At 69.5% G+C, this 57,671-nt stretch carries 39 protein-coding genes and 2 pseudogenes (1 of these 41 running past the window's edge); 23 read left to right on the forward strand and 18 right to left on the reverse strand.

The features are described from left to right. The 3 genes from IPI43_07885 to IPI43_07895 form a co-directional block, all read left to right on the forward strand. Positions 1 to 2,512: hypothetical protein (locus tag IPI43_07885; protein MBK7774049.1), on the forward strand; the 2,512-nt coding region annotated here is incomplete at its 5' end. Beyond that, positions 2,440 to 3,537, forward strand: a complete 1,098-nt coding sequence (locus IPI43_07890; GenBank protein MBK7774050.1) for a hypothetical protein — start codon at positions 2,440 to 2,442, stop codon at positions 3,535 to 3,537. The genes IPI43_07885 and IPI43_07890, both read left to right, overlap by 73 nt. After that, a complete protein-coding gene (locus IPI43_07895; GenBank protein ID MBK7774051.1) occupies positions 3,534 to 3,767 on the forward strand; it encodes a hypothetical protein in 234 nt (77 codons plus the stop codon). The genes IPI43_07890 and IPI43_07895 overlap by 4 nt, the downstream gene beginning before the upstream one ends. Positions 3,768 to 3,952: 185 nt before the next feature. Here the strand turns inward: IPI43_07895 and IPI43_07900 are convergent, their stop codons facing one another. From IPI43_07900 to IPI43_07950, 11 genes are all read right to left on the reverse strand, one after another. Continuing rightward, complete coding sequence (locus IPI43_07900) at positions 3,953 to 4,477, reverse strand: hypothetical protein (protein ID MBK7774052.1); 525 nt, start codon at positions 4,475 to 4,477, stop codon at positions 3,953 to 3,955. Positions 4,478 to 4,500: 23 nt separating this feature from the next. Then, positions 4,501 to 8,136, reverse strand: coding sequence for a PD40 domain-containing protein (locus tag IPI43_07905; GenBank protein MBK7774053.1), 3,636 nt, complete (start codon positions 8,134 to 8,136; stop codon positions 4,501 to 4,503). Between the two features lie 197 nt (positions 8,137 to 8,333). Then, positions 8,334 to 8,927 (reverse strand): DUF1318 domain-containing protein, encoded by a 594-nt coding sequence (locus IPI43_07910; GenBank protein MBK7774054.1) that lies wholly within the window; start codon positions 8,925 to 8,927, stop codon positions 8,334 to 8,336. Next, positions 8,920 to 12,972, reverse strand: a complete 4,053-nt coding sequence (locus IPI43_07915) for a hypothetical protein (GenBank protein ID MBK7774055.1) — start codon at positions 12,970 to 12,972, stop codon at positions 8,920 to 8,922. The genes IPI43_07910 and IPI43_07915 overlap by 8 nt, the downstream gene beginning before the upstream one ends. Positions 12,973 to 12,993: 21 nt before the next feature. Further along, entirely contained in the window at positions 12,994 to 13,725 is a 732-nt protein-coding gene (locus IPI43_07920; GenBank protein MBK7774056.1) for a leucyl/phenylalanyl-tRNA--protein transferase, read from the reverse strand. After that, entirely contained in the window at positions 13,710 to 14,423 is a 714-nt protein-coding gene (locus IPI43_07925; GenBank protein ID MBK7774057.1) for a hypothetical protein, read from the reverse strand. Before IPI43_07925 ends, IPI43_07920 begins: the two co-directional genes overlap by 16 nt. Continuing rightward, positions 14,420 to 16,738 carry an ATP-dependent Clp protease ATP-binding subunit ClpA gene (clpA, locus tag IPI43_07930; GenBank protein ID MBK7774058.1) on the reverse strand — a complete coding sequence of 773 codons (2,319 nt, stop codon included), beginning with the start codon at positions 16,736 to 16,738 and terminating at the stop codon, positions 14,420 to 14,422. Before clpA ends, IPI43_07925 begins: the two co-directional genes overlap by 4 nt. Further along, a complete protein-coding gene (locus IPI43_07935; protein ID MBK7774059.1) occupies positions 16,738 to 17,079 on the reverse strand; it encodes an ATP-dependent Clp protease adaptor ClpS in 342 nt (113 codons plus the stop codon). The genes clpA and IPI43_07935 overlap by 1 nt, the downstream gene beginning before the upstream one ends. 68 nt (positions 17,080 to 17,147) lie before the next feature. Beyond that, the gene (locus tag IPI43_07940; GenBank protein MBK7774060.1) at positions 17,148 to 17,909 is read right to left on the reverse strand and encodes a zf-HC2 domain-containing protein; all 762 of its coding nucleotides are present in this window, start codon (positions 17,907 to 17,909) and stop codon (positions 17,148 to 17,150) included. A gap of 23 nt (positions 17,910 to 17,932) precedes the next feature. Then, a complete protein-coding gene (locus IPI43_07945) occupies positions 17,933 to 18,664 on the reverse strand; it encodes a sigma-70 family RNA polymerase sigma factor (GenBank protein MBK7774061.1) in 732 nt (243 codons plus the stop codon). A gap of 80 nt (positions 18,665 to 18,744) precedes the next feature. Beyond that, complete coding sequence (locus IPI43_07950; protein ID MBK7774062.1) at positions 18,745 to 19,380, reverse strand: polyhydroxyalkanoate synthesis regulator DNA-binding domain-containing protein; 636 nt, start codon at positions 19,378 to 19,380, stop codon at positions 18,745 to 18,747. 156 nt (positions 19,381 to 19,536) lie between these two features. On the opposite strand from IPI43_07950, the gene IPI43_07955 reads away from it, so the two are divergent. After that, complete coding sequence (locus IPI43_07955; GenBank protein ID MBK7774063.1) at positions 19,537 to 20,295, forward strand: hypothetical protein; 759 nt, start codon at positions 19,537 to 19,539, stop codon at positions 20,293 to 20,295. Position 20,296: 1 nt separating this feature from the next. Here the strand turns inward: IPI43_07955 and IPI43_07960 are convergent. Then, positions 20,297 to 20,897: pseudogene (locus tag IPI43_07960) on the reverse strand (GTPase domain-containing protein). A gap of 9 nt (positions 20,898 to 20,906) precedes the next feature. Continuing rightward, positions 20,907 to 21,389 (reverse strand): roadblock/LC7 domain-containing protein, encoded by a 483-nt coding sequence (locus tag IPI43_07965; protein ID MBK7774064.1) that lies wholly within the window; start codon positions 21,387 to 21,389, stop codon positions 20,907 to 20,909. Between the two features lie 248 nt (positions 21,390 to 21,637). On the opposite strand from IPI43_07965, the gene sppA reads away from it, so the two are divergent. The 3 genes from sppA to IPI43_07980 all read left to right on the forward strand — a co-directional run bounded on the left by sppA (position 21,638) and on the right by IPI43_07980 (position 25,376). Beyond that, a complete protein-coding gene (gene sppA, locus IPI43_07970; GenBank protein ID MBK7774065.1) occupies positions 21,638 to 23,473 on the forward strand; it encodes a signal peptide peptidase SppA in 1,836 nt (611 codons plus the stop codon). 70 nt (positions 23,474 to 23,543) lie between these two features. Next, a complete protein-coding gene (locus tag IPI43_07975; GenBank protein ID MBK7774066.1) occupies positions 23,544 to 24,125 on the forward strand; it encodes a hypothetical protein in 582 nt (193 codons plus the stop codon). 3 nt (positions 24,126 to 24,128) lie between these two features. Further along, on the forward strand, positions 24,129 to 25,376 hold the full coding sequence (locus IPI43_07980) for a GTPase (GenBank protein MBK7774067.1): 1,248 nt from the start codon (positions 24,129 to 24,131) through the stop codon (positions 25,374 to 25,376). On the opposite strand, the gene IPI43_07985 is transcribed toward IPI43_07980, so the two are convergent. After that, positions 25,349 to 26,365, reverse strand: a complete 1,017-nt coding sequence (locus tag IPI43_07985; protein MBK7774068.1) for a stage II sporulation protein M — start codon at positions 26,363 to 26,365, stop codon at positions 25,349 to 25,351. The two genes, IPI43_07980 and IPI43_07985, sit on opposite strands and share 28 nt — an antisense overlap. Continuing rightward, complete coding sequence (locus IPI43_07990) at positions 26,365 to 27,138, reverse strand: RDD family protein (GenBank protein MBK7774069.1); 774 nt, start codon at positions 27,136 to 27,138, stop codon at positions 26,365 to 26,367. The genes IPI43_07985 and IPI43_07990 overlap by 1 nt, the downstream gene beginning before the upstream one ends. Before the next feature lie 173 nt (positions 27,139 to 27,311). On the opposite strand from IPI43_07990, the pseudogene IPI43_07995 reads away from it, so the two are divergent. From IPI43_07995 to IPI43_08025, 7 genes and pseudogenes are all read left to right on the forward strand, one after another. Continuing rightward, positions 27,312 to 28,223: pseudogene (locus IPI43_07995) on the forward strand (protein kinase). 1,241 nt (positions 28,224 to 29,464) lie between these two features. Then, positions 29,465 to 29,671 carry a hypothetical protein gene (locus IPI43_08000; GenBank protein MBK7774070.1) on the forward strand — a complete coding sequence of 69 codons (207 nt, stop codon included), beginning with the start codon at positions 29,465 to 29,467 and terminating at the stop codon, positions 29,669 to 29,671. Between the two features lie 153 nt (positions 29,672 to 29,824). Then, complete coding sequence (locus IPI43_08005; GenBank protein ID MBK7774071.1) at positions 29,825 to 30,211, forward strand: DUF2752 domain-containing protein; 387 nt, start codon at positions 29,825 to 29,827, stop codon at positions 30,209 to 30,211. Between the two features lie 54 nt (positions 30,212 to 30,265). Beyond that, on the forward strand, positions 30,266 to 31,411 hold the full coding sequence (locus tag IPI43_08010) for a citrate synthase (protein ID MBK7774072.1): 1,146 nt from the start codon (positions 30,266 to 30,268) through the stop codon (positions 31,409 to 31,411). 13 nt (positions 31,412 to 31,424) lie between these two features. Then, positions 31,425 to 32,354, forward strand: a complete 930-nt coding sequence (locus IPI43_08015) for a methyltransferase domain-containing protein (protein MBK7774073.1) — start codon at positions 31,425 to 31,427, stop codon at positions 32,352 to 32,354. Between the two features lie 55 nt (positions 32,355 to 32,409). After that, a complete protein-coding gene (locus IPI43_08020) occupies positions 32,410 to 34,047 on the forward strand; it encodes a hypothetical protein (GenBank protein ID MBK7774074.1) in 1,638 nt (545 codons plus the stop codon). A gap of 12 nt (positions 34,048 to 34,059) precedes the next feature. Then, positions 34,060 to 34,869 (forward strand): 4-hydroxy-tetrahydrodipicolinate reductase, encoded by an 810-nt coding sequence (locus IPI43_08025; GenBank protein ID MBK7774075.1) that lies wholly within the window; start codon positions 34,060 to 34,062, stop codon positions 34,867 to 34,869. A gap of 9 nt (positions 34,870 to 34,878) precedes the next feature. On the opposite strand, the gene IPI43_08030 is transcribed toward IPI43_08025, so the two are convergent. Together IPI43_08030 and IPI43_08035 are read right to left on the reverse strand one after the other, a co-directional pair. Continuing rightward, entirely contained in the window at positions 34,879 to 35,565 is a 687-nt protein-coding gene (locus IPI43_08030; GenBank protein ID MBK7774076.1) for a hypothetical protein, read from the reverse strand. Beyond that, positions 35,562 to 36,053, reverse strand: a complete 492-nt coding sequence (locus IPI43_08035) for a UPF0262 family protein (GenBank protein MBK7774077.1) — start codon at positions 36,051 to 36,053, stop codon at positions 35,562 to 35,564. The genes IPI43_08030 and IPI43_08035 overlap by 4 nt, the downstream gene beginning before the upstream one ends. Before the next feature lie 267 nt (positions 36,054 to 36,320). Here IPI43_08035 and IPI43_08040 point away from each other — a divergent pair, with 267 nt between their 5' ends. The 3 genes from IPI43_08040 (at position 36,321) to IPI43_08050 (ending at position 38,276) form a co-directional block, all read left to right on the forward strand. Beyond that, positions 36,321 to 37,178 carry a HEAT repeat domain-containing protein gene (locus IPI43_08040; protein ID MBK7774078.1) on the forward strand — a complete coding sequence of 286 codons (858 nt, stop codon included), beginning with the start codon at positions 36,321 to 36,323 and terminating at the stop codon, positions 37,176 to 37,178. Between the two features lie 93 nt (positions 37,179 to 37,271). After that, positions 37,272 to 37,892, forward strand: coding sequence for a hypothetical protein (locus IPI43_08045; GenBank protein MBK7774079.1), 621 nt, complete (start codon positions 37,272 to 37,274; stop codon positions 37,890 to 37,892). Between the two features lie 21 nt (positions 37,893 to 37,913). Further along, a complete protein-coding gene (locus IPI43_08050) occupies positions 37,914 to 38,276 on the forward strand; it encodes a YraN family protein (protein MBK7774080.1) in 363 nt (120 codons plus the stop codon). 72 nt (positions 38,277 to 38,348) lie between these two features. Here IPI43_08050 and IPI43_08055 read toward each other — a convergent pair whose 3' ends face one another. After that, a complete protein-coding gene (locus IPI43_08055) occupies positions 38,349 to 38,756 on the reverse strand; it encodes a hypothetical protein (GenBank protein MBK7774081.1) in 408 nt (135 codons plus the stop codon). Positions 38,757 to 39,182: 426 nt separating this feature from the next. Between IPI43_08055 and IPI43_08060 the strand changes: the two genes are divergently transcribed. The 6 genes from IPI43_08060 to IPI43_08085 form a co-directional block, all read left to right on the forward strand. Continuing rightward, positions 39,183 to 40,754, forward strand: a complete 1,572-nt coding sequence (locus tag IPI43_08060; protein MBK7774082.1) for a hypothetical protein — start codon at positions 39,183 to 39,185, stop codon at positions 40,752 to 40,754. Between the two features lie 3 nt (positions 40,755 to 40,757). Beyond that, the gene (locus IPI43_08065; protein MBK7774083.1) at positions 40,758 to 44,357 is read left to right on the forward strand and encodes a tetratricopeptide repeat protein; all 3,600 of its coding nucleotides are present in this window, start codon (positions 40,758 to 40,760) and stop codon (positions 44,355 to 44,357) included. Next, positions 44,354 to 45,778, forward strand: coding sequence for a tetratricopeptide repeat protein (locus tag IPI43_08070; GenBank protein MBK7774084.1), 1,425 nt, complete (start codon positions 44,354 to 44,356; stop codon positions 45,776 to 45,778). The genes IPI43_08065 and IPI43_08070 overlap by 4 nt, the downstream gene beginning before the upstream one ends. A 426-nt stretch (positions 45,779 to 46,204) precedes the next feature. Further along, positions 46,205 to 48,295 (forward strand): TonB family protein, encoded by a 2,091-nt coding sequence (locus tag IPI43_08075; protein MBK7774085.1) that lies wholly within the window; start codon positions 46,205 to 46,207, stop codon positions 48,293 to 48,295. Between the two features lie 223 nt (positions 48,296 to 48,518). Then, the gene (locus IPI43_08080) at positions 48,519 to 49,298 is read left to right on the forward strand and encodes a tetratricopeptide repeat protein (GenBank protein ID MBK7774086.1); all 780 of its coding nucleotides are present in this window, start codon (positions 48,519 to 48,521) and stop codon (positions 49,296 to 49,298) included. An 89-nt stretch (positions 49,299 to 49,387) separates the two neighbouring features. Then, a protein-coding gene (locus IPI43_08085; GenBank protein MBK7774087.1) for a tetratricopeptide repeat protein crosses the window boundary here: on the forward strand, positions 49,388 to 57,671 show its 5' portion. Its footprint extends 1,853 nt past the window's final position; only the first 8,284 of its 10,137 coding nucleotides appear in the window; it begins with the start codon at positions 49,388 to 49,390; its stop codon lies off the right edge, out of view.

A 57,671-nucleotide genomic window follows, 5' to 3' on the forward strand; every position in this document is an offset into this window, starting at 1 on the left:
GTCGACTTGGACTGCTGGCGTCCTCTGCGAGCAACTGGGTGGGTGGCAGGACGGCACGGGCCAGGCGTTCTACAACACAGGGACTTCATCGAGTGAGCGCTACAACCACTGGAGAAACGGCGAGCCCAGCGGCGGGGATTGCGCCCAGATTACGCCCAGCGGTGAGTTCCGTTGGGATGCTGAACCATGCACGGCAACCCGTGCGTTCATCTGTGAGCGTGCCCTGAGCACCGCCACGTGTGGCGACGGCATCGTGTCTGACGACGAGGACTGCGACGAAGGCTCTGCTGGTCCAACAGGCGGCTGCGTTGGCTGCGAGATTACTCCGGGGTGGTACTGTTCGCGGTCTGGTGGCGCCTGCTCGCCGGCGTGCACGGCGGCTGGGAATTCCTTTAGTCTTTTCCCCATGGATCTTGGCGAACTCGGAGCGTTGGAAGCGGGGGCTGAGAGTCGGGAGTATGTTCAGTGCCCGACCGCGCTGTCGGCCTACCAGGCAGACCAAACCTGTCAGTACATCGCTCCGGGGTGGAGATTGTCCAGCATCACCACGGCCTTCGAGAACGGGAGAGTGGCAGATCGCCTGACCAGCAACGCGTGGATTGGTGCGCTCGACGAAGAGGACGGCGTTGCAGGGAATGAGGAGAACACATTCCGCTGGTTCGACAACGCTGTCTCGTGGGGTGGATTCAACGCGTGGGACACCGGTCCCAATCCCGATGAGCCGAACGATTTTGGAAACGGTGAAGACTGCGCCGAGTCGTACACCAATGGTCTCTGGAATGATTTGCCCTGCTCGTCGCCCCGCCAATTCGTTTGCGAAGGGCCAGCCTTCTGCGGCAACGGCGCAGTGGCGGGAACGGAGACCTGTGACACTGGGACCGCCAACGGCACCGGTGGCTGCACCAGCACTTGCCGGATTGCGGGGGGCTGGGGATGCGCGCTTCCCGGTGGTCAAGACGATGGGGATCCGGACTTCCTGATGGACGACACGATTTGTCCCTGGGGAGCGAGCTGCTGCTTCCAGGCGGCTCAGGCGCTCATCGGCGATGTCCGCATCGTTGGCGGTGAGCTCGAGTGGAGCACTGTCGCGGAGGCTGGTACCACCGGGTTCCAGGTCTCGGCGCTGCGCCGGGGCCAGTGGGTGGACCTCCACGAGGGCGTGCTGCCGGCGCTGCCGAACGCGGCGCAGGGGGCAGTCTACCGCTTGCAGGCCACCGGCCTCCGCACCGCGACCATTCGCATTGTGGAGCACGAAGCCGGCGCGCCGGGCTTGACGGTCTACGAGGGCACGCCGCGCACCACGAGTGGGGCGGCCACGCTCACGGGCAGCGACTTCAGCGTGACGGCCAACGCCCTCACCGGGCCGGCGGACATGGCTTCGGACGCGGCGCCTTCTCCGGCTGCGCGCCGCAAGGCGGCGGGCGACGAGCCGACCGGCGTGTTTGCGCTGGCGGCGGAAGAGGGGTTGATGCGGGTGACGTTCGCGGAGATCGCGGATGCGCTGGCGGTACCGGTGGAGACGGTGGCCACGAGCGTGGCGGCGGGCTCGCTGAGCATCACCACGTACGGGAACCCCGTGGCGTGGACGCAGGTGGACGGCACGGAGGACGCCATTGCGTTCACCGCGCGGCGGCGTACCAGCGTCTATGGCGGCACGCGGCCCTATGAGCTGCGGCTGAACGCGGGCGTGGAGCTGGCGGCGGTGGACCGCGCGTTGGCGGACACGGCGACGGGCACGGGCACGCAGCGCATCGTGCACGAGGTAGACACGTTTGCGGCAACGGCCGTGAGCCCGGACCCGACGGAGGAGTTCTGGTTCCAGGCGGCGATCGGGAACCACAGCTCGTTCCAGGACTACAACGCGACGGTGGTGCTCAACGACGTGGACGGCGAGGCCGGCGCGTTCGAGTTCGCCTACTACGCAGCGCCGGGCCTGAGCAGCGAGAGCCCGCTGACGCTCAGCATGACCCTGAACGGGCAGCCAGCCGAAGCGCACCAGGTGACCACGACTGGGCTGGGCGTGGTGACCTTCGGGCTTCCGGCAGGCTCGCTGCTGCCAGGCCCCAACACCATCCGCATCCGCGCCACGTCAGCGGCGCCGGCGGGCACGGCGTTCGCGTACGTGGACCGCTACACACTCACGTTCGGTGCGCCGCTGGAGTTCGCGGACGCCGGGCGCTTCCAGGCGCTGAGCAACGGTGCGCTGGCGTTCGAGCTGGACGCGGCCGCGGGCACGCCCACCTTCTTGGTGGACGCCACGCTCGACCGGGTCATCACGGCCACGCGCACGGACATCGACGGCACGCGCGCGCGCTTCACGTTCGACGCTCAGGCGGGGCACGAGTACTTCGTGGCCACCGAGGGCGGCTGCACGCGCCCAGCGCGCTGCGCGCTCGCTCGGAGCAACACTTCGAGGACAGCAGCCGCGCGGCGGACTACGTGGTCATTGCCCCGGCGGCGCTGTTCGACGCGGCGACGGCGCTGGCGACTCGTCGTCAGACGCAGGGCCTGACCACGGCGGTGGTGGATGTTCAGGACATCTACGACGCCTTCGGTCACGGCGACCACAACCCGTATGCCATTCGCGAGTTCTTCCGCGTGGCGCACGAGAACTGGTCCACGGCGCCGCGCTACGCGCTGCTGCTGGGTGACGGCAACATCGACTACCGCGGCGCGGGGGTGCACGGCTCGGGCAGCATCCCGCCCATGCTGGTGCGCACCGACCGCGGCGCCTTTGCGAGCGACATGTTGCTGGGCGACACCAACGGCGATGGCCGCCCCGAGGTGGCGATCGGCCGCGTGCCGGCGCACACCGTGGCCGAGGCCGACGCGTTCGTGCAGCGCGTGGTCACTTACGAGAGTGGCGACCTGGACGCGTTCACGCGCCACGCGCTGCTCGTGTCCGGCACCAACCGTGGCGAGGACTTCACGCGCTATGTGGACACGCTCGCCGGCCAGCTGGACGAGCGCGTGAACGCCGAGCGGCTCGACCGCGCGGCGCTCACGCTGGCGGACGCGCGCGCTCAGCTGCTCGGCGCCATCAACGACGGCAGCTTCTGGTTCCACTACCAGGGCCACGGCGCCAGCAGTCAGCTGGATGACGACGGCCTCTTGACCATGGCCGACGTGGCGGGGCTGACCAACAGCAACGCGCTGACCATCTTCACCGGGATGTCCTGCTCCACGTCGCGCTTCGAGATCCCGGGCATGGACAGCATCTCGGAGCTGATGCTGAGCGGGTCGCCGGGCGGCGCCATCGCGCTGTACGGTCCTTCGGGCCCGGGCTACAGCTACGAATCGGGCAACCTCGCGGAGGCGTTCCAGCGCCACCTGCTCACGGGGGACAACCTGGCTCAGGGCCGCATGGGCGACGTGGTGATGGGCCTGTGGGAGCCGGGGGCCAACGGCGCCCGCGCCTCGCGCGAACAGCTGTCCATCTACCTGTTGTTGGGTGACCCGGCCACGGTGCTGCCGGACCGCACGGAGCTGGCCCCGCCCCCGTGGTGGTGGACCCGCCCGATCAGGATGGCGGCGTGACGGAACCGATGGTGGACGCAGGCGGCGTGGTGCGCGTGGACGCGGGTCGTGACGACGCCGGTCGCCCGATTGTGCCTGGCCCCGGCCCCGTGACCCCGCCCGGTGGCGCGCTCGGCGGTGGCGCTTGCACCGTTAGCGTGACCAGCGGCTCGGACACCACGGGTGGCCTCGTGCTGCTCCTCGGCGTGCTCGCCGGCCTCGGCCGCAGGGCTCGCCGCCGGGCGCGCTGAGCGAGCCCACAAGGGTCGCGGCCTCTCCGGTCGCGACCCACCCCACAACGCGAAAGGGCGGCCCGAGTCACTCGGAGCCGCCCTCTCTGTTTCTGTCCCCTCAGCGCCCGGTGCTCTTGCTCACTCTCTCGCGCGCGGGGGCTGCGAGCTGCGTGTGCAGCAACCGCGCGCGGCGCGCGGGGCGTTCAGTCGAACCCACCCTCGTCGATGAAGTCCTTCAGGTCCTGCAGCAGGGCCGCCGGCACGGGGCCACCCAGCCGCAGCGTCTCGTCGGCGATGGCGTCGGCGTTGCAGTTCGGAAAGCCCGCCACGCTGAAGGTGGCGCGCACGTCCGGGTCCAAGACGGCGACGAGCAGGCTGGTGTCCGAGGTGGCGCCGATGAATGGCACACCATTGCAGCCGGCGAAGTTGCCCTCGAGGCCGCTGGCGGTGCCCCGCAGCGTGCTGAGCGCGGTGATGTCGGTGGACCAGTCCATGGTGGCTTCGGTGCCCTGAACGCGGCCGGGGGCGTCTGGCGTGTGGCAGTCCGCGCACATCTGGAACGTGGCGCTGTCGTAGATGTCGTTGAAGGTGACCGCAGAGCCGCCCATGTCGGGGTTGACGCCGGCGTCGTTGGGGTTGTTGATGGGCTCGTCCTCGCAGGCGCTGGCGGGAGCAAGCAGCGCGGCGAGCACCAGGGCAAAGTAGAAGTTCCCGTTACGGTGGCGCATCTCGTGGTTCCTCAGGGGGCAAGCTACTCCGCGCGCAGGCGGAGCAAGGTCAGGTACAGCTCTAAGCGTAGCCGGTCCCGGCGCCAGCGGGGACTGGGGAAGCGCGTCATGAACTCATACGCGCCGCCCAGCTGGGCCTCGAGGTCCACGCCGAGCGACCCACGCGGGACGCCGCTGAACAGCACCAGCTCGGCCAGCACCACCAGAAGCCCCTGACTCACGTCGGTGACCACGCTGCCGGTGCGCTCGTTGAACTCTGCCACGTGCCCCAGGCCCGCCTCGGCGTGCTCGCGGGCGCGGCGTGGGTCTCCCTCGGCGCGGGCTACCAGCGCGCGGCGCAGCGACACCTGGGCGAGGGGCAGCAGATCGTCGTCGGCGTCCGTCTCACCAAAGAACCCGGCCAGAAGCTCGGCGCGCCGGGCAAGCGCGTGCTCGGCCTCGTTGTTGCGGCCCAGCCCAAGCAGGGCCTCGGCCCGCAGCCCCATCAAGAGCGCCTCGTAGCGCTGCGGCCCGTACACGTAGCGGTCCAGCAGCGAGCCTTCGGGCCGCGACTGCACACTGCCGTGTTGGCGCAGGACCTCCTGGGCCTGCTCCACCGCACCCAGGGCCGCCGCATACTCGCGCAGCGAGAGGCGCGCCGCGCTGAGGCCAATGAGCGCCTTCAACCGGTTCACGGGCGAGTTGTCGTCACCGGCCAGCGCGTCCAGCAGCTCTTCGTAGCGTGTGGCCGCCTCCGCGTGCTCATCCTGACGGGCCAGCTGGAAGGCCAGCTGATCCAGCACCAGCGCGCGGTGGCTGGCGAGCTCCGGGTGCGCCCCCAGGAAGCGCAGCGCCTCGCGCGCGGCGGCCACGGCCTCGGGCTGGCGGCGCGCATGGAAGAGGCTGCGAGCCAGCGCCAGGTGGAAGGCCAGCTGGGCCTCGGGGCGCGGGAAGGGCAGCCGCGCGCGGCGCTCGAAGTGCTGAACAGCCAACCGGTGGTTGCCGAGCGAGGCCTGCAGCGTGCCCAGGGCTTGCAGCAGCGCGGCGCGCGCGCGTGGCCGTGCGTGGGCCAGGTCGAGCGCCAGCAGGTAGTGGTGGTTGGCCTCGGCCGCGGCCACGCGCGAGCGCTCGCGGCGCGCCTGCTCGTGGCGCACGTAGCCCCACAGGTGGTGCACGGTCACGTCGCGGGGGAGGGCGTCGTCCACGCGCATCAGGCGCGCGAGGGTGGCCGCGACACGGCTGGCGAAGCGCTCGTTGCCGGCTTCGGTGCGCGGGATGCCCGGCAGCTCGCGGGCGTCCATGTAGGCCTGCGCAAAGAGGTAGGCCGGGTCGTCGGGGGTGCGCTCAAAGCGCTCGTCGTAGAACTCGCGCAGGTCTTCGCCCTGGGCGGCGCGCGCCTCGATGAAGCCCACGTGCGCGTCCAGCGTGCCGGGGTTGCGGCTGGCCTGGAAGAAGTAGCCCGCGGCCTCGCGCAGGTCTGCTTCGTGCAGTTCGCCGTAGGCGCGCTCCAGCACGATGGCCCGATAGAGTTCTTCAGCGTAACGCCGCTCGGGGGCCTCGGGGCGCACGCCGCTCGCCCACGTGGTGGCGAACTGGTACTGGAGGTACTCGCTGCCGTGGCGCGACGCGAACTGCACGGTGCGCAGCGCGATGGCGCGGCGCCGGTCCACGTTGGTGTCGCCGGTGTAGAGCGCGAAGATGCGCTCGCGCGCCGCCTCTTCCACGGCCCGCGTGGCGTGTGCGCGCGCGGCGTCGTCGGTCAGCTCGGTCTCGGCCAGCCTGACCTCGAGCGGGGTGAGCAGGCTGCGCAGGGCCAGCTCCACGTCCAGCATCAGGCGCAGCTCGCCGCCCTCGGGGCTGCGCGCCCGCGCCGCTTCGAGGGCCATGTCGGCCGCCTGGCGCTCGCGACCGCGGGTGAGCTCGCTCACCACGTCCAGCGCCTGCACGATGCGCTCTTGCACCGACAGCGCGGGGTGCGCGGCCAGCGCGGCCTGCACCGCGACGCGGCCTTCGCGGTCGGCCAGATGGCCGTATATCTTGGCGGCGTGGGCGCCATAGAGGCGCAGCGTGTGGGGGTCACGCACGCGGTCCACGTGCTCGCGGGCCAGTGTCTCGAGGGCCTCGAGCGCGGGGGCCTTGTCGCCCAGGTCATCGAGCAGCTCGCTCGCGACCAGCCAGGACAAGGCGCACACATCCTCGGCGCTGGGCGCGCTGGGGGCGCCCGGGGTGCTCGGCGTGGCGGTCGCTGCGGGCCGAGCGGTGGCAGGCACCCCGCTCCCCGCTGCGGCGCTCCCCGCTGCGGGGCTCCCCGCTGCGGAGGGGGCTCCGCTGGGGCACAGCGCCCGCGCCGCCGTGAGACGCGCCCGCTCGCTGTCCACGTAGGCACGGCTCAGCTGCCCACGCGCCAGGGCCAGGTCTTCACGGCGGTGCCGCGCCAGCGCCTCCATGAGCTGTGCCCAGGCGGCCATGGGCGTGCTCGCGCCCGCCTGTGTGGCCAGGCGGCTCGCGTAGTAGATGGCGGACTCGTGCTCGCGCAGGTCGAGGTGCAGCGCCACCACCTCTTGCTGCGCGCCGTGCCGGCCCGGCCCTTCCGGCAGCAACACCATCAGGCGGCTGGCCACCAGCAGCTGTGCCCAGCGGTCACGCGCCACGTGCAGCTCGGCGCGCAGGCGCTCGATGTCCCACGCGGCCGGCACCACGCCGTCGAGAGGGAGCGCATAGATGTCGAGCGACCCGCCGTGCGAGCAGGTCATCAGCAGCCGGCGCGGCGTGGGCGCGGGGTAGTGGCAGTTCCAGCGTGAGCTCGTGAGCTGCTCCACATCCTGCCCCGCGAAGGGGTCCGCGCGCGACGCGTCGTAGCCCACGCGCGCGATCACGCTGTTGTCCCGCCCGTCGATCACGCCGTCGCGGTTGGTGTCGTTCAGGTACTGCGAGAAGTAGATGAAGCGTCCGTCGTGCGAGAACGCGGGGAAGCCCGACACGCCCGGGAGGTCGGGAACGAAGACCGCCTCGCGCCCCACGGCGCCGTCTCCCGGCATGCGCATCACGTGCAGCCCGCGTCCCACGCGGCTGGCAAAGCTCACACCAATCTCCGGGCGGCGCGCCTCCACCGCCACGTAGGCCAGGTGCGCGCCGTCGCGGGAGCGCGCGAGCCCAATCATGTCGCGCTCCAGCAAGCGCCGCGGTGCCCCGCCCGTGGCGGAGATGGCGTGCAAGATGAACCCGCTGTGCAGGTCGCGGCGCGAGAGCACACCCAGGGTCGCGCCTTCATCCAGCCAGATCACCTCGAGCTCGGCGGTCTCGTCGTCGGTCACGCAGCGCTCGCTGCCGGAGGGAAGGTTGCGCACGCACACGTCGCCCTTCGAGTCGTGCACGAACGACAGATACGCGAGGCGCTGACCGTCGGGGCTCACGCGCGGGAACGCATGGTCGCCCAGCGCGTCGAACACCGGCGTGGGCGCGGCGCTCGGCGGCGACTGCACCAGGATCTCGGTGGTGCCCAGCTCGTCGCCGATGAAATACAGCGAGTCGGTGCCCTCGGCGTAGCTGGCCATCAGGTGGTTGTTGTGCCCCGCGGTGAGCCGCACGGGCATGCGCACCGCCAGCTCGTCTTCGAGGCCGTCCAGCTGCGCCACCGCCCGCGGGGCCGCGCCGAAGAGCAACCCGAGAACCAGAGGCACCAGGAGCCCACGGCTGGCCTTCGTAGTCGTTGTCGTGAGCGTTGACGGCGACGGCGACGGCGACGGCGACGGGCTACGCCAACCGCACCTGCGCGAACGACCCTGATCGGCACCGTGCGTGCCATGAGAGAACGCGTCGCCGTCGCCGTCGCCGTCAACGACAACGTCCACGTCCACGTGAAGAGAGCCCGTGGCCTTCACCGGCGGCACTCCTTCTCGCGCCACTCACCGGCGCGCAGCTCCACCAGCGCCCCGCACGGCACCCGCATCAGGTGCAGCTCGCGCCAGGCCCGGCGCGCGTCGTCCGTGCTGCGGCCCGGCGCGCGCTCGGCCAGGAACTCCCACACCTGGCGGCGGTGCAGGTTCTCGCGCGCGCTCAGGCGGCCCACCTCGTCGGGGTCCACGTCCACGCGGCAGTCGTCGGGGCGCGGCACCAGCAGGCCATCGGCGCCCTCGCCCAGGCAGCGCGCGTCCAGCAGGGCCTCGATGCGCTCGTCGTCGGTCTCGGCGCGCGCCACCAGCTGCGCCACCACGCCCAGCTCGCCGCCCTCGCCGCTGGCCGCCAGGTCTTCGCGCGGAATGGCCTCGGGGCCGGGCTCGATGGCGGCGTCGTCCAGGCGCTGCTCGCGGTCGGGGTATTCGCCGGCGGCCTGCCGCTCGAGAGCGGTGTGCTGGCTGACCACGGCCACCTCGGCGCGCACGCAGCCGGACGCCACGCTGGAGAGACCCACCACGCACGCGGCGGCCAGCAACGCCACGGTGCGTGCCCTGCGGCTGATCCGATCACTCATCTTCCCTCGACTCCTCGCTGGGCTCGGCATTGGCCTCGCCTTCTGCGGCGTCACTCTCTCCGGCATCGGTGCCCTCGCCGCCGCTCTCGTCCTCGTCGCGCGGGTTGCGCGCCGGCACCCGAAACAACGGGTCCACGATGGGCGCCACGTAGTCGTCCAGCAGCGGCGCGATGGGAATGGCGCGGATGTCCTGGATGCTGGCCACGCCCGCGATGCCGCCCAGGCGCAGCTCGAGGTCCATCAGCCCGTCCTCCACGCGCGCGCGCAGGAAGCGCGGATAGCCGAACGGCAGCAGCGCGCGGATGGTGTTCATGTTCGTGTCCTCGCGGTAGGGGTCCAGCACGTCCAGCAGCGCCTCGAGGTGCGACTTGCTCATGCGCACCAGCTGCAGGCTGCCGTCGAGCGCCAGCGTCTCCGGCGCAAAGCGCAGCGCGAAGTTGGCGTCCAGCAGGTCTTCCGGCTCGCGCCCCTGCACGCCGGTCGCGTTGCCGCGCATGGTCACGTACGCCGCCGAGGGGCGCAGGTCGGCCTCCAGCTGCCCCGTCAGCACGCCGCTGCGGAAGCCCACCTGCAGGCGGTCGAGCGCCACGGTGGTGCCCTCCACGCGCAGGTTGCCGGCCAGCGGGCCCAGCACCTGGTCTGCGATCAGGATGCGCGTGGCCGACAAGAACGCGTCGCGCTCGAGGAACGGCTGCACGTCGGGGAAGCGCGCGCGGCCCAGCGGGTTGGCGCTGCCGCTCGCCTGGATGACGTAGCCGTCGTCCGTGAGCGTGAGCACCTCCACGATGGGGATCTCGCCCTCGAGCCCCTCGATGGCGATGCCCGAGGCCATGTCCACGTAGTGCACGTCGTGCGCCTCCACGCGGGCGCTCACGCGAAAGGTGGAGAGGTCGCCCGACTCGATGCGCACGGGCACACGCAGGGTGCCGCGCGCGCGCCGGGCGAAGCTGGTGCCCGAGAAGGCCATCAGGTCTTGCTCGAAGGTGCCGCTCAGGCCCAGCGCCTCGCGCCCGTAGATGGCGGCGGCGGCGTGTACCTCGCGGCCCGCGCGCACCGCGCTGAGCTGCCCCTCGTACGCGCCGCTCAGCTCGAAACGCGTGCGGCCGCGGGGGTTCTCGATGGTGAGCGAGCTGAGCGTGAGGCTGATGGGCGTGGCCTCCAGCGCGGCCGCCACGTGCAGGTTCCCCACGGGGTACCCCCGCAGGAACGTCTGGCCCACGTGACGCGCGCGCACGTCCAGCGTGAACTGCCCGGTGGTGGGCGCGGCGAGGTCCGGCAGCGTGGCCACCACCGTCGCGCTCAGGTCATCGATGTCCGCCGTCTGGCGCCCGTCGATGATGTGCGCCGACGGCGCGCGTGAGGTGAGCGTCACCTGCGTTCCGCCCTCGCGTTGCACGGCGCTCACGTCCAGCTGCGCGGTGGCCGCCGTGGCCTCGAGGCCACCTTCGGTGGCGTAGCGCAGGTTGCGCAAGGTGAGCGCCAGCTGCTGTTCGCTGCTCAGCACGCGGGCCAGGTCGGTGCGCAGGTCCAAGAAGCGGCCCGAGCGCGCCGGGCGGGCCAGCGCGTCCGCCAGCGCGCCGCCGCCCGTGAGCGAGGCATCGTCGAAGGTGAGCTGCGTGCCCTCCGGGAGGTACGGTGCCAGCAAGGGCGCTAGCTGCCGTGCCGAGCCCTCCACGTGGTGGTTCACCGTGCGGCCATCGTCGGCCAGGGCCGCGCGCACGGCGAGGTGCAGCTCGGGTGCCTCGGGGTCGTTGGCTTCTTCGCCAGCCTCGGGCGTGCTCTCACCCGCGGGCGACCCGAGGCGCGCGTCCAGTTCGTAGACATGGGCACGCAGGTCCGCGCTGCCCACCACGCGGAGCGGGTGCGTCCCCGGGTAGCGCTGCCCCTCGGCTTCCAGCTGGGCCACACGGCCGCTTGCTTGCAGCGCGTATGCGCCGCCCTGACCGCGCAGGTCCAGCGTCACGCGCGGCAGCGAGAGCGACGTGCCGCCGCTCGCCACATGGGCCACGCGCCCCTCCACGTGCACCTCACCGCGAGCCTGCGGGGGGGCGAGCGAGAGCAGGTTCTCCGCCCGCACGGTGAGCGCCACGTCACGCACGCTCAGCGCCTCTTCGCCGCGCTCGCGCGTGGTCAGCGAGGCAAGCGCGATGTCGCCGTTCACGCTGCCGGCGTCCAAGTCCACGTGCAGCCGCGGGGCCAGCCCGCGTGCCTGACCGGCCTGCCCACCCGTCACGAAGCTGGCGTCGCCGTCCAGCGTGAGGTCCAGCGCGCCGCCCAAGCCGAACATGCCGTGCCCCGCGAGCAACAGCCCGTGCATGGCCACGCGGGTGTGCAGCGGCGCGGCGTCCAGGCGGTCGCGGCCGTCACGCGCAGACAGCTGCTGCGCCGTGAGCGTCACGTCTCCGTTCAGCGGCTGCCCCAGCAGCACGGCCCGCAAGAGGCCCTGGCCCTCGGCGCGCAGGTCGGGCGCCTGCAGCGTGAGCGTGCTGGCCGGGTCCGCTTGCAGCCCCAGGCGCGCGAGCGTGACGGTCAGCACGTCGGCCGCAGGCCCAGACGCCGTTGTGGCGCCGGGGCTCGCTGTGGTGCCCTCAGCGGCCAGCCAGGCGGCGTCCAGCGTGGGGCCCGTCATCCGCAGCGCCAGCTGTTCGCCGTCCGCGCCCAGCGCTTCGCCCTCGGCGCCGTCGCGGTACGCAAAGCTGCGCGCGCTCACGTCCAGCTCGTAGGCCTCGAATCCCGCCGCGCTGGCGCGCGTGTGGAGCGACACGCGCGCCTCCTCCACGTGCCCCCCGGGCGTCTGCCCCGTCACGTCCGCCCGCGCCAGCGTGGCCTCGAGGTCCACCTGCCCGGCCACGCCCTCGGGCCCCAGCGTGGCGTCGGCCAGCACCAGCGCCGCGCGAAAGCCCGAAGCGCTCACGCCCGGGATGGTGAGCGGCAGCTCGCTGAAGTGCGCGTCCACGCGGCCGCTCGCGGCGCGCAGGGTGCTGGGCGTGTCGTCGCGCAGCTCACCCGTGACCTGGCCCGACAGCAGCCCGCCCAGCGCCGACGGGACGCGCAGATCCACCTCGGTGCGCCCTTCGGCTTCGATGAAGCGCAGCCCCAGGGCCACCTCGCCCCGCAGCGGCGCGCTGGTCAGGCTGGCCCACTCGCCCTCCGGCCGCGCCTCCATGGTCGCCGCCAGCTGCACGTCGTCGGCCACGGCCACGGTTACGTCGAGCGTCAGCTCGCTGCCCAGGTCGAGCGCCGCGCGCAGCGGTTGCCCCTCCGCGTCACGCGCGGCCGACTCGCTCTGCCACAGCGTGAGCTGTGTGTGTCCGCTGGCGGGCGAGCGCAGCGCGGCGCGAACGTCCAGCGCCTCGCCACGCTCGTGCAGGTGTCCCTCCATCACCACGTCCCGGAGCGCGGCCCGCGAGATGACCTCGCTGCCCTCCACCTCGATCACCTCGGCGAGCGCCAGCTCAATGCTGAGCGCGTCCACTTCCACACCGAGGCCGCGCAGCAGTGTGAGGGACGCCGACAGCGGGGTGGCCGGAGCGGTGCTGTCCGGGTCGCTCGGGAACAGCAGGTCAAAGGTGTTCTCCTGCGCGTCGCGCACCACGTGCAGCTGCGCCCCGGTGAGCGTCAGCGCGCGCACGTGCACGGCGCCGTCCAGCAGCGCACGCGCGTCGAGTTCGGCGTCCACGGCCTCCACCGTGAGCCACTCGGGGGCGTGTTGGGCAAAGCGCTCCGGCTGCTCGAACGACAGCCCCTCCGCGTGGATCTCCCCGCTGAACGGAGACACCCGCAGCACCGCGAAGTCCAGCTGCAGCCCGCCGTAGTCGAGCGCCGCCTGCACCACGTGCGGCTTGATGCGCGGGTGGTGCAGCTGCCCCAGCGCCCACACCCCGAGGCCGGCCAGAAGCGCCGTGGCCAGCAAGACGCCGCCCACCAGCCACGCCAGAACGCGCAACCAACGGCGGCGCCGGGCCGGCGTGGCGGAGGCCTCCGTGTCCGCCGAGGCAGGCGGCTCCGCAGGGGGCGCGTCAGGGGTTTCGGGTGTGACGGTCACGGGCGTCTCAGCGTAGCGCGTTCACCGCACATCGCCTGCCACTCCCAGCGCGGCCAGCACCTCGCCGGGCGTCGCGTCCAGCCGCCATGGGCCCATGCGGGTAGGGTGCGCCACCACCTCGCGCAGCACATTCAGGAAGCGCGAGCGCGGCCAGTCCACCGCCCCGAAGCTGGCCAGGTGCGCGGTGTGCACCTGGCAGTCCACGAGCGTGATGCCCCAGCGGATGAAGTGGCCCAGCGCCGTGGCGAAGGCCACCTTGGACGCGTCCGGCCGCAGCGCGAACATGGACTCCCCGAAGAAGGCCCTTCCCAGGCTCACGCCATAGAGCCCACCCACCAGCTCTCCGTCCTCGAACGCCTCGATGCTGTGCGCAAAGCCCAGCTCGTGGAGGCGGGTGTAGCCCTCCAGCAGCTCGCTCGTGATCCACGTGCCCGCTTGGCCCGGGCGCGGCACTGTGGCGCACGCTCGCATCACGTCGCGGAAGCGCGTGTCGGCGCGCAGCTCGAACCGCCCGCGCGCGATCTGCTTGCGCAGCGTGCGGCCGATGATGGCGTCCTCGGGCCGCAGCACGAAGCGCGGGTCCGGGCTGAACCACAACAGCGGCGCGCCCTGGGCGGGCCACGGAAAGATCCCTTGGCTGTAGGCCAACAGCATGCGCTGCGGCGCCACGTCGCCGCCCACGGCCACCAGGCCCTCGGCCGAGGCGCGCTCGGGCGGTGGGAACGCCAGCGCGTCGCTCAGGAGGAAGACCATCGCTCGAGGTCCCCCCACAGCGTCTCGAAGTCGCGCCCGAACGCCGCCACCAACCGGGCCTCGCGCGTCACCACCAGGTTCTCGCGGTTGTAGAGCGCCGCGCTGCGCGTCCAGTTGTAGCTGCCGGTCAGCAGCACCTCTTCGTCGAAGATGGCGTACTTGTGGTGCATGTGGGCCTCCGAGCGGTCCACGCGCACCGCCACGCCCACGCGCTCGAGCCCGCGCGCGTCCGAGCCCTCGTCCAGCGACTTCTCGTTGTCGGTGATGACCCGCACGCTCACGCCGCGTCGGTGCGCCGCCACGATGCGCTCCGAGATGCTGTCGTCGGTGATGGTGAACACGCAGATGTCGGCGCTGGTGCGAGCCCCGTCCAGCAGCCCCATGATGCGCGCGCGGCACGCCTCGCCGGGGCTGAAGTGGGCCTCGCCCGCGCTGCCCCCGCTGGCCTTTGCCGCCGGCCCCGGCAGCAGCCGCATCACGTCTTCCAGCCAGCGCAGCAGCGTGTGCCCGTCCGCGGCCAGGTCGTGCTCGCGCACCACGTCGAACGCCCGGTTGCGCACGAAGGCGGCGTCGTCGGCGGAGACCACCACACTGGCCAGCAGGCGCCCGAGGGCGTCACGCTCCGCGCGCGCGAGGCGGCAGTCGTCCGCGCTCTCGCGCAGCGCCCGCTCCACCTCCTCCTGCTGAGCCCCGTTCACGCCTCGACGGCTCCGCTGTTGGCTCCCTTGGGCGGGCCAGCCTCGAAGCGCAGCACGATGTCGTCGGCTTCCACCAGCACCTGCACGGTGCCGCCCTCGGGCAGGTCACCGTAGACCAACGCCTTGGCGATGGGCTTCTTGAGCTTGGTCTCCACCAGGCGCGCCATGGGCCGCGCGCCCATCGCCGCGTCGTAGCCGTGCTCGGCCAGCCAGGTGCGCGCGTCGTCGGTGAGCGTGAGCGTGACCTGCTTGTCTTCCAGCATGCCCACCAGCAGCCCGATCTCCTTGTCCACCACGCGGCGGATGATCTCGCGCGAGAGCGCGTGGAAGTACACCACGGCGTCCAGGCGGTTGCGGAACTCGGGCGTGAACGTGCGCTCCATGGCGGCCTTCGCGCGCGACTCGCCCAGGCTCTTCTCGGCGGCTTCACCGCCAAAGCCCACCACCTTGGCGGTGGCCTCGAAGGCGCCCGCGTTGGTGGTCATGATCAGCACGGCGTTGCGGAAGTCGGCCTCGCGCCCGTTGTTGTCGGTGAGCGTGGCGCGGTCCATGACCTGCAGCAGGATGTTGAACAGCTCGGGGTGCGCCTTCTCGATCTCGTCCAGCACCACCACGCAGTGCGGGTGCTTGCGGATGGCGTCGGTGAGCAGGCCGCCCTGGTCGAAGCCCACGTAGCCCGGGGGCGCGCCGATCAGCCGCGACACGGTGTGGCGCTCGCTGTACTCGCTCATGTCGAAGCGAATGAACTCCACGCCCATGGCCTTGGCGAGCTGCTTGGCCAGCTCGGTCTTGCCCACGCCCGTGGGCCCGGCAAACAGGAACGAGCCCACCGGCTTCTCGTCCGCGCGCAGCCCGGCACGCGCCAGCGTGATGGCCGTGGTGATGGTCTCGATGGCGTCGTCCTGCCCGTAGATGACCTTCTGCAGCGCGGGCCCGAGCCCACGCAGCTGCTCGCGCTCCACGGCCGTGACCGACTCGATGGGCACGCGCGCGATCTTGCTGACCACGCGCTCGATCTGCGGCGTGTCGATGCGCTTCAAGCGCGCGTCACCCAGCAGGCGGTCGAAGGCACCGGCCTCGTCGATGAGGTCGATGGCCTTGTCCGGCAGGAAGCGCTCGGCGATGTGCTTGGACGAGAGCCGCGCGGCCGCGTCCAGCGCCTCGTCCGTGTACTTCACGTCGTGGTGCGCTTCGTACGAAGGCCGCAGCCCCTTGAGCACCTGGATGGTGTCCTCCACGGTGGCCTCTGCGACGTCGATCTTCTGGAAGCGCCGCGCCAGCGCCCGGTCGCGCTCGAGGTGCTTGTAGTCCTGGTACGTGGTGGACCCGATGCAGCGCAGCGTGCCGTCGGCCAGCGCCGGCTTGAGGATGTTGCCGGCGTCCATGCTGGACCCGGTGGTGGCCCCCGCGCCCACGATCATGTGCAGCTCGTCGATGTACAGGATGGCGCCCGGGATCTCTTTGAGGCGCTTGAGCACGCCCTTGAGGCGCTCCTCGAACTGCCCGCGGAACTTGGTGCCGGCCACCAGCGCGCCCATGTCCAGGCTGAAGACGCGCGCCTTCGCGAGCACGTCGGGCACCTGCCCCGCGTGGATGCGCAGCGCCAGGCCCTCGGCGATGGCGGTCTTGCCCACGCCCGGCTCGCCCACCAGCACCGGGTTGTTCTTGCGGCGCCGGCACAGCACCTGCTGCATGCGCTCGAGCTCCACGGCGCGGCCAATCAGCGGGTCGATGCGGCCGGCCTCCGCTTCGGCGTTCAGGTCGGTGGTGTACGCCTCGAGCGGGTCGGTGGCCGCGGCCCCCTCACCTTCTTCTTCCTCTTGGCCGTCGTCATCGAAAGCGCGGTCGCCACGGCGCTTCACGATCTTCCCGCCCGTGTCGCCGCCATGCGAGACGTACTGCTTGAGGGTCAGCGAGGTGAGCCCCTCTTGCTGGAGCACGAAGAGCGCGTGCGAGTCTTCTTCCTTGAAGAACTGAATGAGCACGTGCGCGCCGTCGATGGTGTCCATCTGCGACGACATGGCGTGGATGGCCGCCCGCTGGATGACGCGGTCCAGCGACAGCGTCTGCTGGGCCTCGAAGGTGACGCCCGCCGGCATGGGCGCCTGCGACTCCTCGAGGAACTCGTTCAGGCGGGCGCGCATGCGGGCGCGGTTGCCACCGCAGTCGCTGATGGCCTTCCCGGCAGTGCGGTCGTCCAGCAGCGCCAGCAGCAGGTGCTCGAGCGTCACGTACTCGTGGCGCATGCGCTCTGCCGTGGCGAAGGCCTCGCGCAGCGTGTTCTGAAGGTCTTTCGCGATGCTTGGTCCAGCCATCAGTCGTCCGTTTCCTTGGGCCCGTCTTCGGGCTCCATGCTCAGCCGGAGGGGGAACTCGTGCTCAGCGGCCAGTTTCTCTACCGTGTCGATCTTGGTCTCCGCGACCTCTCGCGTAAAGACCCCCGCCACACCCACGCCGTTGTGGTGCACGTGCAGCATGACGCGCGTGGCGCTCGCTTCGGTGTGGCGAAACACGCTCATAAGCACGTAAACGACGAAGTCACGCGTGGTGAAGTCGTCGTTGTGCATGAGCACCCGGTACATGGGGGGGCGCTTGGTCTTCTCCCTCGTGCGCGTCTCGACAACGACGTCGCCGTCATCTTCGATGGGTTTGGCCATGACGAGAGAGTAGCAGGGAGCGCGCCACGCACATCCCGGAGCGTGCGGAGCCGAGCCCCGCAAGGCGTTCAGGGGCTGACGCGGGCCGATGCCGCTAGCCGCATGAGCGAGTCGCGGTCCATGTCGCCCGTGAAGGCATACGAAAGCCCGTCGTGCTGGCGCACCGGCACGGCATAGCCACGCACGCTGCCGTAGAAGAGGTCGTTGTTGCCCAGCCGCACGGGCGCCCCTGCGGGCACGCCATCCGGCGACGGGAAGACCACCACCGTGACCCGGCGCCCCTGCACCTCGTAGAACAGGGCCGCGGCGCGCTGCTCGCGCACGTGGGAGAGACGCGCGCCCACCAGCCGAGCGTCTTGCCGGTCGAAGCGAGCCGGCCGCACGGGGAAGGCCACGCGGCCCTGGAAGTAGCGCTGCACCTGGGTGGTGTCGGGCTCGGCCACGTCCGACGGAAGCTGGCTCGAGTGCAGCTGCACCACGTCTTCCAGCATGCTGGCGGAGGCCACGTTGGCGTCGTCCGTGACGCCCGCGCTACCCACCACCAGGAAGAGCGCTGCGGCGGCGGCCACCATGGGCACGGCCTGCTTGAGCGGCACCGGCGACACCGTGATGAACGGCGCGCGGCGCTGCTCGGGGGCCTGCTGCAGGGCCAGCCGCACGCGCTCCTCGAGGCTGGTGGGCGTGACCGTGGCCTGCGCCCGCGTCCGCAGCTCGTGCCGGATCAGGCGGTCGAGCTCCAACAGCTCCTGGCAGTCGGCGCACACGTCCACGTGACGCTCGAACTCGATCTGCGTCGCGGGGTCGAGCTCGCCATCGACGAGCGCTCCCATGTTCCGCTGGACCAGCTCGCACTTCATACGTGCCCCACGTCCTTTCCTTGTCCGTGACCCTGAGTGGCCACGTCGCCGAGGGCGCGCTCAGCCTGCCGCTGCCGGAACTCGGCCAGCGAGATGGGTGCGTCGTTCACGTTGGCCACGTCTGCCGCGGCCGCCGGCTGGATGATGCCCATGGCCAGGGCCTGCTCCACCAGCTCGCCCTGCATGGTCTTGCGGGCCCGGTGCAGGCGCGACATCACGGTGCCGATGGGGCAGCCCACGATGTCTGCGATCTCCCGGTACGACAGCTCCTGGATGTCCGCCAGCTCGATCATGACGCGGTGCTCGGCCGGGAGGCGCACCAGCGCCGCCTCGATCTCGTCCGCCAGCATCTTGCGCTCCACGTCGTCCACGGGGTTGCGCAGCCGGCGCATGGTGGCGCGGCTCATGGTGGCCTCCCCCACGGGGCGCGCCATCTCGCCATCGAACACCGCCCGCTCGCGCACCGTGCGGCGGTAGCGGTTGATGAACGTGTTGGTCATGATCTTCAGCAGCCAGGCCTTGAGGTTGGTCCCAGCCTCGAAGCGGTCATAGAAGCGGAAGGCCTTCAACAGCGTGTCCTGCACCAGGTCCTCGGCCTCGGCCGGGGCGCGGGTCAGGCGCAGCGCCGCTCCGTAGAGCGTGTCCAAGTGCGGCAGGGCCTCGCGTTCGAACTCCAAGCGGAGCTTCTCGGCGGCCTTCGTGTTGGATTTCTTGGTGAAAATGCCCATGGCAGAGGGGAAACGCTCTCGGTGGCGTTCTATTCTCCCCAGCATGCCATAGCCCAACGATTCCCGGCCAGTGGGGCCGGCTACTCGTCTTCGGGGGCCTCATCGGCGTGCGGCTCGTCGGGCTCGCGGCCCCGGCGCGTCACGGACACCAGCCGGTCTTCCAGCTCTTCGATGCGGGACTGCAGCCTGCGCACCTCGGTCTGCAGCTGCTGCACGGTGCCCATGGCGCTCTGCACGATGGACTTCACGCGGTCGTCGGCCTTGCGCTGGAACTCGTCCAGCGCCTCCTTGGACCCCGCCATGAGCTTGCGGTCGAAGCGCTCCGCGGGCGGCGGGGGGCTGGTGGCCGGACGGGGCGGCGGCTCGCTGGGCCGGTGAGGCGGGGCCTCGTCGTCGTCACGCCTCACCAGCTTGCCCATGGGGCCGTCCATGAACGTGTTCACGATGCGGTCGCGGCCCTCTTGCACGAAGCTCCGCAGGCTGGTCAGCGTGCGTCGCTCGTCACCGTTGCGCTCCTCCTCGTAGATGATCTGCGCCAGCGTGACCCGCGTGAGGTCTTCCTTCGACTTGTTGTCGATGATCTGGACGTTCTGGCCCACCCGCACGAACTCGGCGATGTCCTGCAGCGTCACGTAGCGGCTCTCGCGCGTGTCGTAGAGCTTGCGATTCGCGTAGCGCTTGATGACGCGCGGGGTGCCGACGGCGATCTCGTTCATACCGGGCATCCTGACTGCACCAAGCTCGTCCTCGACAGGGACGTTCGTTCGAAGGTTCTGAGGGGGGACACGGGGGACCTCGCCTGTGCAAATAGCCCGCAGTGATGCAGTGCGTCAAGCTGGCGCAAAGCGTGGGCGTTCGTCACTCTCTGCATCATGCGCGACTCCGCGGCGCCGGACCAGAGCGACTTCCAGAGCCTCGCGCGTCGCCTGCGCGGTGTAAAGGACGTTGCGTTGCGCGTTGGCGGCCTCCGGGCGGCCCTCATGGAGCTAGATGGCACGGGGCTCCACACGTTCGTAGCGGACGCCTTCTCGGGGGTCGCTCAGGGTGACCCTGCGGCCCATGACGTCCTGGCGGCGCTGGGCCACGCCCTCGAGGCCAGCGAGTGGGACGGGCTGCGGGCCCGGGCGGCGCTCAGCGCACGCCTGCGAGGAGACGGCCTGGTGGCCAGCTACCTCGTGCCTCAGGCCGAGGCCACCCCGGAAGGCGCGCCGCTGAGCGTCCCGGACTTCGGGGCAGGCCGCCCGCTGACGCTGGGCGAGCGCAAGTCGGTGGCGCGGGGGCGCGACCCCAACCTCATCGCGCGCGTGCTGCGGGACCCCGACCCGGCGGTCATCGCCATCTTGCTCGGGAACCCTTCGTTGGTGGAGGCCCACGTGGTGCGGCTGGCGGCACGGCGCCCCGTGAACCCCGCGGTGCTGCGCGAGGTGTTCCGCTCGCTGCGCTGGTCCACCCGGCAGGCCGTGCGCCTGGCCCTGGTTCAGAACCCGTGGTGTCCACTCGAGGTGGGCGTGCGGCTGGTGCCGCTGCTCACGGTGGCAGAGCGGCGCAGCGTGGCCCGCAGCGGCGAGATTCCGGCGCAGGTCCGAAGACTGTGCACCGACCTCTCGCTATCGCTCGCAGGGCCAGCGTGAATCAGGTGCCGCCGGCGCCGCCGCGCTTCAGCTCGCCCAGCACCAGGCGGGCGATGCCCTTCAGTGTGTCGAACACGCCCTCACCGCTGGCCGCACAGGCCTCGTAGTATGGGACGTTGTTGGGGTTGAGCAGCTCTTGCAGCTCTTCCACCGAAGCCACGCTGGGCATGTCGCGCTTGTTGTACTGGATGACGTAGGGCAGCTTGTCCAAGCTGTATCCCTGCTCCGCCAGGTTGGTGCGGAGGTTCTCCATGGACTCGATGTTCGCCTCCATGCGGGCGATCTGCGAGTCCGCCACGAACACGATGCCGTCCACACCCTTGAGGATGAGCTTGCGGCTGGCGTCGTAGAACACCTGTCCGGGGACGGTGTAGAGGTGGAAGCGTGTCTTGAAGCCGCGGATCTCACCCAGACGCGAGCGGGAGGAAGTCGAAGAAGAGCGTGCGTTCCGTCTCGGTGGCGAGGGAGATCATCTTGCCCTTCGCCTCGGGGTTCGTCTTTTGATAGATGTGCTGCAGGTTCGTGGTCTTGCCACAGAGACCCGGCCCGTAGAAGACGATCTTGCAGTTGATCTCGCGGTTGATGTAGTTGATGAACGACACGATCAGCTCCTAATCGTTGAACAGGTTGTCGATGTCGTCATCGGTGATTTCGGCGAAGGGAGTCTCCTGATTGGGGTCCTGCACCTTGTTCAAGAGCGCCTCGAAGATGAGGTTCAGCTGCTCGCTGGCCTTCTTCACGCGCAGCCGCACCAAGCCCAGGCTGGTCTTGTTGTCGAAGATGACCACCAGGATGACCCGGTTCCCGACCAGCTGAATGTGGATGTTGCTCTTCTCGCCCTCGTGGAACTGCGTGCTGAACTCGTTCTCGCGCAGCAGCTTTGCGATGCCACCCGTCGCGGCGATGTTGCCAGCCGTGAGGGACGCGAGGGACGTGGTGTCCAGTTGTTCGGTCTCGCCGGCGTTGGCGATGAGTTGGCCGTTCTTGTCGATGATGAATACGACCTGGGCGTTCGCCTCACGAACCAGACGATCGACGATCGTCTGGATCTGGTTGAACTCCTCCTCGTACATCACCATCTGCGGGTTCGTCATGAACTCCTCCTGGCGATCCGTAGCTCGATATGTGTGCGCTGCATCGGTACTTGCTCCGCCTTCCCGGTTGGACCCCAATGGGGGTGGCTCGCGGGCAGCGCGGAAGCCCAGGTACTACCAGATGCATGCCCAGTCGGTAAAGCCCCAAGCATGCGGAAGGCAAAACGCCCGGCGCCGCGAGCGGGCTGCCCTTGTCACGCGGGAACGGGGTGCGCATGGTGCGCCCTCACCGCGCGAGGAAGCCCCGCTTGCTGTCCACACCTCTCCGAGCTGCCGCCAACGTCCTGAAGGCGCCATTTTACCCTGTCTACGCACTCGCACGTCGCCGCGCCTCCACCGACGGGTGGCTGCATCTCGAGCTGAGGCCGCGACTGACCGAGTTCTCGAGCGCCCTGCCGAGCCTCGCGCGGTTCGTGCCCGAGCTGGCGCAGCGCCAGCCCACCCCCTTGGCTGCGCTCCGACGGCTGGCGATCGCCGCGGCCAAGGACCCGCACGTGCGCGGCGTGCTGGTGGAGCTGCCGCCTCTGCAGGCAGGCTGGTCCCGCGCACGTGGGCTGCGCGACGTCTTCCGCACGCTGCGCGACGGGGGCAAGCAGGTGGTGGTCTACCTCCCACGCGGCGGTGGCAACCTGGAGCTGTACGTCGCGGCCGGGGCGTCCAAGATCCTGCTGGGACCCGAGGCCACCTTCATGGCGCTGGGGCTCTCCATGGAGAGCCGCTACATCAAGTCCATGCTGGGGAAGCTGGGCGTCAGCGTGGAGTCCTTTGCCCGCAAGGAGTTCAAGACCGCCGCCGAGACGGCCACGCGCGACAGCATGAGCGACCCGCAGCGGGAGCAGCTGGGGGCCCTGCTGACGGGGCTGCACGGCGACCTGGTGGATGCCCTTCTGGGGCGCCCGGGGATGACCCCGGAGCGCGTGGCCGCGGTTTTCGAGGCCGGCTTCCTGCGGGGGGAGCGGGCCATCGAGGCGGGCGTCTGCGACGGCGTGGCCTACGAGGACCAGCTCGGTGAGGTGCTGGCCGGGCTCTACCCCGACCACCCTCGTGCACCAGCGCCGAAGACCAAGGGCAAGAAGAAGCGCACGCCCAGCGGACCCAGCGTGGTGCTGCGCGGAGCGGGCGACTTCCTCGACCACGCCGACGCCGAGTTCTTCCTGCCGCTGCGGTCGCGCCCCTACGTGGGCGTGGTGCGCGTGCAGGGCGCCATCCGAGACAACGACGAGGAGCCACGCGGCATCCGGCAGACCTTCTGGGCGCTGCGGGCGGCGCGCGAAGACGACCTCTGCGCGGGCGTCGTGCTCTTGATCAACTCGCCCGGTGGCTCGGCGCTGGCCTCGGATCGCATCCACCGTGAGGTGGTCCGCCTGAAGCAGGAGAAGCCGGTCGTCGCCTACTTCGAAGACGTCGCGGCCAGCGGGGGCTACTACATCGCGGCGCCGGCCGACGCCATCGTGGCACAGCCCGTCACCATCACCGGCAGCATCGGGGTGGTCTCGGCGCGCTTGCTGGCGCGCGACCTGCTGGACAAGGTGGGCGTGCACACCGAGGTGCTGCGCTCGGCGCCCCACGCCGACATGTTCAGCCCCGCGCGCGAGCTGGACGCGCGCGAGCGCGAGATCCTGGACACCGAGCTGGACGCCTTCTACGAGAACTTCGTGCGGCTGGTCGCCGAAGGGCGTCACCAGTCGGTGGACGTCATCGAGCCACTGGCACGCGGACGCGTCTGGTCCGGGCGGCAGGCCGCCGAGCGCGGCTTGGTGGACCGTCTGGGAGGGTTCGAGGTGGCGCTCGAGGAGGTGCGCTCCCGCGCACAGGTGTCGGAGTCCGACCGCGCGCGCCTCGAGCCCGTGGTCCTGCAGATGCGCCCCCTGCTGGTCAATGGCGCCATCCGCCGGCTGATGGTGGATGGCGATGCCACGGCCCAGCTGGGCGCCGATGCCACGCCCGAAGCGATCGACCGGCTGGCGCCCATGCTGCGCGCGCTGCTGGGGCCCCTGGCGCCGGAGCTCGCCGAGCTGTTCGGCTTGGTGGGCGCCAACGAGCGGGTCCTGTACTACGCGTTGGGGCTCCCCGAGATCCGCTGAGCCCCATCACACCAGGTTTCCATTTCGTGCGCGCTCGTCTATCCTCGCGCCTCCGGAGGTCCCTGTCTTCATGCACTCTGCGCCGCGCCTTTCCCAACCCGTCTCGTCCCACAGCACCCTCCCGCGCCTGCGTGGGCTCGCCCTGCTGGTTCCTGCCCTCGCGTTGCTCGCGTGCGGTGGCAACGGCGCCCGCGGCGTCCACCCCGGCACCATGCCCACCGGTGGCTCGTTCCACGGCGCGTGGGTCTCGCCCCAATACGGTGACATGCACCTCTGCGTCACGGGCGAGCACGTCATCGGCACCTACGAAAAGAACGAGCGCTCCGGGCGCATCACGGGCGAGGTGGATGGCGACATCCTGTGGTTCGACTGGGAAGAGTCCCGCACCTACGTGCCCGGCAACCCGGTCAACGTGAGCGGCCGAGGCTACTTCCGCCTCAGCTTGAACGAGGACAACGACAACGTCATCGCCGGTGAGTGGGGCATGGAGGACGACCGCACGGGCGGCGGGCCCTGGACCGCCACCAAGCGCCGCCGTCAGGGGCCCGACACGTGTGATGGCTCCAGCACCGCGGTCACCGGCCGCGAGGTCAGCTGGGACGAAGAGGATGCGGAAGGGGACGCTCCGTCCGAAGAAGACGAAGAGCTCTGAACCTTGGCGCAGGTCAACCCGCTCACCCGAGAGCTGCTCGTCAAGCTGGTCTACTACGGGCCCGGGCTAGGCGGGAAGACCACGTCGCTCCAGCGCATCCACCAGGCCTCGCCGCCTGAGACGCGCGGCCAGATCGTGTCGCTGGCCACGCCCGTGGACCGCACGCTCTACTTCGACTTCCTGCCGCTCCGGGCCGCGAGTGTGCGCGGGCACCACGTGCGCCTGCAGCTCTTCACCGTGCCTGGGCAGGTGTACTTCAACGCCACCCGCAAGCTGGTGCTCACCGGTGCTGATGGCGTGGTGTTCGTGGCGGACTCCCAGCGTGAGCGGCACGACGCCAACCTCGAGAGCCTCGAGAACCTGGCCGCCAACCTCGAGACGCACGGGCGCTCGCTGGGCGAAATCCCGCTGGTGCTCCAGTACAACAAGCGCGACCTCCCCAACATCATGGACATGGAGGAGATGGACGCCTCCCTGAACGAGTTCGGGGCGCCCGCGTTCCCCACCTGTGCTGCCGGCGGGGAGGGCGTGCTCAGCGCGCTGGACGCGTTGGTCCAGGCGGTCATGGACGACCTCGAAGGACGCCAGCTGCTGGGCGCCGAGCCCAAGCCGCGCTCCGACCCGAAGTTCTACCAGGCAGAGGAGATGCTGGAGGACCAGATCGGCCGCGCCAGCGCCGAGGTGTGGCGTGTGGACGACGCGCGCGGCGTGCCCACCGACCTGCCGCCGCGCCCTTCGTTCTCCACGGAGGACGAGCAGCTCGACCACGACGACCTGGTGGACGAAGAGCGGTTCAGCCGGGTGACGTACACACGAGACGCCAAGACCGAGTTTCCGCCGGCGCGCCGGCCGTCGGAGGCGCCGGTGTTGCGGGTGGTGCCCCAGACCAACGCGCTCGCGGGCGGTGGCCCCAGCTGGGCGCCGCTGTTCGGAGGGGAAGCCGCGGGGGTCCGCCTGGTGGAATTGGACTTGGCGGAGGGGCGCATCGGCGAGGCGGTCGCCCGGCTGGACGGGCTGGTGCAGCGCGCGCTGCGTGACGTGGCCGACGCCCTCGAGCTGCCCGAGACCAACCGGCAGGGCGCGCTCGTGGCGTCGTTGATTGGCGTGGACCCGGTGCGCTGGGTCCGCTTCCGCGCGGTCTGTGCCCGGGCCCGAGCCGAAGAGCCCATCCGCAGCAGCGAGGTGCTCTCCGCCCTGGCGCTGCTCATCGAGATCCACGAGCGTCAGACGGCGCTGCGCTCCGAAGCCTGAGCGGCCTCCGCGTCACTGCCCCGGCCAGCTCGCAGCAGGTACGCATAGAGGCCCACGCCCACCACGATGGCCACGGCGAGCTTCACCCAGTAGGGCAACGTGGGCGCGTGGATCTGGCTGATGGTGCCCTCGATGATCCCGGCCAGCACCAGGATGGGCATGCCGCCCACCACCAACAGCACGGCCTTGCGCGCCTCTTGTTGCACGGCACGGCCTCTCCGCCGCCGCCCCGGCAGCAGCATGCCGCGCCCGATCATGAGCCCCGCGCCCCCCGCGATGAAGATCTGCGTCAGCTCCGGGATGCCGTGCGGCAGGATCCACGCCCAGAAGAAGAGGCCCTCGCCCGCCAGGTGGTACTGCATGGCCAGCGCCCCCAGCGGCAGCCCGTTGTAGAACAGCACCAGGGCGGTGCCCACGCCGAAGGTGATGCCCAGCGCGAACACCAGGAAGGTGACCCGGATGTTGTGCGTGAAGAGGAACGCCGAGAACACGGACGCCTCGCCTGCGCTCGCGACCTGGCCCTCGTCGCGCGTGACGCGCTCGTCCGGCGAGAAGGCCTGGTGCTGCTCGGGGATGAGCACGGCGCGCGAGCCGGGGTCTACAGCGATGCCCACGGCGCCCACGCCAGCACCCGCGAAGAGCAGGACCGCCGACAGCGCGATGACCTTCCACTCCGCGCGAAACAGCGCGGGGAACGCGTCCACCAAGAAGCGCCAGATGCGCCGCTGAGCGCGTGGCTGGGTGGCGTAGACGATGGCGTAGGCGCGCGCGACCAGGCCGTTCAGGTAGTCCTCGATGCTGGCGTCCACCCGCTCGGTGCGGGCCAGCAGGAGGTCGCTCGACGCCGCGCGGTAGAGCTTGGCGAAGCGCCGCACGTCGTCGAGGGCCAGGGCGCCGGGGCGTCGCTCCATGTCCAGCACCAGCTGCTCGAGCGCGCGCCAGCTGGGCGTCCGGGTGCTGATGAAGCGGTTGACGTCGAAGCCCTCCATCAGGCTTTCGCTCCGGACAGGACCACCGCCACCAGGTTCAGGACATAGCGCTCGGCCGAGAGCTGGGCGGGGCGCGGCAGCCCCAAGCGGCCTTCGAGGTGGGCTGCCAGCGTCTCGAACAGCTCGTGGCGGACGTGCAGCGGTAGGGCCTCGCGGCGCAGGCTCACGGCGACCATGACATCGCGCTCGGGAGCCGTGACCCGCCGCGCCGCGTGACGGACGTTCGCGTCCGCCAGGAAGGTGTTGTAGCGCAGGGCAGGGGGCACGATGACCGACGGGGCCGGCAGGCTCCGCTCCTGCACCACGATGGTGCCCGCGGCGAGGTCTCCCAGGCGCCGGCTGTGGCGGTCCACCAGGAGGCTCACGCCGCCCACCAAATACGAAAAGGGCAGCAGGTCCACCAGGCGCACCAGGTTGCGGATGACGGCCTGCGGAAAGGTGATGCGCAGCCCGTTCTGCTGCAGCACACGCAGCCCGAGCAGGCGCTTCCCCACGGTCTGGCCGCGCAGGCCCCACTCCAGCAGCGCGCCGTACCACCACAGCACCACGAACGAGGCGACCAGCATGATCACGTTCGCGAGGGCGCTCGAGCCCACCACCGCCGAGCCCAGCGACACCAAGATGGCGCACAAGGTGAGCAGCGTGGCCATGACGACCAGGTCCACCACCCAGGCCGCCGCTCGCGTCGAAGGCCCCGCCAACTCGAAGTGGAAGGTGACGTTCTCGGGCGTGGTGACCGCCAGGGTCTCGTGGATGTCGCGCAGCTCCCGCATCGGCTCGGGCGTCTCCAGGACGCGCCGGCAGCATGCCGTACCTCCCTGGATCAGACAATCGCCGTGTCGAGACCTTTTCCGAACCCAAGGCTCGGAGTATGCTCGTGGTCTACGGATCGGCGTGGGGCCTCTCTGGCCCGCCGCCGTGTCCACACGCGTAGATTGGGAAACTAATGGCGAGCCCTTGTCCGAGGTGCGAATACCAAAACGTCGAAGACGCGAAGTTCTGTCACCAGTGCGGGGCCATGCTGGAGCAGGAGGCCGTCGCCGGGGGCGATCCGCTCATCGGCCGCATCCTGCTGGGGCGGTACCGCGTGACGAAGCTGCTCGGCGAGGGCGGCATGGGCAAGGTCTACCTGGCCGAGCAGAAGATGGGCACCGCCACGCGCAGCGTGGCCATCAAGACGCTGCACACGGAGCTCATCAACGACGCCCAGCTGGTGGCCCGCTTCCACCGTGAGTGCGAGACGGTCATCGACCTGCACCACCCCAACACGGTGCAGTTCTACGACTTCGGCGAGCTCGAGGACAAGACGCTCTTCATCGTCATGGAGTACATCCTCGGCGAAGACCTGGCCCACACGCTGCAGCGTGGCGCCATCGAGGCCGAGCGCGCGGACCGGCTGCTCATCCAGATCTGCGGGTCGCTCTTCGAAGCCCACAACATGGGCATCGTGCACCGTGACCTGAAGCCCGAGAACGTGCTGCTCACGCAGCGCGGTGGCCAGAAGGACTTCGTGAAGGTGCTGGACTTCGGCATCGCCAAGCGCAGCGAAGCCGAGGACGAGTCGCAGGCCAAGCTCACCAAGCAGGGCATGGTGCTGGGCACGCCTCCGTACATGAGCCCCGAGCAGTTCAGCGGGCAGACCCTGGACGCCCGCAGCGACATCTACTCGCTGGGCGTCATGACCTACGAGATGCTCACCGGGCACCTGCCGTTCGAGGCGCGCACCCCGTGGGAGTGGGCCACCAAGCACCTCACGGCGCCGCCCACGCCCCTCGAGACGTACCCGGCCACCGCGCAGCTGCTGCCGCGCAAGAAGCTCGCCATCATGCGCGCGCTCGCCAAAAACCGCGACGATCGCCACGCCACGGTCATGGAGTTCCTGAACGACTTCACGGGCATCCAGGACGCGCAGGCCGCTTGGACCATGGCCACCAACGCGGGCATGGCCTCGGGCAGCAACCCGCCGGCCACCACGCCGCCCATGAACACGGCGCCGCACATGCCGGTGTCGCGCCCGGCCGTGGGCACGCCCCAGCCCATGCACAGCGAGACGGGCGCCCAACCGCAGTACCCCAGCCAGCCCAACAGCATGGGCTACGACGCCACCATGACCGGCGGCATGGGCATGACCAGCGGCGGCTACCAGACCGGCGCCCAGCCTCAGCAGGGCGGGGGCATGGGTAAGTGGCTGGCCATCATCGCGGCGCTCGTCGTCTTCGTGGGTGGCGCCGGCGCGGTGCTGGTGGTGTGGATGCTCTCGCAGTCCACCGACACCACCACCACGGTGGCCACGCCCCAGCCGGTGGCTCCTCCCACCAGCCCGGTGGGCGTGAACCCGGTCCAGCCGCCCGCCCAGCCGTACCAGGTGCCCACGCAGCCCACGCAGGTGCAGCCCACGGTGACCCCGCCGCCGGTCCCCACTCCCACCCCGGAGCTGGCTGCGACGCCCACGCCCACGCCCACGGTGGAGCCCGCGCCCACGCCGGACCCGAACCCCTCGTCCGACATGCGGCCCAACCGCAACGGCAGCGCCAGCGCGGGCACGGGCGATCGTGCCGCAGGCCAGGCCGCCCTCGCGGCGGCCCGCTCGGCGGTCGGCCAGAACGACGTGGAGCGCGCCATCAGCTCGCTTCGCACGGCGCAGCGTGCCTTGGGCAACAGCGACAGCGACGTCGCGTCCGTGCGCGGGCAGCTGGCGCAGCGCGGTGGCACCAAGGTCGGCATCCTCATCCAGATGGGGCGCTGCGACCAAGCCCGCTCGCTCTACCGGTCGCTCAACGGCGTGGGCGCGGGCGGCAGCGCTCGCCAGCACTTCGGTGACTGGTGTCGTCCCTGACACTCCGTTCAGTTGGGGTGTCGAATCGCCTTGCACGCATCGCAGGCGTCTGGGAATACTCGCGCATCGTTTCGATCCAGCACAAGGGATCCAGACCGCTTCATCGGGTGCGCTGCTCAGTTTCTTGACCAGCCACCCCCATCCCCACTACCTGGTGCGAATGGAACCGTGAAGTCTCGTCAGGTCTGACAACCCCGGCCAAGCCCCACGTAGACCACCCCCAGAGGGTCCGCGGGGCCCCACCCGGGGGGAGAGAGTCGTCAATGGCACATCGAATGACGTGGGATGAGATCTGTTCGAACCCCGAGTGTAAAGGGCGCTGGATTGCCCTTCACGGTTGCTCGTACGACGACTCGGGTCGCGCCGCCGAGGGTGACCTCGTGGACATCGACGCCGACCTGGCCGAGCTCTGCAACCGAGTTCGCGACGCCCACCGTAAGAACTGCGCCATTCTCTTCTGCGCGAATTGACGGGCCTTCGGGATGAGCGCCGCTGCGCCGCCCGGGGACCAACCTGACCGAGACCACGCTGTGGTGGTCCCGGCGACAACGCAGCCGGCGGCCGCCTATTCCTCGCCGCCCGAGTCGCCTTCGCCACCGTCGTGGTGGTTGGCAGGGCTGGGGGTGGCGATCGCCCTCTTGCTGCTGCTCGGTGCTTTTCCCACCTGCGTCTTCAAGCTGGCGGTGGGGGCCCCCTGCCCGGGCTGTGGCCTGACCCGCGCCACGCTCGCGCTCCTGCGGCTCGACCTGGCCGAGGTGTGGCGTCTGCACCCGCTGGCTCCCCTGATCAGCCCGCTCTTCGGCTGGCTGCTGCTGCGCCCGTTGGCCGTGCGGATCGGGTGGGTGTCCCCCGAAGCGGGGCTGCTGCGTGGGCGTACGCTCACCATGACCATCGTCGCGGTGGTGCTGGCGATGTGGATTCTGTACGCTGCGCGCCTCGCCGGCGCCCTCGGCGGACACCCCGATCCGGTGTCCTTGGGGGAGGGCTGGCTGACACGCTGGTGGTTCTAGCGTGCACGCTGCGGACAGGCGCGCTATGGACGGCAAAACGTAGAGAGGTCGAACATGTCGGAAAGCTCCGAGTACAGTCCAGGTCTTGCGGGAGTGCCCGCCGCGCGCTCCAAGGTGGGCTACATCGATGGCTCGGTCGGCAAGCTCCAGTACCGGGGCTACCCCATCGAAGTCTTGGCCGAGCGCTGCACCTATGAAGAGGTCGCGTTCCTGCTGGTCAACGGCCACATGCCCACAGTGGCGGAACTGGCCACGTTCTCCGCCGAGCTGGTCGCCGAACGGAGCTTGAAGTTCCGCATCATCGACGTGCTCAAGACGCTGCCGGAGAGCGGGCATCCCATGGACGCGCTCACCGTCGCGGTGGCGATGATGGGCATGTTCTACCCGGGCGACCACGTGGTGGACCTCGAGTTCCGCCGCATCAGCACCATTCGCCTCATCGCCAAGCTGCCCACCGTGGTGGCTGCATGGCACCGCATTCGCCGCGGCGATGACCCCATCAAGCCGCGCCCGGATCTCAGTCACGCCGCGAATTTCCTCTACATGCTCGAGGGCCAGGTGCCCGAAGAGCTGCCGGCCCGCGTCATGGACGTGGCCCTCATCCTGCACGCCGAGCACTCCATGAACGCGTCCACGTTCACGGCGCGCGTGGTGGGCTCCACGCTCACGGATCCATACGCCGTCGTGGCTTCGGCCGTCGGCGCGCTGGCCGGTCGTCTGCACGGCGGGGCCAACGAGCGCGTGCTCGAGGTGCTGCGCACCATCCCGGATCTCACGCCCAACGGCGTGCGCAAGTACGCGGAAGATCGCCTGGCCCGCAAGGACCTGATCATGGGCTTCGGCCACCGCGAGTACAGCGTGAAGGACCCGCGCGCCACCATCCTGCAGGGCCTCGCCACCCGCCTGTTCTCCGAGTACGGCAGCACGCCGATCTACGACGTGGCCGTGGAGCTCGAGAAGCAGATGGCCGACCTGGTGGGCCACAAGGGCGTCTACCCGAACGTCGACTTCTACAGCGGCATCGTCTACGAGAAGCTCGGCATCCCGGTGGACCTCTTCACGCCGGTGTTCGCCATCTCGCGCGTGGCCGGCTGGCTCGCGCACCTGCTCGAGCAGCTCGAGGGCAACCGCATCTACCGCCCTTCGCAGATCTGGGTCGGCGACGTGGACGTGCCCTTCGTCGAGATCGGCAAGCGCTGAGCGCTGCTGAGGCATGACGGCCCCCAGCGCTGCTGCGTCCGCGAGTGCCGCCTTGGCGGCGGCGCTGCTGGCGTGCCCCAGCTGCGGGGGGAAGCTGTCGCCCTTCCTGGGCGAGAGTGAGGCGGCCTGCACGGGCTGCGAGGCCACGTTCCCTGTCTTCGCGGATGTCCCCGTGCTGATGGTGGACCCCGTGGCCTACGTGGCCGAGCACCGCACGGCCATCCTCAGCGCCCTCGCCGAGCTGGCCGAGTGCACGCCCACGGAGCTGGCCACCGTGGAGCGCTGGGCACGTCGGCGTGGGGCCACCACCCAGCGCCTCTTCGACGACGACTTCACACGTCCCGAGGAGCACGGGTCCACGCCGAGCTTGGCCACCACGGACGAGGGCTTCCTCGCGTTCGCGCATGCAGCGGCGCAGAACACCCCGCTGGGTCGGCTGCTGCGTCTGCACGGGCGGCCGCTGGGCCGCACGGTGGAGGTGGGCTGCGGCGCTGGCAGCGAGAGCGCCACGCTCGCGGCGAAGGCCGACGGTCTCCTGCTCACGGACCTCTCGCTCCGCGCCGTGTTGCTGGCTCGTGACCGCGCGTCCGACGTGGGAAAGCCCTTGGTGGGGGCGGTCATGGACGCCGAGAATCTGGCGCTGCGCGAGGCTGCCTGCGAGTCCATCGTGGCGCTCCACGTGGTGGACGTGCTGGCCGACCCGTTCAGCTTCCTCGAGGCGGCCAGCGCGGCGCTCGTTCGCCGTGGGACGCTGCTGCTGAGCACGCCAAACCCGGCCCTCGCGCTGCCGGACGGGCCGGCCGAGCTGCTGGACGAGGTGGCCACGGGGGCGGGCCTCGAGGTGACGGGCCGCGCCGATGGAGTCCCTTGGCTGCGCGTGCACAGTGAGCGCGAGGTGCAGGTCTTCTTCGTGAGGCTGCTCGTCCTCCTGCGCGGCGCGTGAAGCCCGCAGCGCGCAGCTGTCGCCGAATGGTGACTTGGCCGCTATCCTCCGCAGCGTGACCCCTGTGCCATCGTCTTTGGTCGCGGCCGTCCTCGTGAGCGCGGCGGCCGGCAAGAACCCCTGGGTGCCCTTCGGCCTGCTGGCCCTGGTCGCCGCACCCGCCAGCATCCCGGAGTGGCTGCTGGACCCAACCGTCCATGCGCGCCTCCACAGCATCGCGCCCGCGCCAGCCCTCTGGACGTTCGGGGCGGTCATGGTGGTGCTCGCGCTGCTCGAGTCGTTCGGCGACAAGCTGCCCGGTGTGGAGGCGTGGCTCGTGCCGCTGTCGACCGCGTGGAGGCCCTTCGCAGCCATGACCCTCGCCACGTTGGTCGCCTGGGCGGGGCTCGATGTGCCGCAGGCGGCGCTCCCGCAATACACCCAGATCGGCACGGAGCCAGTGGCCAGCGCGCAGGTGCTGGCGCTCGGGCAGCTGGGCTGGGCGGGCCTCACCGTGCTGCTCGGCACGTTCGCGGGATACCTGGCCAGCGTGGGGAAGGTGGGCGGCAGGCTGCTCCTGAGCCTGGTGCCGGTGCCGGGCCTCAAGCTGGCCCACAGCTTCGCCGACGACGCGTTCGCGCTCATCGCCAGCGCGCTCGGGCTCATGCTCGCGGACAGCAAGATCGTGCTGGCGCTGGTGGTCCTGTACCTGGTGGTGGGCCTGTTCACCGGGCCGTGGCTGGCGCGGCTGGCCAGCATCTACGTGCGCGTGCTGCTCAGCTTGCTGCGGCGCGCCAACCCCGAGCGCGCGGCCCTCGTGCTGCCCGCCTGGGCAAGCGCGCAGGCTCGAGAGATCGGCGCCGACCCCGACCGCCACGCGCTGAGGGTCTACACGTTCCTCGCGCGGCACGTGGGCCGAGCACGACACGGCTACCTGCTGTTCGGCGAGAACGAGGTGCGCTTCGTGTCGAAGACGCTCTTCGGCGTCCGGTCCCTGCGTGTCCCCGAGGCCGAGATCGCGCGCATCGGCTTGGCGGAGACGGCAACGGTGCGCGCCGTGACCTTGGTGGGGCGCACGCCGACCGAGCGCTGGGAGAGCCGCTTCTATCTCTTCCCGGCCCACCCGGACGAGGTCGACGCCAGCCTGGTGGCGGGCGCGCGCCATGCCCAGCTGGTGGCGGTCTCGGCCGACTCGGAGTCGGCGCGCACCGCGCTGCCGGGCCACGGGCGCAACGATGACCGCTATCGCCCTGCGGCGGTGGCCGGCGACCTACGCATGCAGGCCCTGACCAGCATCATCTCGGCCAGCGTGGTGGGGGTGCTCACCATGGGCGTCTACATCCCCATCGGTGCGGGCTACGTGTTCTCGCCGTTCCCACGGCGCTTCGTGATCTCCACGCTGCTCTCCATCTACTTGGCGCTCTCCGCGGTGGGCACGGCCTTCACGGCGCTGCCCGTCACCATCGCGTACGGCGTCATCCTCAACATCGTGGCGCTGCGCGACCTCACGCGGCACGCCGTGCAGGCGCGTGTGGATGGCTACGTGGACAAGGCCACGTTCCTGCCGCTGCCCGATCATCGCGTGTGGGTGCCGCGCGACGCCGTCGTCCATGCCGCGGACACCCAGCTCCACGACATGCAGTTGGTGGACGGGCCTTGGCGTCTGGTGGTGGAGGCGCTGGGCGCGAGCGTTGACGCGCCGCGCGCCATCTGACACCACGCGGGCATGAGCCACAAGGTCACCATGCACGGCGCCGCAGGGCGTATGGGCCGCGCCATCATCGGCATCCTCGACCAAGCGTCGGACGCCACGCTCCACGCGGCGGTCGAGCACGCGGGCGCCAGCTGCCTCGGCAGCGACCCGCACGTGCTGGCCGGGAAGGCGCCGCGCGGGCTCGCCATCGGCGCCGATTTGCTGGCCGGGCTCATGGGCGCCGACGTGGTCATCGACTTCAGTCTGCCGGCCGCCACCGAGGCGGTCATCGCCGCGTGTCGCGCGGCCCGCGTGCCGTTGGTCATGGGCACCACCGGGCTGAGTCCCGCGCAGCGGGCTTCGCTCGGGGTGCTCGCGCAGGAGCTGCCCGTGGTCTTTGCGCCCAACTATAGCCAAGGGGTCACGGCGCTCTTCCACCTGGCCAAGCGCGCCACCGAGCTGTTGGGGCCCGACTTCCAGGCGGAGATCACCGAGACCCATCACCGCCACAAGATCGACTCACCGTCGGGCACGGCCATGCGGCTGGCGGAAGTAGTGGCCGAGGCCAAGGGCGTGGCGCTGGGTGAGGCCGGCGTCTACGGGCGCGAGGGGCAGGTGGGCGCGCGCACGCGCGACGAGATCGGCGTGTTGGCGCTGCGCGGCGGCGACGTGGTGGGCGAGCACACGCTGTTCCTCTTCGGCGAGGGCGAGCGCATCGAGATCACCCACCGGGCCACCGACCGCACCATCTTCGCGCGCGGGGCCGTGCGCGCCGCGAACTGGGTGGTCACGCAGCCTCCGGGCCTGTACGACATGTTCGACGTGATGGGCGCCGCGCGCTGACGCGAGGGACTACGCCGTGGTGCGGTGCGGCAGCCCCGGGGCGCCCGCGTGAATCCAGTTGAGAACGGCCGTGGCCGAGGCACGCGACGCGTCGCGCTGGTAGCGCTGCCAGTCGGTCTCCGCGTGCTCGCCCAGCACGTGTGAGATGCCCAGCGCCACGCCGAAGGGTACGTCCATCAGCTGGCACGCCTGCGCCACGGCGAACGCCTCGAGCGACTCTGCCACACAGCCGAGCCGGGCCGGGACGGCGGTGGCGAAGCCCGTGTCGCGCGTGTCGGCCAGCGGCGACGCGATCTTCACGCGGTGAGTGCGCCCGCGCTGGTCCCCCAGCAGCCCGGCGGTCATGGCCGACGGCGCGCTCAGCTGCGTCTGCATCGGGGTGGGATAGGCCGCGTGGCCACCGAGCGCCGCGTGGTCCAGCAGCTTGAGCTCCTCGGCCACCACCACGTCGAGCGGCTGAAAGCCGGGCACGCCGGGGTAGATGCCGGTCGTGCCCACGAGCACCACGGCGCGGGGGGCGAGCTGCACCAGCCGCTTGGCCGTCCAGGCGCCGGCCACCCCCATGCCCACGCCACAGACTTTCGCGCTGACGTTCAGGCCGAACGCGGAACCATGGAGTGCCTGCCCGAGGTGGTCGCGGAGACCGATCAGCGCGGGCGGGTGGGCGCCGATCACCAGGACATCAACCATGCTCATCCGATCCTCCGGTGACCGTGTACGCCGTGCAAACGCGTGGTGTCCACACGAATGGAGAGCAGCAGCGTGAAGAGCCGGCGGGCCGTGTCGTGGTCCACGCCCATGGGCCGCAGCTCGCGCTTGAGCACGCGGGCGAGCTTGTCATGGGTGGCCTTCTTCGCCATGTCCAGGGCTTCGAGGCGCTCGACGCCGCCCCCCTCCTGATCGAGGCCCGCGATCTGACGCACGATGTCCACGTACTCACGGATACCGTCGCGCAGCGCGTGGTGAGCCACCCCGACGCTGGCCAGGGTGTCGCCCTGTGCGTCCTTCAAGGTCAGCTGGAACTCCTGCTCCGTGTGCTGGATGCAGAGCACGTCGGCGCCGGCCGCCAGAACGGCGTGCCCGGGCTCCAGGAGCTCCGCGATGTTGGCTTCCCACTCGATCTGTCGGCCCTCGTCAGCGGACCGGAAGGTGGCGTCGTCGATCTCGATGTCACGCAAGGACATGTTCGGAGGCTAGCAGTCTTCACCGCTTCGCTGTTCGATTACACGTGGGGGTTTTCGCCTATTTGCCTCTGGAAAGAGAAGCCGAAACCGGCGATACTCCCGATGTTCTCCGCACGGTGAACAATCCCCCGTAGCTGGCGTCCGAGCGCCAGCGCCCCGGCCGTCGCCGGGCACACGGAACTTGAGGAGCACGCTGGTATGGCGCGACGCGATGGAACGCGACGACTAAGGGGCATGTGGAGCGCACTGTGTTGCGCGATCGTGCTCGTGACGGCTGTCGCAGGCGCGCAAACCGACCGGACGCAGTACTTCGTCGACCTGCTGTCGTCGTCCACCTCGTTCAGCGTGCGCGCTCAGGCTGCCCTGGCGCTCGGGCGTGTCCCGCAGAGTGCCCAGGTTCGCACCGCGCTCACGGCGGCCCTGCGAGACAACGAGCCCGCCGTGCGCGCCGCCGCGGCCTCTGCGATGGAGCGGCAGGCGGACGCTCAGCTGCTGGCCCCCCTCCGCGCCGCCGTCGCCAGCGAGCGTGACAGCACCGTGCTCGACGCCGAGCGGCGCGCCATCACCGCGCTCGAGGCGGTGGCAACGGCCGGCACCCCGCGCGGCGCCACCCGGGGCACCACCACCACCGCGGCTGCCGCCTCCTCGTCCACCGCGGCCGTCTCGGGCAGCGTTCGACCAGTGCCCACCGGCACACCCCGGTACTACGTGGGTATCGGCACTCCGGGCGACAACTCGTCCTCGCTGAGCGCCACCCAGCTTGCGGAGCTCCAGAGCTTCCTGGCCAGCCAGGTGGGCGGCGTAGAGGGCGTGGTGCTGGCGCCCAACGGCGAGGCCAGCGCGGCTACCACCCGTGCCCTGCGCTCCAATCAGCTCATCGGGTACTTCATCGACGCGTCCGTGGTGAGCGTGGAGCAGACACCCACCGGAACGTCCGCGCGCGTGTCCATCATCCTCGCTACCTATCCGGGGCGTGACATGCGCGCCATGCTCAGCGGCTCGGCTCGGGTGCCCAACTCCACGGGTCCAGATGCCGTGCGCCGGGCGGTGCAGGGGGCGGTGCAGGGGTCTCTCCGGCGGCTCCCGCAGGCCATGGAAGCGAGCGGCGCGCGTGCATCGCGGTGAACAGGCCGAGAAGTTGAGCACCCGCCACGTGCGGCATACGATCCCTGGGCGCCGCCTCGACCCAACGGGTGTGGCTCGATGGATGAACACGATATGACCTCCCCGGCATCAACGGCACCGAGCCCGCCCAGCGGCGGAAAACCCAAGCGGCACCTGCGGAACTACCTGCTCGATCCGCGCTTCCAGCTCAAGTACACGGGCATGGTCGTGCTGGTGACGGTCATCGTGGCGTCCGTGCTGGGGTCGTTCGCGTACCGCTCGTCCAAGGCCCAGACCGAGAGCATGACCATCCAGATGGCCATGATGGACATCGACGGGTCGCTCCAGTCCAACCTCGTCGAGATGGCGGCCGATCGCGACCGCGAGGTCCTGATGAGCATCGTGGGGGGCATCGTGCTCATGGGCCTCGTGCTGGGGCTCACGGGCATCATCGTCACGCACCGCCTGGTCGGGCCGGCCTACAAGTTGCGCAAGCTCATTCACGAGGTAGCCAGCGGCAAGCTCAAGATCATGGGCAAGCTGCGCAAGGGCGACGAACTCCAAGAGGTGTTCGAGGCCTTCGCCGAGATGATCAACGCGCTGCGCTCGGCACAAGCGAAGGAGATCGCGGAGCTGGATGCGGCCATCGCGCACGCACGTGAGGCGGGCGTCGCCCCCGAGCAGCTGGAGGCCATCAAGGGCGTGCGAGATCGCATGCAGTCCGCAATCGAGTGAGCGCGGGGCCGAAGAGGCCCCATGACGATTGCACGACAGGAGATGGCGCGGCGCGCAGAGCAGCACGTCGCACGGCACTTGGAGGGTCAGGGCTTCCGCATCGTGGGGATGAACGTGCGGGCAGGGCGCCTGGAGCTCGATGTGGTGGCGGAGCGAGCTGGCCTGCTGGTGGTCTGCGAGGTGCGCGCCCGCACGAGCGATCGCTTTGGTTCGCCGGGCGAGACGATCTCGCACGTCAAGATCGCCCGCGTGCGCGAGGCGACGCGCGCGTGGATGCGCAAGGAAGGGCGCTCCGGACAGGCGGTGCGGCTCGATGCTGCCGCGCTCACGTTCGACGGCCCAGGCGGCGCGCCGCGCATGGAGTACTACGAGGCCGCGCTCTGACCGGCCGAGGAACCCAAGAAAAAAGGCGCCACCCGTTGGGGTGACGCCGTCTTCGGGGACCGCGCGAGGCGCTCAGGTGGGCGGAACGTCTTCGACGCGGACGCAGTAGCCACCCTGGATGCCCGAGCCGCCCTGCTCGAGGATGGTCTCGCACTCGAAGCCGCTGGGGCAGTTGCAGGTGGGCGTGTTGGAGTCGGCCGGTGCGTCGCAGCGGCAGGTGCAGTACACGTTCTCTTGGTTCTCGATGGAGTCGTCCGGGAGACCGGCGATCTCGTACACCATGCACACGCGCGTGCGGCACTGAACCGAGCTGGTCTCGAGGTAGACCTCCTGCCGGTCGAACCCGCCGCCGGGGACGTTCTCGGGGTCGCACGGGTCACCCACACCGGTGCCGGGCTTGCAGCCCACCGCCGTGAACGCGAGGACGGTCAGCGCGGCTGCCCAGAGAAGCTTGGAGGAACGGGGAAGAAGCTGAGACATCGATGCTCCGGATTGAAAGCAGGTCACCGCGAGACCCAAAGGTCGGCGCGTTTGGGTGTCTGGGTCAGGGATTGCTCTCGCCAAGACGCTGCGACGAACGGGGCGCCTTGCGAGACCGAAGCTACTCAATCCCATGCTCGCGAGTCAAGCTGCACGAACGACAATCGGGGCGAGGGCCGAACGGTGAGGGATCCCTCGAAGGATACGCTTGACATTCGCAGCCAGGTCTTCTTATGATGGTCGCGATTTAGGTCCAACTCGCCGTTTTTGTTGAAGTTTTGGGGAAGCCGCTGCTTCCCCGCGCGCAGGAAAGGTTGGTCCGCCTTGAGGAGCGACACGATGACTCGTTGCAGTCTACTGGGAACCTGGATGTTGATGACCGCGATGCTGACGGCGGGGACATCGTCTTCCGCCTCCGCACAAGACATGGAATTCGGAGAGGAAGAGGTCGCTGTCGTACCGCAGGCTCCCGCCGAGGGGCCTCCCTCGCCCGAGCTCACCGAGGCCCTGCGCCTCTATGCGGCCAACGAGTACGCCCCCGCCGCCATCATCTTCCAGCGCATCATCGATGGTGAGACCACCGACGGCGCCGGCAACGTGCACAAGGCGCAGTTCTTCCTGGGCAAGTGCTTCTACCACCTGCGCTTCTATCAGTCGGCGCTGGTGATCTTCGACGAGATCGGCGCGCTCGGCGAGGGCCACCTGTTCTTCGCGGAGACGCTGCAGTGGCTGGTCCAGCTCGCGTCGCAGCTGCCCGAGCCCGCCGGCATCATCGAGAAGATCGGCCGCTACGGTGTGGCCTCGCTCGAGGCGTTCAACACGCCGGCGTCGGTCGAGCTGTACAACCAGCTCCTCTACCTGATGGGCCGCTACCTCTACCAGGACGGCGACTTCGAGCAGGCCGCCGAGCTCTTCGGGCGCGTGGCGCCCAGCTCCGTGTACTTCGTCGATGCGAAGTTCTTCCAGGGCATCACCAACGTGCGCCTGCGCCGCGCGCGTCCGGCCATTCGCGCCCTGCGCGCCATTCTCGAGGGGCTCGACGCCGGCACCGTCCAGACCGACGACCCCGACCGCGTTCGCAACCTCGCCTGGATCTCGCTGGCCCGCGTCTACTACACCGCCGCCAATCGCGTGGACCAGGCCACGGGCGACCGCGAAGTGGACGGCACGCTGCTCGGTCAGGCCGTCGAGAGCTGGAACCAGGTGGAGGTCTCGAGCGAGTACTGGCTGGACGCCATGTTCGAGTCCAGCTGGGCCTTCTTCCTCGCCGACCAGTTCTCGCGCGCGCTCGGCAACGTGCACAGCCTCGAGTCCCCGTACTTCCCGCAGGCGTACTACCCGGAGGCGCTCGTCATCAAGGCCGTGACCTTCTTCGTCAACTGCCAGGTCGACAACGCCGAGGCCACCATCCGTGAGTTCCACGAGCGTTATGATCCCGTTCGCGACGAGCTCGAGGCCACCCTCCAGAACTTCCAGGACAACACGGCTTTCTTCGAGTTCTTGCAGCGCGTCCGCGCTGGCGAGGCTGACCTTTCGCCGCGCATCCGCGCTCTCGTGTCCTCCGCCATGTCCGACCGCACCCTGCTCCAGAACGTCGAGTACGTGCGCGTGCTGGATGCCGAAGAGGTCCGCCTCGGCGAAATGACCGAGGCCTTCCAGAACTCGGGCGCCGGCAGCCGCGTGCTCCAGGACGTGGCGCTCGCCAAGTCCTTTGCCGTGGACCAGACGGGTGACCTCGCCCGTGGTCGCTACAACCGCCTCATCGACGAGCTGATGGACCTGAGCAACCAGGTCGACACCGTCGAGGTCGAGATCGTGTCCTTCCGGCGCGACGAGCTGGACCAAGAGACCCAGGACCAGTTCACGGCCATCGCCGGCGCTGCGCAGGGTGATGTCGTGGTGGATGAAGAGCACCAAATGTGGCCGTTCGATGGTGAGTACTGGCGCGATGAGCTGGGCTTCTACCGTCAGCAGGTCACCAACCAGTGCGGTAGGTGAGCGATGAAAAAGAACCAACTCTCTCTCATTGGTGTCCTCCTGGCAGTCGCTGCGCCCTTCGGGGTTGCGGCGTTCGCGCCGTTCACAGCCTCCGCCCAGACGGGCGGCGTCTGCATTCCGGCCAACGTCCGCGAAGAGGTCGAAGCCTGTCAGGAAGGTCTCGAGCGTCGTGACGTGCGCGCCGGTACTCGCGCGCCCAGCGGCGTCGGCCCGGACCAACGCACGTCGGAAGCGCAGACCACTGGCGAGTACACCATCGACCGTAGCGCCGAGGCACGTGGCGCGCAGATCCAGGCCCGTCAGCGCGCGCTCGTGGAGCAGGAGGTCACGCTGCTGCGTCGCCTCATCCGCAACACGCGGCAGACCGACCCGCGTCGCCCGGAGATCCTCCTGCGCCTCGCGTCCACGCTCTTCGAGTTCCAGGCCGCGCTCAATGCCGATGTGCAGTCGTTCAACGACCCCATCTATCAGCACTGCACGCAGACCCCGAACCGCCAGCAGTGCACCACGCAGCGCCAGGGTCAGCAGGCCGCACGTGACCGCCTGAGCGAGGCGCAGCGCGACACCATCCGCGCCTACTACCAGCTCATGACCGAGCACGCGGACTACCCGCGCATGGACGAAGTCCTCTTCTCGCTGGCGTTCGGCCTCAGCGAGATCCGCGAGCACGACCAAGCGCGTGAGGTGTACCTGAAGCTCATCCAGGACTACCCCACCAGCCGCTTCGTGCCGCACGCGTACCTCAGCTTCGGCGAGTACTACTTCGACGAGGGCGACATGGAGGCGGCGCTCCGCTTCTACAGCAAGGTCGTGGAGTATCCGCCCGAGAACAACTCGGTCTACGGCTACGCGCTCTACAAGACGGCGTGGGCCCAGTACAACAACGAGAACTTCCAGGGCTCGCTCCGCGCGTTCGTGCAGGTCATCGAGTTCGCCACCCAGAACGAGTCCGCCACCGACGGTGGCAACCTGGCGCGCAAGGCGCGCCTCGAGCTCATCATGCCGTACGCGCGCACCGGGTCGCCCAACGCGGCCCTGCGCTTCTTCCAGCGGTACGCCACCGATGAAGAAGAGGCGTTGCGCATGCTCGAGTCACTGGGCGAGCAGTACTACGACACCGGTCACTGGGACGAGACCATCGCGGTCTACCACCAGCTGATGGCAGAGCGCCCCAACAGCGACCATCTCTGCAAGTGGCAGTCGAAGGTCACGAACGCGACCATCTCCAAGAACTCGGACCGCACGGCGCACGTGCGCGAGCTCAGCCGCTTGCGCGACATCCAGGCGCGCTTCGTGGCGGACACGGCGCACCCCGAGGCGGCTCGAAACGAGTGCAAGGCCGAGACGGCCACCGTGCTCCTCTGGCAGGCCGTGGGTCTGCACCGCGAGGCCGTGGGCGCCGACGACGAGCACCCCGGCACCAACAACGTGGAGACCATGCGTGCCGCCGCTGCGCTGTACCAGCTCATCCTGGACGGCTACCCGGACCTCGACACGCTGCAGTTCGCCGACATCGACGAGCGCGACCGTCCCACGCGCTACCGCATCAGCTACTACGCCGCCGAGCTCCTCTGGAAGATGCAGGACTGGGAGCGCTGTGGCCCGGCCTTCGACCAGGTGGTCACGCTAGACCCGCGTGGTGAGTACACGGCCGACGCCGCGTACGCTGCCGTGCTCTGCTACAACAACTTGTACCAGGCGCAGTACCAGGGCCGCGAGGGCGAGGTCCGCGCGGCCGCTCCCGAGGGCAGCCCCGAGGCCGCCGCTGCCTACGCGCCGCGCGAGCTGACGCAGCTCGAGGCCGGCATGGTCCGCGCGTTCAACCGCTACCTCTGCTTCGTCACCGAGGCGGACGAGGTGGTGATGGTCAAGTACCGTCGCGCCCGCATCTACTACGAGGCCAACCACTACCAAGAGGCCGCCGTCGCGTTCCGCGACATCGCCATGAACCACCCCACGGCGGAGCAGGCCGAGTTCGCGGCCAACCTCTACCTGGACAGCCTCAACGTGCTCGGAACCCAGATTGGCACCGGCAACTCCGCGTGTCTCACCGAGATGGAGGGCGCCATCGACCCGCTGGCGCGCCTCTACTGCGGCACCAACGCGGCCGAGCACGAGGACCTCTGCCCCGTGCTCGAGACCATCCGCTGCCAGCTTCGTCGTAAGCAGGCCGAGCTCTTCGAGCGGAACCACCAGTACCGCGAGGCGGCTGGCATCTACCGCGACATCTACGTGCAGTTCGAGAACTGCGGCGACAAGGACCAGCTCCTCTGGAACGCGGCGCTGAACCTGGAGGCCGCCAACCTGGTCGGTCTCGCCATCCAGGCGCGTCAGAACCTCATTCGCCTCCACCCCGACAGCCCGCTAGCGTCCAAGTCGGTCTACCTGATTGGCGCCAACTACCAGTCGCTGGCGTTCTACGAGCGCGCTGCGGAGTTCTACGAGCGGTTCGCCCGTGAGTACCCGCGCATGGACGGGACCACGTGCACCGACCAGGAGCGCGCGGACAACCTCTGCCCGAGCGCGCCGGACGCACTCCGCAACGCGACCCTCTTCCGCATGGGTCTCGGCGACACGGAGCAGGCGCTGGCCAACGCCGAGCTGTTCTCCACCAACTACGGCCGCACGCGGCCGCGGGAGACGGCCCAGGTGCACTTCTCGATCGGCTCCATCTACGAGCGGACCGAGCAGCGCGACCACACCATCCGCTACTACCGTCACTTCTTGCGCGACTTCGCGCGCACCGCCTCGCCGCATCAAATCATCCAGGCCAACACGGCCATCGGCCGTGCGATGTGGCAGCAAGAGGACCAGGGGGGCGCAGCCTCCAGCTTCCGCGCGGCGGCCCAGGCGTGGCAGCGCGGCGCAGCGCAGCGCATCCTCGCCATCGAGGACGTCTCGCAGGAGGAGCGCGTGCTGTGGGTGCGGCAGGCGGTGGACGCCACGGCCGAGGCCCTGTTCTACCTCGCAGAGTACAAGTTCCAAGAGGCGCAGGCCATCCGCTTCCCCGAGTACCGCGGCGGTCGTAGCCTTGCCCGCGTCACCGCGTGGTCGACGGGCGAGTTCACGCAGTGGTACCAGCGCAAGGCCGCAGCCATCCTGGCGGCCATCACCGAGTACAACAAGATCGCCACCGTCACGGTGACCATCGAAGGGCAGGGCGCCATCGACTCGCCGCCCTGGCAGATCGCTGCGGCGTCGCGCATCGGTGAGATGTTCGACCGCTTCGTGCAGAACTTCCGCGAGGCGCCCATCCCGGCCGAGATCGAGGCCGACGAAGAGCTCTACGGCATCTACACCGAAGCGCTCGACGGGGCGTCCGAGCCCTACCTTCGCGAGGCCATCGACAAGTACCGCTTCTGTCTGACCACGGCCACCAACGTCCGCTGGTTCAATCAGTGGTCGCGTGCTTGCGAGGCCAACCTCAATCGCCTCAACCCGCGTGAGTACCCGATGTCCTCGGAGCTTCGTGGTCCGCCCGACTACATCGTGGAGCCTGCGTCGCGCCCCGGCATGGAAGAGCTGGGCTCGGGTGACGGGGAAGACACGGCCGGCAGCGACGCCGCCACGACCACCACGGCCCCCACGGGAGACCAGTCATGAAGACCCTTCGACACATCAACACGGGCCTGGTGCTCATCGGTCTGGCCGCCGCGGGTTCGGGCTGCGGTGGCGGCGGCAGCGGCGGCGAAGGCACCTCGGGCGGCGAGACCGCTGTCACCGAGACGGGCACCGAGGTCACCAGCGCCTCGGGCGAGGCGGTCTCCGTCGAAGCTCACAACCGGTGGACCGGCGCCAACGAGCTGTTCAATCAGTACGAGACGCAGGGCTGGAACGAGAGCCGCTGCGAGGAGGTCATCGAGGCCTACGAGCGCACCATCAGCGCGCAGCGCTCGCTGGCCGAAGCGCACTACATGGCGGGCCTCACGGCGTCGCGTTGTGGCGACACCTCCGAGGCACGCGAGCACTACGAGCGCGCCCTGTCGGTGACGGCCACCATGTGCAAGCCGCGCGTGGCCCTGGGCCTCATGTCGCTCGAGGCGGGCAACGTGGCCGAGGCGCGCACCGCCTTCGCGCGCGCCATCGAAGAGAACCCGGCTACCTGCTCTTCGGGCTACACCAACCTCGCCATCCTGCAGCGCCGCGAGGCGGCCGGGCAGGCGGGTGAGGCGCGGACGGCCACCGAGACCGAGGCGCTCAACAACCTCCGTCGCGCGCTGGCCATCGACTCCGACGACATGGCCGCCTACAACCAGATGGCGCTGCTGTACTACACGCGCGGACTCCGCAACAACCCCGCGGCTCACGACCTCGCCGAGATCGTCTGCCGTCAGGCCCAGCTGCTGAGCGACACCTACGCGCCCATCTACAACACGTGGGGCCTCATCAAGGTCGCTCGTGGCGACGTCAACGGGGCACTTCGCTTCTTCGCGCGTGCCATCACTCTCGACAGCGCGCTCTACGAGGCGCAGATGAACTTCGGCCAGATCACCTTCTCGTTCCGTGGCTATGCCGACGCGCGGGGGGCCTTCTCCCGCGCCCTCGAGCTGCGGCCCAACAGCTACGACGCCGCGCTCGGCCTCGGCGCCGCGCTCCGTGGTCTGAACGAGGTGGAGCAGTCCGAGGCTCAGTACAACCGGGCCATCCAGCTCGATGGCGATCGCCCGGAGGCCTACTACAACTTGGGCATCCTCTATCACGAGTACCGCGGCGGCACGATCCCCGAGCTGGAGCGCGCCAAGCAGTACTACCAGCAGTTCGTCACCAAGGCGGGTCGCGCGCCGCGCTACGCCGAGACCGTCACGCAGGTGTCGGCTCGCTGCGCCGAAGAAGCGGCTGCCGGCCGCGGGTCCAGCAGCGCACGCCGTCGTCGCCGCGCCGCCACCTGCGCACCGGGCCGCATCCAGCAGATCGAGCAGATCATCGCCGCGGTCCGCGAGGGCGAGGCCATGCAGCGCGAGGTCGAGGAGATCGAGGCGGAGCGTCGTCGGCAAGAGGGCGCGGCCGCTCCCGAAGGGGAGTGAGGCCCAGATAGACCTCGGTTCGAGAGCCCCGGAGCGCTGCTTCGGGGCTTTCGCCGTTCGGGGGCGGGGTGTGACGCAAAAAGTGATGCCCGACGGAACTTGCGGTAGCACCCGGTGTCAGACCTCTCGTATCCCACTCCAAATGGTCGGGCCCTTCACACTAGGGCGTTGACCATCGGAGCCCGCAAGGGATACGATGCGGCCTCGGTCACCGAGCGGCGTCCACCCGGGCGCGTCAACGCGACAAGAGGATAATCATGAGAGAAATCGCAAAAAGATGGCGAGCTCCTCAACGTGCGCCGACGCGGTCGGCGCGCTTCGCTCATCCGCGTCCGCGAGCACTTCATCCCCGAGATGCTCAAGTCCGTCGAAGACCTCTGAGTTCCAGTCTACCGACCGCCGGCGCACGGCCGTTTGGAGAAGCTAGTGGCACACAACATCCCGATCTCGTTCAAGATCTACTCTGGCGACCAACTGGTCCGCACGGAGTCCCTCACGCAAGACATCATCAAGGTGGGCAAGCTGCAGTCCTCGCACTTGCGCATCGACGACGACAACGTCTCGCGCATGCACGCGGTGATCGAGGTCACCAGCCCGACGGAGGTGTTCATCATCGACCTCGGGTCCGCGTCTGGGACCATCGTGAACGGCAAGAAGGTGAACAAGGCGCAGCTCAACTCGGGTGACGAGCTCACCTTGGGTGGCAGCCGCGTGGTGGTGGAGATCGGCGCCGCCGTGGCAGCCGAGGCCCCCGCGCCCGCCGCGCCTCCGCCCCGTGCTCCTGCGCCGCCGCCCGTCAAGGCCGCCGCTCCGGCTGCGCCTGCGCCAGTGGCCGCTGCGCCCGCCGCGCCGCCCGCGCCCAAGCCAGCGGCTCCGGCGGCCCCCGTCGCGGCGGCGCCCCCGCCGCCCAAGCCGGCCGCGCCGGCCGCCAATCCGTTCGCGGCGGCCGCCACGGCCAACCCGTTCGGCGCCGCCAAGAAGCCGCTGCCAAACCCCTTCGCGCCGCCGCCTGCGTCCAGCGCCAGCAGCCGCTCGCTCGAGGGTGTGGACCTCAGCACCATCGACCCCGAGAAGCTGACCTACGGCGTCGTGGCCAGTGGCCCGCCCGTGGACCCCAACGAGGTCGAGACCTCCGCCCAGGCCCTCGAGGTCATGGTCATGTGGGGCAAGTCGGTCATGCACGTGGACCACTTGAGCCCAGCTCGGTCCTTCTACCTGGGTGAGCCCGAGGGCAAGGAAGAGGTGGATTACCTCATCTCGCCGGACATCATCGGGGTGCAGCGCATGCCCATGGTGGTGGTGTCGGGGAGCTCGATCGCCATGGTGTTCCCGCAGGGAGCCGTGGGCGAGGTCACCATTGGCGACCAGTCCACCGCCATCGAGAGCATCAACCTCGGGGCTTGCCCCGAGGTGCCCAACGCCCAGCAGTACCTCATCCCCGAAGGCGCGATGGTTCGCGTCACGTGGAAGGGCTTCACCTTCATGGTTCGGTCCGTCAAGGCCGGCAAGAAGGTGGCCGTTGGGTTCTCGCTCGACTGGGTGCCGCTGGCATACATCGCCGGCGTCATGCTGTTCGTGGGCGCTCTGCTCACCGCCATGTACTTCTCGCCGCCCCCTGTGGCCGGCCTGAACAACGACATCATCGACCCGAACAGCCGCCTCGCGCAGTTCATCATCGAGCCGCCCGAGACCGAGGAGCCGCCCGAAGAGGAAGAGGCTCCCAGCGAGGATTCGGGCGGAACCGGCACGGCGCACGACGGCGAGAGCGGCGCCATGGGCGACGAGCAGGCCGAGCGCACCGACAACCACTACTCCATCCAGGGTGATGCCAACCCGGAAGACCAGCAGATGGCGCGCCAGGAGGCCCGCGAGCAGGCGGCCACCGCCGGTGTCGTCGGTGCTCTGGCGGCGTTGTCCGGCTCGTTCATGTCGCCCACGTCACCGTACGGCGGCGACCAGGCCATCGGTGCGGGCGAAATGAGCGCTCTCGGCGCGCTGACGGGATCGCAGGCCGGTTCCAACTTCGGTATGGGCGGTCTCGGTCTGACGGGCACCGGTCGTGGTGGCGGCGGCTTCGGCCAGGGCACCATCGGCATGGGCACCATCGGCACCATCGGTCATGGCAGCGGACGTGGCACGGGCAGCGGCATCGGTGACGGTGGTGGGCTCGGCGATCGTCAGGCGTCGCGCCCCCAGATTCGTCCCGGTACGGCGGCCATCCGTGGTTCGCTCTCGGCCGACGTCATCCGCCGCGTGGTTCGTCGCCACCTCGGCGAGGTGCGCTTCTGCTACGAGCAGGCCCTGAACTCGCAGCCCGATCTCCGCGGCACCGTTTCGGTGCGCTGGATCATCTCGCCCACCGGCTCGGTCACCACCTCCACGGTCTCCGGCTCCACCCTCGGCAGCTCGCGCGTCGAGAGCTGCGTGGCCAGCGCGGTGCGTCGCTGGACCTTCCCGGCGCCCGACGGCGGCGGCCTGGTCTCCGTGACCTACCCGTTCACGCTCGAGTCCAACTGACCCTCCTCCGAGGCTGAACCTCGAAGCGGCGCCTTCCTCTGGGAGGCGCCGTTTTCGTCTCTGCGGCGAACAACGTGCAAGTGAGCAAAGTTTTGCATTGTGATCTCCGTCCCGAATTCCGTACCATCGGTGCCCCATGAGCCGGCTTCAGACCATCGGTTTTTCACTGGTTTTTTTCGTTATTTTGACCGGCGGGAATTGCTCCCGCGCGCGCGTGGAGTCCATGACTCACATGAACGCGGGTGTCGCGGCAGCGCGCACGGGTCGCTACGCCGACGCGAAGGAGTCGCTCGAACGAGCGATCGCGCTCGACGCCACCAACGATCAAGCCTTCTTCAACCTCGCGATCGTTCACATGGAGATGAGTGAGTGGGAGGTCGCCGAAGAGCACCTCAGCCGCGCCATTTCGGTGAACCCCGCGCCAGCCGGCTACCACGAGAAGCTCGGCACCGTGCGCATGCAGCTCGAGGCGTGGGACCGCGCGAAGGAGGCCTTCGAGGCTGCCATCGCCGCCGACGCAAACCTGTTCAAGGCCTATTTCAAGCTCGCCCAGTGCCTCGAGCGGCTCGATGATCCGCACGGTGCCCTCGTGAACTACACACAGTCCGCGCAGCGTGGCCCGCGCTTCATCGAGGCGTACATCGCGCTCGGTCGGCTCTACGCCGATCAAGGCTTCCCGGAGCTCGCCATCCGCGTGCTGCGCAGCGGCCTCGACGTGGCCATCCCGCGCACGGACGAGCAGGCTCAGCTCTACCACATCCTCGGCACCATCCAGCAGGAGCAGGGCAACCACGCGGCGGCCGTGGAGTCGTACCGCGCTGCGCTCGACATCCTGCCGGGCATGCCGGACGCGCTGTTCTCCATCGGCTGGACCTACGCGCTGATGGACAACCGCGAAGAGGCCATTCGTTACCTCGAACTCTATGTCGCCGGCGCCGGCCCCAACGCCCCCGAGCACTACGTCCGCGCCGCGCAGACCAAGCTGACTCAGCTTCAACTGTAAGCGCCCCCAGACTTCAACCCAGAGACGACGGGCGCGACTGCTTCGAGTAGCGAAGAGCGCGACCCTATCATTCAGCGGGAATCAAGAGCATGTCCGACGAGCACGAGATCGACGACACCGCAGCAGCAGAAGAGACGACCACGCAGGACGGCGCCGAGAGCGACACGTCAGCGGCGGCCCCAGCGGGCGAGCCGGTCTCCATGGAGCTGAGCGCCGCGGAGCTGGCCAAGATTGCCGAGTTCGACGAGGCGCTCGAGAAGTTCGAAGGACAGAAGCGCTGGTCGGACTACATCCGGACGCTGCTGCAGAAGGCCGACCTCTATCGCGACCCCGTGATGAAGGCCAACCTGTACCGCGCGGCCGGCATGCTCTACCTGGACCGCTCGAGCAACCAAGCCGAGGCCATCAAGTGCTTCGAGCGCGTGCTCGAGGTGGCGCCCAACGACGTGGAGTCGATGACGCGCCTCAAGGAGATGTACGAGAAGCGCCGCGACTGGGAGAGCCTCATCGGCATCATGGGTCGTGAGGCCGAGATGCTGGACCCGGCCGACCGGCCCATGCGCTTCGTCGAGATGGCCGAGCTGGCCACCGAGCGCCTGCGCAAGCCCGACGTCTGCATCGACCTGTGGAAGCGCGTGCTCACGGTGGACCCGTCGAACGCGGCCGCCCTCGACGCCCTGTCCAACCTCTACGAGCGTGCGCGCGAGTGGGAGCCCCTGGCGGGCGTCCTCGAGGTGCTCTGCGCCGCGCACACGGACCAGACCAAGCTGCTGGCCGACCTGCAGAAGCTCGGCATGATCTACGCCGACAAGATCGGCGACGACGCGGGCGCCGTGCGCGCGTTCCAGCGCGTCCTCACGCTGGACCCGAACGACCGTCGTGCGCAGGAGCAGCTCAAGCGTCGCTACGTGGCGCTCAAGGCCTGGGACGAGCTCGAAGAGTTCTACGCCGAGAGCGAGAAGTGGGACGAGCTCATCCGCCTCATCGAGAAGGAGTCGGAGACCAAGGAGACGCCCGACAGCGAGAAGATCTCGCTGCTGTTCCGCGCTGCGCGCCTCTGGGAAGAGAAGAAGGAGAAGCCCGATCGGGCCGCTCGCGCCTATGAAAAGGTGCTGGAGATCGACCCGGACAACCTGCAGGCGGCGGAGTCGCTCTCGCCCATCTACGAGGCCGCGAACGATCCGCGCAAGCTCGTGGCGGTCTACGAGGTGCGTCTGCGCCACGTGGTGGATCCCGACCAGCGCGTGGCCCTGCTGCGTGAGACCGGTCTGCTCTACGAGGAGCGCCTGCGCGCCCCCGAGCAGGCGTTCGAGAAGTACCTCGAGGCCTTCGCCCTCGCGCCCCACCAAGAGGTCGTGCGCGAAGACGTCGACCGTCTGTCGGCCGGTGTCGAAGGTGGCGTCACGCGCGTCATCGCGGCGTACTCGAGCGCTATCGAAGGCGGGTCCGATCCTGCCGAGGTGACCGAGCTGCGCATGAGCTTCGGCGGCGTGCTCACTCAGGCGGGCCGCATCGACGACGCCATCGCGCAGTACCGCGTCGTCTACGACGAGGTGCCCGATCACGAAGGCGCCATCTCCGCGCTGGCCGAGCTCTACCGGCAGACCAGCCGCTTCAGCGACATGCTGGGCATCTACGACCGGCGCATGGAGCTCGAGACGGACCCCGAGGCGCGCCGCCAGATGGCCTACGCGCGCGCTTCGCTGTTCGTGAACGAGCTGGCCGACCCCGCGCACGCCGTCGAGGCGTACCAAGCGATCTTGTCGGAGTACGGCGACGCCGAGGTGGACGCGTACCGCGCGCTCGACGAGCTCTTCGAAGGGCAGGGCCGCTGGTCCGACTTCGCCGACACCGTGGAGCGCCGAATCCTGCTGGCCGAGTCGCCGGAGGAAGAGGCCGCCCTCAAGTTCCGCCTGGGCCGCGCGCTCGAAGAGCACCTGGACCAGAAGCCGCGTGCGGTGGAGCTCTACAACGAGGTCGTCACCACGCTCCCGGAGCATGACGGCGCACGCGAGGCGCTCGAGGCGTTGCTCGTGGACGAGTCGGTGGGGGTCCAGGCCGCCCGCATCCTCGTGCCCATCTACCAGGTGCGTGAAGAGAACGAACGCCTCATCCGCGCGCTGCGCGTGCTGCACCGCGGCACCACGGAAGCGGACGAACGGCTCGAGCTGCTCACGCAAATCGGTGACGTCTACGCGTACCAGATCGAGAACCCGCAGAAGGCCTTCGACGCCTTCTGTGAAGCCCTGCGCGAGGTCCCCTCGGACGCGGGCACGCTGGCGCGACTCGAGGCCATGGCCATCGAGCAAGAGAACTTCGCGCCGCTGGTGGAGCTCGTCAGCGAGCTGGCAGGTGGCGTGCAGGACACCGACCTGGCGCGCACGCTGTGGATCAAGGCAGCGCAGATCTACGACACGCAGCTCGGCAACGTGGACGGCGCGGTGGGGGCGTACCGCAAGGTGCTGGACCTCGACCCGGCCGACCTCGAAGTGCTCGAAGCGCTCGAGAACCTCTACCGCCGTACGGAGCGCTGGAGCGACCTGGTGGGCGTGCTTCGCAGCCGCGTCGCCATCTCCACCGATGGGGCCGAGCAGGAGCAGCTGCTCTCGCAGATGGCGCTCATCCACGACGAGTACCTCTCGCAGCCCGACGCGGCCATCTCGCTGCACCGCGAGATCCTGGAGATCGACCCGGCCAGCTCGAACGCGCTCGCCGCGCTCGACAGCCTCTTCGCGCGCCAGGAGATGTGGACCGAGCTGGCGGACAACGTGGACCGTCAGCTGGCCATGGCGGACGACCCGGATCGCCAGGTCGAGCTGATGCTGCAGCTCGCGCAGCTGCGCGAGACGCGCATGAACGCGACGGATGCGGCCATCGAGATCTACCGCAACGTCCTGGATCGTGACGCCTCCAACCCGGCGGCGGCGGGGGCCCTCGAGCGCCTGCTGCAGCAGCCCGAGCATCAGGTGGTCATCGCCGAGATCCTCGAGCCCATCTACCTCACGCACGGTGAGTACCAGAAGCTCATCGGCGTCCACGAAATCCAGGCCACCCACGCCAGCTCGCCCGAGCGCCGCGTGCAGCTCCTGCATCGCATCAGCGAGCTGAACGAAGAGGCCCTGGACGACTCGCAGGCCGCGTTCACCGCCATGGCGCGCGCCCTCGCAGAGGACCCGGCCAACGCCACCACCCAGGCCCAGCTCGACCGCCTGAACCTGGTCATCGGTGGGGCCGAGCAGCTCGCTGTCGTCTACGAGCAGCGGGTCGCCTCCGTGGAAGACCCCGTCCTCGCGGCCAGCCTGTACGTCAAGGCCGCCGAGATCCGCGAAGAGCAGCTGGGCGACACCGAGCGCGCCATCCAGCACTACCGTCGCGTGCTCGAGCTGGACGACCAGCACCTCGAGGCGGCCAGCGCCCTCGAGCGCCTGTTCCATCTGAGCGAGCGCTACGAGGACCTGGCGTCCATCTACCTGACCAAGTCCAAGATGCTCACGGAGCCGGACGAGCAGAAGGCGCACCTCTTCCGTGGCGCGCAGATCTACGAAGAGCTGCTCGAGCGTCCCGAGTCGGCCATCGCCGTCTACGGCAAGGTCCTCGAGATCGACACCGAGGACCAGCAGGCGCTCGACAAGCTCATCGAGCTGCACCTGCGCCTCGACCAGTGGCCGCAGCTCTTGTCGGTGTACGAGCGCAAGGCCGACATCGTCTACGACCCAGACGAGAAGAAGCGCATCTACGTGCAGATGGGTGCCGTCTACGAGCACGAGCTCAACGACCCGGCCAAGGCGGTCGACACCTACCAGCGCATCCTCGAGATCGACCCCGAGGACCTGACGGCCATCCAGCGCCTCGACCAGCTCTACCAGACCACCCAGAACTGGCCGGAGCTCATGAGCGTGCTCGAGCGTGAGGCCGAGCTGGCGCAGGAGCCGATGGAGGTCATCAGCTACCGCTACCGCATCGCGGAGCTGTGGCATCGCCGCCTGAACGACTCCAACCGCGCGGTGGATATCTACCGCGACATCCTGGACGTGGACCCCGGTCACGCACCCACCACGGCAGCGCTCGAGGCCATGATCGCCGAGGGCACCGAGGCCGTCGCGGCGGCTGGCGTGCTCGAGCCGGTCTACCGTCAACTGGGTGAGTCGGCGCGGCTCATCGCCGTGCACGAAGTGCAGATCCGCTACGAAGAGGACAAGGGCCGCTCGGTGGAGCTCCTCCATCAGGTGGCCGAGCTGCACGAGGTGCACCTCGACCAGACGCGCGAGGCCTTCAACGCCTACGCACGCGCGCTGCCGCTCGACAACGCCAACGAGGTCACGCTGGGCTCGCTCCAGCGCCTCGCCGACGTGGTGGACGGCTGGAACGACGTCACGCGGCTGTACGATGTGGAGGTCGAGCGCATCCGTCAGGCCGCCCCGGACGACGTGGTGGACATGGCGCTGCGCACCGCCCAGATCTACGAGGTGCAGGTGGGTGACGTGGACCGCGCCATCGATCGCTACACGATCGTGCTCGGCGCGGACGACATGAACCTCGAGGCGATCAACGCCCTCGATCGCCTGTACGAGGGCACGGAGCGCTTCGCCGAGCTGGCGGGCGTACTGCAGCGGCAGATCCAGGTCGCGGCCACGCCGGACGACATCCTCAACAACCAGTTCCGCCTCGGGCAGGTGTATCAGCACCACCTGGCGGACGTGGACAGCGCCATCGAGCAGTACCGCGAGATCCTCGCGGCTGCGCCCGAACACCAGCCCGCCATGAGCGCGCTCGAGCTGCTCTTCGCGGAGGGCGTGCGTCCGCTCGTCATCGGCGAGATCGTCGAGCCCATCTATCGGATGAGCGAGTCGTGGGACCGCCTGCTCAACGTGCACGAGGTGCAGCTCAACTACCAGAGCGACCCGCACGAGCGCGTGCACATGATGCAGCGCATCGCGGAGATCGCCGAGGAGCGTGCGGCCGACCATGACCGCGCGTACGTCTGGGTGCAGCGCGCGCTGCTCGAAGACCCGAGCAACGAGCAGACGCTGGCCGAGGTAGAGCGCCTCGGCTCGGTGCTGGACCACTGGGGGCAGCTCGCCAACACCTACGTGGACGCGCTGGCGCGCACCACGGACGCCGAGCAGAAGGTGGCTCTCGGGAAGCGCCTCGCGCGCGTCTACGAAGAAGAGCTGGCCGACGTCGCGCGCGCCGAGGAGACCTTCCGCTACGTGCTCAGCGTGAACCCGCGCGACATCGAGTCGCTCGAGGCGCTGGACCGCATCTACGTCGCCAACGGCGCGCACCACGCCCTCTCCGAGGTGCTGAAGCTGCGGGCTGTCGCCACCGAGGACAACGTCGACAAGGTTGAGCTGAGCTTCCGGCTCGGCAACGTGCTCGAAGATCAGCTCGGCCGGACGGCCGAGGCCATCGCGGTCTACCGCAACATCCTCGACACGCTCGAGCCCGAGCACGCGGACAGCATCCGTGCGCTGCAGGTCATCTACACGCGCCAGGAAGACTGGGCGAACCTGTTCGCGGTGTTCCAGAAGGAACTCACGGTCGTCTTCGGCGACGCGCAGCAGGGCGACATCACCGCCAAGATGGCGCGCCTCGCCACGGTGGAGCTGGGCAACCCGGAGCAGGGCGTCACGCTCTGGAAGCAGGTGCTCGAGCTGCGTGGTGAAGACGTCGAGGCGCTCAACGCCCTCGGCTCCATCTACGCGAACGCGGAGCAGTGGAAGGACCTCGTGGACGTGCTGGAGCGCGAGGTCGCCATCACGGAGGACGAGGAGCAGCGCAAGGCCATCTACACGGACCTCGGTCGCGTCTTCTACGAGAAGCTCGAGAAGGACCGCAACGCGCTGGACGCTTGGGAAGAGGTCCTGGCCATCGAGCCCGGCAACACCGTGGCCCTCGCGAACATCAGCGAGATCTACCGTGCGGCCAAGCAGTGGCACGAGCTGGCCGACGCGCTGCACCGCACCGTGGACGCAGGCGCGGCCACCATGGACGACGGGGCGATCACGCACGTCTACATGCAGCTCGGTCACCTGTACTGCACGGAGCTCGAGCAGCCGCTCGACGCCGCCGAGGCATACCGCAACGCGCTGGACGTGAACCCCGGCCACACCAACGCGCTGGCGGCCCTCGAGGTCATCTACCGCAAGGAGGGCATGTGGGAAGAGGCCATCGGCGTCATGGAGCAGCGCGTCACGGCGCTCCAGAACCCGAACGACAAGATCGCCCAGCTGCTCTCCATCGCGAATGCGTGGGCGGGTGAGTACGGCGACGCAGACCGCGGCACCAGCGCCTTCCAGCGCATCGCGGATCTCGCGCCCATGCACAACGTGGCGTTCTCACGCCTCGAGGCTCTGCACACGTCGGCCGGACGCTGGGAGGACTTGATCGAGGTCTACGTCCAGCGCGTCGAGAACACGGACAGCGCCGAAGAGCAGGTCACGCTGCTGTGGAAGGTGGCCGAGGTCAACGAGGTCAAGCTCCAGCAGCTGGACCAGTCGTTCGACGCCCTGCTCCTTGCCTGGAACGTGGACTTCACGAACCACGCCACGGCCGAGAAGCTCGAGGCGGTCACACGCAAGACCAAGAAGTGGAACGACCTCTTGGCGGCGTCCAACGGCGCTCTGCAAGAGACCGACGACGCGGCGACCAAGATCGCCATCTGCCTCAACTGCGCCAAGTGGTACGGCCAGGAGCTCGGGCACCCCGAGTACGCCATCCCGTACTACCAGCAGATCCTGGCCATCGACCCGAACAACGTGCCGGCCATGCAGCAGATGGCGGAGCTCTACCGCTCCACCAAGCAGTGGGACACGCTGGCCCAGGTGCTCGGCCGCTTGGTCGAGATGACCGACGACCCGGACGTCTTGGCAGAGACCTACGTGCAGATGGGCGTCCTGGCGGACACCCAGCTCAACATCCCGGAGCAGGCGGGTCAGTACTACGCCCAGGCGCTCGAGGTGGCCCCCGCAAACGTCGCCGCGCTCACCGCCCTCGAGGGTGTGCACCGTCGCGAGCAGCGCTTCCCAGAGCTGCTCTCCATCCTGCAGCGCAAGGCTGCGGCCCTCACCGAGCCGAAGGCCGTGCTGGCCGCGAAGCTGCAGGTCGCCGAGGTCCTCGAGGACCGCATGGGCAAGCCCGCCGACGGCATCCGCGTCTACCGCGAGGTGTTCGAGGCCGACAGCTCCAACATCGTCGCCATGAAGGGCCTCGAGCGGCTCTACGCGCAGACCGCGCAATACCAGGGTCTGCTCGAGGTGCTGGAGCGTCAGCTCGAGATCGCCGAGACGGAGCGCGAGCGCATCGCGCTGTTGACGCGCATCGCGCTCATGCAGGAAGAGGAGTTCGTGCGTCCCGCCGTGGCCGCCGACCGCCTCGAGCAGGTGGTGGACATCGACCCGAACCATGAGCCCTCGCTCAACGGTTTGGCGCGCCTCTACCGCGGCATGCAGCAGTGGGACAAGCTCATCGACACCTACGAGCGGCACGTCCAAGCCACCCCCGACCGCATCGAGAAGATTCGCCTCTACAAGGCGTCGGGTGAGGTGTTCGCGGTTCAGCTCAAGGACGTCGATCGCGCCATCGACAGCTACTTGAACGCGCTCTCGGTGGACAGCACCGAGGTGCAGACGCTGGACGCCCTCACGCGGCTCTACGAGCAGCGTGGCGACCACAGCTCCGCGCTCGACATGATGGACCAGCTCTCGAAGCTGGTCAGCGACCCCGACGAGACCATCGACCTGCACTTCCGCATGGGTCGCATCCTCGAGGAGGAGCTGGGTGACCGTGGCGGTGCGCTCGAGCACTTCGAGGCGGCGCTAGACGTGAACCCGGGTCACCTGCCGTCGCTCGAGGCGTTGCGCAAGATCCACATCGACTCGGCGGACTGGCTCTCGGCCGCCAAGGCCCTCCACCAAGAGGTGGAGTACAACGAGCTCGAGCGCGTCAAGGGCGAGCGCCTCGTGCTGCTCGGTCAGGTGTACGCCAACAACCTCGACGAGCCCGAGAAGGCCGTGGAGTCGTTCGGTCGTGCCCTGGCGTTCGACTCGGAGAACGAAGACGCCGCGCTCCCGCTCGCGCAGCACTACTTCGACCTCGACAACCACGCAGAGGCGTACCCGCTGCTCTACATGCTGAGCAAGCGCGCGGCGCGCCGTGAGCAAGAGGAGCAGCACCGCCTGGCCCTCATGCTGGGTCAGTCCGCGCTCGTGGTGGGCAACACCGAAGAGGCGATCAAGGCCTACAACAAGGCCTACTCCATCGACTCGGCGCACCTGCCCTCGCTCACCGGCGTGGCGGCGGCCTACTACGCGGCGGCCGACTGGGAGAAGGCTTTCAAGTTCTACCAGATGCTGCTGGTGCATCACCGCGACT

The sequence above is a fragment of the Sandaracinaceae bacterium genome, assembly GCA_016706685.1.
Classification (GTDB): domain Bacteria; phylum Myxococcota_A; class Polyangia; order Polyangiales; family Houyiibacteriaceae; genus JADJJE01.

Bases quoted from the DNA above. Each gene is read 5' to 3' on its own strand.
- IPI43_07935 (MBK7774059.1), bottom strand. From the start codon at position 17,079: ATGGCCAAACCCATCGAAGATGACGGCGACGTCGTTGTCGAGACGCGC.
- IPI43_08025 (MBK7774075.1), top strand. From the start codon at position 34,060: ATGAGCCACAAGGTCACCATGCACGGCGCCGCAGGGCGTATGGGCCGC.
- IPI43_08045 (MBK7774079.1), top strand. From the start codon at position 37,272: ATGACCTCCCCGGCATCAACGGCACCGAGCCCGCCCAGCGGCGGAAAA.
- IPI43_07990 (MBK7774069.1), bottom strand. From the start codon at position 27,138: ATGCGGGAGCTGCGCGACATCCACGAGACCCTGGCGGTCACCACGCCC.
- IPI43_08015 (MBK7774073.1), top strand. From the start codon at position 31,425: ATGACGGCCCCCAGCGCTGCTGCGTCCGCGAGTGCCGCCTTGGCGGCG.
- IPI43_07920 (MBK7774056.1), bottom strand. From the start codon at position 13,725: ATGGTCTTCCTCCTGAGCGACGCGCTGGCGTTCCCACCGCCCGAGCGC.
- IPI43_08065 (MBK7774083.1), top strand. From the start codon at position 40,758: ATGAAAAAGAACCAACTCTCTCTCATTGGTGTCCTCCTGGCAGTCGCT.
- IPI43_07985 (MBK7774068.1), bottom strand. From the start codon at position 26,365: ATGGAGGGCTTCGACGTCAACCGCTTCATCAGCACCCGGACGCCCAGC.
- IPI43_07965 (MBK7774064.1), bottom strand. From the start codon at position 21,389: ATGACGAACCCGCAGATGGTGATGTACGAGGAGGAGTTCAACCAGATC.
- IPI43_08035 (MBK7774077.1), bottom strand. From the start codon at position 36,053: ATGTCCTTGCGTGACATCGAGATCGACGACGCCACCTTCCGGTCCGCT.
- IPI43_07950 (MBK7774062.1), bottom strand. From the start codon at position 19,380: ATGAACGAGATCGCCGTCGGCACCCCGCGCGTCATCAAGCGCTACGCG.
- clpA (MBK7774058.1), bottom strand. From the start codon at position 16,738: ATGGCTGGACCAAGCATCGCGAAAGACCTTCAGAACACGCTGCGCGAG.
- IPI43_08050 (MBK7774080.1), top strand. From the start codon at position 37,914: ATGACGATTGCACGACAGGAGATGGCGCGGCGCGCAGAGCAGCACGTC.
- IPI43_07910 (MBK7774054.1), bottom strand. From the start codon at position 8,927: ATGAGTGATCGGATCAGCCGCAGGGCACGCACCGTGGCGTTGCTGGCC.
- IPI43_07900 (MBK7774052.1), bottom strand. From the start codon at position 4,477: ATGCGCCACCGTAACGGGAACTTCTACTTTGCCCTGGTGCTCGCCGCG.
- IPI43_08070 (MBK7774084.1), top strand. From the start codon at position 44,354: ATGAAGACCCTTCGACACATCAACACGGGCCTGGTGCTCATCGGTCTG.
- IPI43_08000 (MBK7774070.1), top strand. From the start codon at position 29,465: ATGGCACATCGAATGACGTGGGATGAGATCTGTTCGAACCCCGAGTGT.
- IPI43_07975 (MBK7774066.1), top strand. From the start codon at position 23,544: ATGCACTCTGCGCCGCGCCTTTCCCAACCCGTCTCGTCCCACAGCACC.
- IPI43_07945 (MBK7774061.1), bottom strand. From the start codon at position 18,664: ATGGGCATTTTCACCAAGAAATCCAACACGAAGGCCGCCGAGAAGCTC.
- IPI43_08055 (MBK7774081.1), bottom strand. From the start codon at position 38,756: ATGTCTCAGCTTCTTCCCCGTTCCTCCAAGCTTCTCTGGGCAGCCGCG.
- IPI43_08080 (MBK7774086.1), top strand. From the start codon at position 48,519: ATGACTCACATGAACGCGGGTGTCGCGGCAGCGCGCACGGGTCGCTAC.
- IPI43_07940 (MBK7774060.1), bottom strand. From the start codon at position 17,909: ATGGGAGCGCTCGTCGATGGCGAGCTCGACCCCGCGACGCAGATCGAG.
- IPI43_08010 (MBK7774072.1), top strand. From the start codon at position 30,266: ATGTCGGAAAGCTCCGAGTACAGTCCAGGTCTTGCGGGAGTGCCCGCC.
- IPI43_08030 (MBK7774076.1), bottom strand. From the start codon at position 35,565: ATGAGCATGGTTGATGTCCTGGTGATCGGCGCCCACCCGCCCGCGCTG.
- IPI43_08060 (MBK7774082.1), top strand. From the start codon at position 39,183: ATGGAATTCGGAGAGGAAGAGGTCGCTGTCGTACCGCAGGCTCCCGCC.
- IPI43_07955 (MBK7774063.1), top strand. From the start codon at position 19,537: ATGCGCGACTCCGCGGCGCCGGACCAGAGCGACTTCCAGAGCCTCGCG.